Raw genomic sequence first — 56474 nt, forward strand, 5'->3', positions numbered from 1 at the left:
CGGCCAGCCGGGACGGGTCGATCTTGCTGCGGACGGTGCTCGGGCTCTGCTCGGTCAGGTAGTCCAGCGCGGCCAGCAACTGGTCACCGCGGCTGTCGGGCTGGTCGTAGATGGTGTTCGTGTCGATGGTGATGACCACGAACCCCTGCGAGGCCAGCCTGCGGCCCATCCAGGAGATGCTGGACTGCGTGGCGGTGAACCCCGGCGAGATGGCGAGCGCGCCGTAGGTGCCCTCGCTGGTGCTGGTCGGGTAGTAGATGGTGCCACCGCCGAAGCCGGAAACCAGCCCGGAAACCGTGGTCTGGGACGTGGCGAACGGGCCGGTGGTGGCTTCGATGCTGGAGTTCGTCGGGTCGGGCCCGCGCTCGTAGGGGTTCTCCTGGGCCACGGCGGCCGGCGAGGCGAACGCGGCGGCGCCGAGCGCGAGGGCGAGCGCGGCACCGGTGAGTCGTTTGCGCACTTCGTTGTGCTCCTTCGGGGCAGACTGTCGGGGTGACGGTCGGGGGGTGAATGGCCAACAAGGTGACCGATGGTGTCGACTGTCGCACCCACCGCGCCCGCCCGGCATCGGTGAAATCACCGGCCCGCCGGTCGCCCTCGACGAGACCTCCGGCGGGCCCTCGCCCGTCTGCCTCGATCAAGTGCCCACGCACCGCCACCCCTTGGGGGAGCGCCCCACGCACCGGCCACCAGCGACCGGGCATTCCACGCCAGCCCGGGATCCGGGCACCACGCCGCCGATAAGCTCTCCCGTCGTGACCTCTCGTGCCGAGGACCTCGTCCGCCTGACCGCCCGCAAGCTCGCACGCGGAGAGCGGCTGGATCTGGGCACGCTCGCCGCCGAGGCGGGTATTTCCCGTGCAACGCTGTTCCGCCGCGTCGGCAACCGCGAGGACCTGCTCGGCGACGCGCTCTGGCTGATGTCCGAGCGCACCCTGCACCGGGCGGTCCGCCGCTGGGAGCACACCGCGGGCCCCGTCGTCCGCGATGCCGGAGGGCGGCTTCGCTGCCTGACCGTGATGAGCTGGTACCGCGCCGACGTGGCCGCCGCGAGCGGGCTGCGCGTGCTGCTGGACAACGAGCCGACCACGGCCATCCGGGTGCTCACCGCCCCGCACGGCCGCGTGCAGCCCCGGGTGATCGCGGCCTACCGCGAACTGCTCGCCCGCGACGTCGCCGACGGCGGGTTCACCCCGGTGGTCGACCTCGATTCGCTCAGCTTCGCGTTGGTGCGTCTGGGCGAATCCTTCCTCTACTCCGACGTGGTCGCGGCCAGGAAGCCGAACCTGGAAGCGGCGGCCAAGCTGCTGGGAGTGCTCGTCGAGGGCACCCCGGTGCCGGTGCGCTAGCCCCCAACGGTGGTTGTGAAACATTTCGCCTTGGTGTTTCATGCGGTCAGGCTCGTGTGCTTCCCGGACGGCGTTGTCCACTAAGGAGCGTCCCCATGCCAGAGACCTGGCTGCCCGGCTTCGGCCCCTCGCTGGACTACCCGGAGGTCGGCGTGCCCGCCGTCCTCGCCGGGTCGGCCCGGCGCTTCGGGGACCGAGCCGCCTTCGTGCACGGCGACGAGCGGATCACCTTCCGCGAACTCGGTGCGGCCGCGGCCGCCTTCGCCAACGGACTGCTGGCCGGCGGTCTCGCCCCCGGCGACCGGGTCGCCCTGCGCATGCCCAACTGCCTGGCCTACCCGGTGGCCTACTACGGCACGCTGCTGGCGGGCGGCACCTTCGTCCCGGTCAGCCCGCTGCTGCCGGAAGCCGCCGCCCGGGCGCAGCTCGCCGACGCGGGCGCGGTGCGCACGATCACCGCCGCCGACGTGCCGTTCCTCTGCCGGGGGGAGAGCGAAGCGCCGCCGGAACTCGACCTGGACGTGCACGCGCACCTGGCGCACCTCGCCTACACCGGCGGCACCACCGGGGTGTCCAAGGGCGTGCAGCTGCCGCACCGCAACGTCGTGGTGAACACGCTGCAGTTCGCCTGCTGGGGCACCGGGGCGGTGCCCGCGCTCGACGAACTCGGCGGGCTGGTGCTCGACCAGGTCGGCAGCGCGGACGAGTGGCCGACCCGCCTCGGCACCGGGGTCGCGATCAACCTCACGCCGTGGTTCCACGCCATGGGCACCATCGGCGGGCTGAACGTGCCGGTGCTCACGGGCACCACCGTCGTACTGCACTCCCGGCTGGACCCGGCCGCCTACCTCGCCGATGTCGAACGCCTCGGCGTCACCTCGATGGGCGGGGCGCCCGCGTTGTTCGCCGCGCTGCTGGCCTGCCCGGACATCCGGACCCGCGACCTCGGCACGGTCCGCGCGATCAGTTCGGGTGCCGCGCCGATGCCGCTGGAGGTGATCGACCAGCTGACCCGGCTGCTGCCGGACACCCCGATCCTGGAGGGCTACGGGCTGACCGAGGTCACCATGGGCGCCACCAGCACCCCGTCGCACCGGTCGGGGCTGCGCAAGGCGGGTGCGGTCGGGCGGCCGGTCTTCGACACCGAGGTGCGCCTGGTCTCCCTCGACGGCGACGGCACCGAGGTGGCCACCGGGGACCGCGGTGAGGTCTGCATCCGGGGACCGCAGGTGATGCGCGGGTACCACAACCGGCCCGACGCCACCGCCGAAGTGCTGCGGGACGGCTGGCTGCACACCGGCGACATCGGCGTGCTGGACGCGGACGGTTATCTGTCCATTGTGGACCGCAAGAAGGACATGCTGCTGTACAAGGGGTACAACGTCTACCCGCGGGAGCTGGAGGAGCTGCTGGTCGCGTTGCCGGGGGTGGCCGCCGCCGCGGTGGTCGGCCGTCCGGACCCGGCGGTCGGCGAGCTGCCGGTGGCCTTCGTGGTGCCCGCCGAGCCGGTGGTGTCCGGCGCCGACCTGCTCGACGCGGTCAACGCCAAGGTGCCGGCGTACAAGCGGGTGCGGGAGGTCCGGTTCGTGCCCGAACTGCCGGTGTCCGCGGCCGGGAAGATCCTCAAGCGGACCCTGCGCGAACAGCTGACATGACCGGCCCGCCGCTGTTCGGGCGGGACCGGGAGGTGGCGGTGCTCGACGACCTGCTGGCCACCGGGGGCGGGGTGGTGCGGTTCACCGGGCCGCCCGGCATCGGCAAGACGCGGTTGCTCGAGCACGCCAGGGCGAGCGGGCTGCGGCAGCTGGGGGCGACCGGCTGCCCGGCCGAACGCGGCCTGCGGTTCGGTGCCCTGCACCGCTTCCTGCAGCCGGTCGCGGACCCGCCCGCCGGGGTGCGCTTCGCCGCCGGGCGGGGTGGTCCGGAACCGGAGCAGTTCGTCCTGTTCAGCGCCCTGCACCGGTTGCTCACCGGACTCGGCCCGCTGCTCTGCTGGGCCGACGACACGCAGTGGTGGGACGAGCCGTCGCTGGCGGCGCTGGCGTTCGTGGCGCGGCGGCTGACCGGCGTGCCGGTGGTGCTGGTGTGCGCCACCGGGCCCGGTCCGCGGCGACCCGATCCGCTGGACGGCCTGCCCACCGTCCGGCTGGCGCCCCTGGACGACACCGCCGCGGCACGGCTGCTGCCACCCGGCGCGCCTGCGGAGCTGCTCGCGCTCGCCGGTGGCAACCCGCTGGACCTGCTGGAGCTGGCCGGATCCGGCGGGGGCACGCTGCCCGTGCACGGCCGTCAGCGCACGGCCTACCGGCGGGTGTTCGACGGGCTCTCCCCCGCGGCCCGGCGGTTCGTGTTGCTGGCGGCGTCGGAGTCGCCGCTGCGCGAAGCCGAGTTCATCCGCTGCGGGGCCGACGCCCGTGACGAGGCGATGGCGTCGGGGTTGCTCGCCAGCCCGGTCGTCCGCGCGACGCTCCGGGACGAGGCCGCGCCCGCCATGGCGACCGTGCTCGGTGAGGCGGCCCTGCGCGCCGGGGTGACGGAGGAGGCCGTGCACGCCTTCGAACGCGCGGCGGAACTGGGTGCGGACGGTCCGCAATGGCTGGTCCCGGCCGCCCGCGGGGCGTGGGAACTCGGCCACACCGGCTGGGCGCGGCAGCTGCTGCGCCGCGCCGGGGACCGGTTGCTGCAGGGGGAGATCGAACTGCGCGACGGTGAACCGGCGGTCGCCGCGCACGAACTGCTCTCCGCGGCCGAGACGCTGCCGCCCGCGGAGACCTCGGTCGCGCTGATGCTGGCCGGGGAGGCCCGGCGGATCAGCGGTGACCTGCGCGGGTTCGCCGCGATCGCGGCGCGCACCGCGCAACTGCGGCGCACCTCCGACACCCCGGGGGTGCGGCTCGCCGCCGCGCACACGCGCGGGCTGGCCGCGACCTTCGCCGGGCGGCACGACGAGGCGATCCCGGCATTGGAAGAGGCCCTGCGGATCGCCCCCGACGACGTGCGGAGCCAGGTCTGGGCGGCGGAGGCGTCGCTCGCCCTCGGCCGGACCGCCCAGGCGCACGAGTACGCGGCGGCCGCGGTCGCCCGCGCGCGGATCGACGCGGTGACCACGCTGCCGTGGGCGCTGATCCACCTCGGCATGTCGGCGGCCCTGCTCGACCGGCACCGCGCCGCCGTCGCCGCGGCGACCGAGGGACTGGCCGAAAGCGCCGGTCAGCGCACGTGCGCGGCGGAGAACCTGACCGTGCTGGCGTTGTCCGCCGCGCAACTCGGGGACACCAAGACCGCGCGGAAGTGGCTCGGCGAAGCCGAACCCGACCTCGACCGGCGCTCGCTCGGCAGGCCGCGGGCGATCGCCGCCTGGGCCGAGGTCTGCCTGGACCTGGCCACCGACCGGCCTGCCGACGCGCTGGCCCGGTTCCGCACGCTGTCCGCCGACACCGGGCACGCGCAACCGGCGATCGCCGTGCTGGCCACGCCGCTGCTGGTGGAAGCCGCGGTGCGGTGCGGGGAACCGGAGCACGCGGTGCGCGGGCTGCGGGTGCTCGACGGCTGGGCCGAGGCCACCGGCAGCGCCCAGTGGCGGGCGCTGGCCCAGCGGTGCCACGGCCTGCTGGCCCGCGATCCGGACGACGCCGACCGGCACTTCACCGCCGCGGTGGACCTGCACCGGCTGGCGCGCACCCCGCTGGAACTGGCGAAAACCCTGCTGTGCCAGGCGATGCGGTTGCGGCGGGACCGGCGTTTCCTGGACGCGCGGCAACTGCTCGGCGACGCCGCCCGGCTGTTCGACCGGCACGGCGCGGACTTCTGGGCGGTGCGGGCCCGCGCCGAACTCCGCGCGGCCGGCGGCGACCCGGCCGCCCCGGCGGACGGCGACCTGCCTTCGCTGACCCCGCAGCAGACCCAGATCTCGCTGCTGGTCGCCGGCGGCAAGACGAACCGGGAGATCGCGCGGCGGCTGGTGATCAGCCACCGCACGGTCGACCACCACCTGCGCAACATCTACACCAAGCTCGGCGTCCGGTCGCGGGTGGAACTCGCCGCATTGCTCGCGAAACGGGCCACGGCACCGCCGGTCGACGGCACCGGGCCCGGTCCGATCAGGACTTCATGAAGCTCGCGATCTCGTTCAGCACGGAGACGTCGGCGAGGAACCCGATGTGCGTCTGGCAGAGGACGTTGCTGTTCGACGCCCCGGAAAGGCGGGTGCTGGTGCAGGGCAGGATGATCCCGTCGCACGCGGAGCACCAGGTCGCGTACTCGGTGCTGCCCGGCGTTTCGTCCCCGGCGGTGAGCTGGCCGATGAACGCGGAACCCGGGTACCTCTGCTGGCAGGTCACCTGGATCAGGCAGGCCCCGGCGAAGGTGGTCCCGTGGTTCGCCCCGGCGATCGACGCGAGGTGGGTGACGTTGGCGTTGCCGTTGAGCACCTTCAGGTGGTACTGGCTGACCAGAGCAACCGGTTGCCCGGCCACCCCGCGGCCTGGAACACCGACCGCGCGGTGAGCCAGTTCGACGCGCTCCCGGTGTACCCGTGCACGAAGACCACCGGGGTGCTGGTGCCTGCACTGGCCGCGGGCACCGGCGAAACCACCGGTCTGGCGAACCCGTGGCCCGGGGGATCAGAGGAGGCGGTGCAACGGGACGGCACCCCTGGCGCGTTTCCGCCACTCCCGCGGGTAGCCCAGTGAGACCTCTTCGAAGCGGACGCCGTCGGCCTTGGTGGAGCGCGGGATGTGCAGGTGGCCGTAGACGGCGATCTCCGCGCGGAAGCGCAGGTGCCAGTCCTCGGTTTCGGTGGTCCCGCACCACATGGCGAACTCCGGCCAGTACAGCGGTTCGGTGGGGTGCCGGTGCAGGGGCCAGTGCGACATGAGGATGGTCTTGCGGTCCGCCGGGATCTCCATCAGCCGCTGCTCGGTGAGCTTCAGGCGCTGCGCGCACCACTCCTGCCGCGTCGGGTACGGGTCCGGGTGCAGGAAGTACTCGTCGGTGCAGACGACGCCGGCTTCCCGCGCCTGGTCCATCGCCACCGACAGCGGCCGTCCCTGCGCGGCGGGGGTGCGCCAGCTGTAGTCGTAGAGCAGGAACATCGGCGCGATGGTCAGCGGCTCCGGCCCGTGCTCCCACACCGCGAACTCGTCCTCGGGGGTGAGCACGTCGAGCTCCCGGCACCGGCGCACCAGCTCGTCGTACCTGGCCTGCCCGCGCAGCTGCACCGGGTCGCGGTCGGTGGTCCACAGCTCGTGGTTGCCCGGCACCCAGATCACCTTGGCGAACCGGTCGCGCAGCATCTTCAGCGTCTTCGTGATCGCCGGGACCTGCTCCCCCACGTCCCCGGCCACCAGCAGCCAGTCCTCCGGCCCGTCCGGGCGGATGGTGTCGACGACCTCGGCATTGCCTTCGTGGGTCACGTGCAGGTCACTGGTGGCGAAGAGGGTGGGCACGTCCCCTACGTTAGCGCCGGGTCGCGCCGCCGGGCCAAGCGCAGCAGCACCACCAGCCCGGCGGGCAGGAACAGGAACGCTTGAACGTCGAGCAAGACCTCCAGGCCGATCCGGTCGGCCAGCGCCCCGGCCACCTGCATGCCGGCCGCCTGCGCCACGGCGATGCCGGCGAAGGCGGTGCTGAGCACCCGCCCGGCCAGTTCGGGCGGGGTCACCGTCTGGATCACCGAAAGGACCCCGGTACCCAGGAAAACCCCAGGTCCACCGGCTACCGCGAACAAACCGGCGAACACCGCCATCGACGTGGTGACGTGCGCGGTGTTCCAGATCAGCGCCGAGTGCAGGCCCATCGCCAGCGCGCCCCAGCCGAGCAGTTTCGCCGGGGCGACGTGCCGCGCCGCGGTGGCGACCAGCACCCCCGCCGCCAGCCCGCCCAGCGCCTGAACACCACGCAACAGGCCCACATCGGCCTCCGTCCCCCGCAGCGTCCGGACCACAAAAACCAGGAAAAGCACCAGGAACATGCCCTGCGCGGCCGACTGCAGCACCACCGCCACCGAAGTGACGCGCAGCGCCGGGTTCCGCCGGATCTCGGCCAGCCCCTCGACCCACTGCCGCAGCACGTGCGGCCGCTCCCCCGGGTGCGGCCGGTCGACGGCGAACCGCGGCGCGAACAACACGGCGGCGAGCAGCAGCACCCCGGCGTAGACCCCCACCGTGAGGCCGAGGCCGCCGAGGCCGAGCAGCCAGCCCCCGGCCCACCCGCCTGCCAGCCTGGCCACGTTGGCGTTGACGCTCATCAGCCCGTTCGCCGCGGTCACCCGCTCGGGGCCGACCACCTGCGGGACGAGCGCGTTGCGGGCGGGTTCCGAGATCGCCGCGAGCCCGGCCTGCGCCGCCATCACCAGGAACAGCACCGCCACGTGCCCGGCCACCAGCAGCGGCACCGCCACCGCGGCCTGGGCCAGCGAGACCACGCACAGGACCCGGTGCCGGTTGCCGCGGTCGGCCAGCGGACCGGCGACCGGGCTGAGCACCACCGCGGGCACCAGCCCGACGATCATCATCACCGCGGTGGAGGCCGCCGAGCCGGTCAGCTGGTACATCGACAGCGGCAGCGAGACCTGCAGGATCCACTCGGCCACCTCGGAACACAGGGAGGCGGCCGACAACCTGGCGAACTTGGGTTCCCGCAGCAGCTTCACGCGCTCGGCTGCCCGTCGGCCTCGATGCGCCGGAACGCCCGCAGGCTGAAGTGCACCGGCTTGGCGTCGGCCGGGGCGTCCCGGCGGACGGTGGCGACGTACGGGCGGACGAGCGCGTCCACCGAGGCGACCAGCTCCGCCAGTTCGGCCGCGGTGAGGCGCAGGCCGTAGAAGTTGAGCGACGAGGCGTCGAGCCATTCGGCGTCGCCCTGCTCGGCGGTGTCGAGGTACCGCTGCGTCAGCACCTCCTCCTCACGCAGGCGCGTGCCGAACGCGGCGAGCTGGGCCGACCGGGCGGAGGGCTCGTCGGCGAGGTCACCGAAGTCGAGCCCGACGTGCTTCGACCGCCACGGCCGTTCGCGCCCGTCCCCGCCGTCGACCCGCTCCACCAAGCCGAACTCGGCGAGCTGACGCAGGTGCCAGCTGCAGTTCGACGCCGAGGAGCCGACCGCCACCGCGCATTCGCTGGCCGTGCGCTGGCCGACCGACATCAGGTAGTTCAGCAGCTCCGACCGCAGCGGGTGCGCCAGCGCCTTGAGCAGTTCCACCTCGCGGACCCGGGTCCGCGGCGGCAGCTCGGCCATGTCCACTCCGATCTGAAAGAGTTCTTTCGAAAGTTCTCTTTCAGGGTTACCCATTCGCCCGGAGAAAACAAGGGGTTGCTAATCCAACGTGAGTTGCGTTAGAGTTCTCGCATCATGGACCACTGACACCCAGCCCCTCACCCGCGTCCGCGGCCGATGCCCGGCGGGTGCCCCCTCCACATCCCGGGCCGGTGATGCTCCATGTCTTCTTCTGTGTCTTCTGTGTCTTCTTCGTTGTCCCTGCAAGCCAGCGACCTCACCTTCAGCTACGGCGACCGCGTCGTCTTCGACGGGCTCGACCTCGTCGCCGGTGCCGGGCAGCGGCTCGGGCTGGTCGGCGAGAACGGCGTCGGCAAGTCCACCCTGCTGCGGCTGCTCGCCGGGCTCGAAGAGCCGCACGCGGGCACCGTGCGCCGCGGTGGTGATCTCGGCTTCCTGGTGCAGGAGCTGCCCTTTCCCGGCGACGCCCGGTTCTCCGAGGTCGTCGACGACGCGCTGCGCGAGATCCGCGAGGCCGCCGCCCGGCTCGACCGGCTGACCGGGCAGCTGGCCGCGAATCCGGAGGACACCGCCGTGCTGGAGGAGTACGGCCGGGTCCTGGACTGGGCGCAGGCCCACGACCTGTGGGACGCCGATCGCCGCGCCGAGCTGGTCTGCGCCGGGCTCGGCCTGGCCGGGATCGAGCCGGACCGGCCGCTCGGCACGCTTTCCGGCGGCCAGCGGTCCCGGCTGGGCCTGGCCGCGCTGCTCATCCGGCAGCCGGAGACCCTGCTGCTCGACGAGCCGACGAACCACCTCGACGACGCGGGCATGGAGTTCCTCGAACGCCACCTCGCCGCGCTGCCCGGCGTGGTGGTGCTGTCCTCGCACGACCGCGTGTTCCTCGACGCGGTGTGCACCGCCATCGTCGACCTCGACCCGGCGCTGGGCGGGCCGACCCGGTACGGCGGCACCTATTCGGACTACCTGGTCCAGAAACGGGCCGAACGGGCGCGCTGGGAGCAGCGCTACGCGACCGAACAGGACGAACTCAAGCAGTTGAAGGAAGCCGTGGCGGTGACCGCGCGCAACGTGGCGCACAACCGGCCGCAGCGCGACAACGCGAAGATGCTCTACGACTTCAAGGGCGGCCGGGTGCAGAAGCAGATCTCCCGGCGGGTGCGCAACGCCCAGTTGCGCTACGAGGAACTCCGGCGCGACCAGGTCCGCAAACCACCGGCCCCGCTGCGGTTCTCGGCGGACCTGACCGCGGCCGCCACCGAAGGCGAACTCGCGTTGTCCGTGCGCGGGGTCGAGGTGCCCGGCAGGCTCCGGCTCGACCGGCTGGACCTGACCACCGACGACCGGCTGCTGGTCACCGGCGGCAACGGGGCCGGGAAGTCGACGCTGCTCAGCGTGCTGGCCGGGCGGCTGGAACCGGCACGCGGCACGGTCGACCGGGGCGCCGGGGTGCAGATCGGGCTGCTGGAGCAGGACGTCGTCTTCCCCGAGCCGGACCGGACCCCGCGGTCACTGGTCGGCGGCGGCGTGCTGGCCGAACTGGGCTTGCTCCCCCGGCGCGACCTGGACCGGCCGGTCGGGCAGCTCTCCGTGGGTCAGCGGCGCCGGGTCGCGCTGGCGCTGCTGCTCGCCGAGCCGCCACACGTGCTGCTGCTCGACGAACCGACCAACCACATCTCCCTCACCCTGGCCGAGGAACTGTTCGCCGCACTGGGCAGCGCACCCGGCGCGGTGGTCATCGCCTCGCACGACCGCTGGCTCCGCCGTGGCTGGACCGGCCGGGAACTGAGGCTGCACCACGGGAAGGAGGACCGCGTGGGTTGATCCCGGCCGCCGAGCCGAACGGGACGTGTCCGAAGAGGACGTGGAGCGCACGGCGGAGGCGCGGCGGCCGGAACCCCGGCTGGATTCAGAGCGCGATGCCCAGCAGGGCGTTGACGGCGTCGCGCACCAGCCCGGGTGCGGCGCCGTCGGTGCCCCGGCGGGTCAGCGCCTCGTCCACCCAGGCGTCGACGGCCGCCAGCGCCTTGGGCGTGTCGAGGTCGTCGGCGAGGTGGTCGCGCAGGCGGTCCACGGTGGGCTCGGCGGCCGGGCCGGCGGGCAGCGAGATCGCTTCCCGCCACCGCGACAACCGCGCCTCCGCCGCTTCGAGCAGTTCGTTCGTCCACGACCGGTCGCTGCGGTAGTGCCCGGCGAACAGGGCCAGCCGGATCGCGCCGGGGTCCACCTTGTCCGCCCGCAGCCGGGAAACGAACACCAGGTTGCCCTTGGACTTCGACATCTTCTCACCGTCGAGCCCGATCATGCCCGCGTGCACGTAGTGCCGCGCGAACGGGAACTCGCCGGAAAGCGCCTCGGCGTGCGCGGCGCTGTACTCGTGGTGCGGGAAGGCGAGGTCGGACCCGCCACCCTGGACGTCGAAGCCCATGCCGAGGCGGTTCACCGCGATCGCGCTGCACTCGATGTGCCAGCCGGGGCGCCCGGCGCCCAGTTCGGACTCCCACGACGGCTCACCGGGCCGCGCCACGCGCCACAGCAGCGCGTCCAGCGGATCCCGCTTGCCCTTCCGGTCCGGGTCCCCGCCGCGCTCGGCGAAGAACTTCGCCATGGTCTCGGCGTCGTACCCGGACTCGTAGCCGAACCGGCCGCTGCCGTCCTTGGCGAAGTAGATGTCGGGGAACTCCGGGTCGTCCACCCGGTAGGCCAGGCCGCTGGAGAGCAGCTTGCCGATCACCTCGACGATCTCCGGAATGGTCTCCACCGCCCCGACGAAGTCGCGGGGCGGGATGACCCGCAGCGCCTCCATGTCCTCCCGGAACAACGCGGTCTCCCGCATGCCGAGCACCACCCAGTCGTCCTGGTCGCGCTCGGCCCGCTCCAGCAGCGGATCGTCGATGTCGGTGACGTTCTGTACATAGTGGACGTCGTGACCGGCGTCCCGCCACAGCCGGTTCACCAGGTCGAACGCCAGGTAGGTGGCCGCGTGCCCGAGGTGGGTGGCGTCGTACGGGGTGATGCCGCAGACGTACAGCCTGGCCGTCGACCCCGGTGCCGTCGGCCGGAGCTGCCCGGTCGAGGTGTCGTGGAGCCGCAGGGGACGGGGCTTCCCGGGGACCCGGGGCACGTCGATCGAAGACCAAGTCTGCATGAGACCAGCGTAAGCCGCCGCCGGGGCCGCCTTCCCGCCCGGTGGGAGCAGTGGGCGGGAAGGCGGGCTTCTGCTACCCCGCGCGGGCGGCGTTCGCCACCGCGGCGTCCCGGATGAACTCGGCCAGGCCGGGGCGCTGGTCCGGCTCGCGCACCAGGAAGCCGAGCTGCACCGGCTCGCTCACGTAGAGCGCGGTGACGTTGCGATGCATCTCATAACCGCACTCCCCCATGAACGCGCCCAGCATGCCCCGGTGCTCCTCGGCCAGGTCCATCGCGGCCTCGCTGTCGGGCGCCGCGCCGGCGTCCAGCAACGCCAGCAGCCGCGCCACCCAGTCCCGGCGGACCCGCTCGGCCTCGGCCCAGTCCTGCTTGCCCATCGGCTCCCGGTTCCGCTGGGCCCACTGCCACTCCGGCGTGCCGCCCCAGCGGGCGGCGGCCTGCTCGGCGTACCCCTCCGGCTCGCGGAAGCCGCCGAACACCTCCAGCTTCTCCTCCGGTGTGAGCGACTCACCCATCATCTTCGCCTCCAGCACGTGCTCGACGGAGGCGACCATGCGCCGCAACCGCTCGATCCGCTCGTGCAGCAGCTCCCGCTGCCGCTTCAGGTGCCCGATCGGATCGGTCGACGGTTCGTCCACAATGGCCGCGATCGTCTCGAGGGGGAAGCCGAGCTCCCGGTACAGCAGGATGCGCTGCAACCGGTCCAGGTCGGCGTCGCTGTACCGGCGGTACCCGGCGGCACTGCGGCCGCTGGGCGTGAGCAGGCCGATCTCGTCGTAGTGGTGCAGCGTGCGCACGGTGACCCCGGCGAGTTCGGCCACCCGGCCGACCGGATGGCTCACGACTTTCCCCTCTCCCTTTTTCCGGCCGGTGTCCCGGCCCTGACGAAGACGACTCTGTCGCCTCACGTCACGTGAGGGTCAATCCCTCCCGACGCCCACAATCCGGCAAGCCCCGCACTCAGGTCCTCGCCGCTCGGCGCGCCCTCCGGGTCCAGCAGCCACTGCACGGAAAGCCCGTCGCAGACGGCGATGACAAAACTGGCCACCGCGGTGCAGCGCGGGTCCTCGGCCGACCAGCCCTCACCGACGGACCGCGCCACCAGTCCGGCCACCCTGGTGCGGCAGCGGCGGTACTGCTCGGCGAACTGCTCGCGCAGCGACGGCACCCGCTCGGCCTGCGCCAGTGCCTCCACATAGGACAGCAGCAGCGCGCGGCGGCTGTCCAGGTTCGCCAGCACCGTGGTCCAGGTCAGCCGCCCCCGCTCGATCGGCGGCACGCCCGGCTCGGCCATCGCGATGTCGGCCAGCTGGTTGGTCCACTCCTCGAACACCTCGCCGATGGCCTCGTTCAGCAACCCGGCCTTGGACCCGAAGTGGTAACCGATGGAGGCCAGGTTGGTGCCGGAGGCGGCGACCAGGTCACGCGCGGTGATGTGCGCGTAGCCCTTGTCCTCCAGCAGCCGCCGGGCGGCGGCCAGCAGTTCTTCGCGGTGACCCACCAGCACAGCGTAGTCGGCGCCCGTCTGGACAGCGGATCTATACGCGCGTATAAATCGGGAGCAGACGCCTCGGGAGGACCGCCATGACCAGCACCGCACCGACCCGTCCCGCCGCCACCACCGTGGCGCTGCCACCGGGGCCGCGCCTGCCGGTCGCCGTGCAGACCGTGCTCTTCGGCAGCTTCCGCCAGTTCCTCCTGCCGGTGGCCCGCCGCCGCTACGGCGACGTGGTCCGGCTGCGCATCTACCCCGAGCGCGACGTGGTCTCGCTGTCGAACCCCGACCACATCAAGGCGGTGTTCACCGGCCCGGCCACCACCTTCCACGCCGGCGAGGGCAACGCCATCCTCAAGCCGCTGATGGGTGCGCACTCGGTGCTGCTCACCGACGAGGACGAGCACCTGCGGGCGCGCAAGCTGCTGATGCCCGCGTTCAACGGCGCGGCGCTGCGCGGTTACCGCGACCTGGTCACCGAACTGACCGTCGCCGAGGTCGAGCGTTGGCCGCGCGGGCGGGTTTTCCGGTCCCACGAGCGGATGCAGGTGCTCACCCTGGAGGTGATCCTGCGGGTGGTGTTCGGCGTGGCCGACGGGCCGCGGCTGGACCGGCTGCGGGTGCTGCTGCGCCGCCTGCTCGACATCGGCCCGCTCGACATCTTCGGCTGGCACAACCGGAACCTGCAGAAGATCGGGCCGTGGCGGCGCAACGCGCAGCGGCAGGCCGAAATCGACGAGCTGATCTACGCCGAGATCGCCGACCGCCGCCGCGCGGACGACTTGGCGGACCGCGGCGACGTGCTCTCACGGCTGCTCACCGTGCCCGGCGACGATCCGCTCACCGATGCCGAACTGCGCGACCAGCTGATCACCTTGCTGCTGGCCGGGCACGAAACCACGGCGACCACGCTCGGCTGGGCGTTCCACGAACTCGCCCGCGATCCCGTCCGCCTGCGCACGGCCACCGAAGCCGCCGATTCGGGCGACGAAAAATACCTCGAAGCGGTGACCAAGGAGGCGATGCGGCTGCACCCGGTGATCCACGAGGTCGCCCGGCGGCTCACCGAAGACGTGGAGATCGGCGGTTACCTGGTGCCCGCCGGGTTCACCGTGCAGCCGTCGATCGCACTGGTGCAAGCCGATCCGGCGCACCACCCCGAGCCGGACCGGTTCCGGCCGGAGCGCTTCCTCGACGGCAACCCGCCCGCCGGCACCTGGTTCCCGTTCGGCGGTGGCATCCGCCGGTGCCTCGGCGCCGGTTTCTCCCTGATGGAAGCCGGTGTCGTGCTGGGTGAAGTGCTGCGGCGCTATCACCTGTCCCCCGATCGGCGGAATTCCGAACGCCCGAAACCGCGGCACATCACCATGGTGCCCGCCCGCGGAGCGAAAATCCTTGTCACTGAACGGAAATGATCGCCACCAAATGGTGACGTGAACGCTGTTGCGTTCCGCCTCCGTCCGCCGATTCAACCCAGAAGCACATTTTTTTTCGAGCGAGGGGAATCGACATGACGGACGGCACGAGCGGGACCACGGGACGGTACCTGGTCCTGCTGGAAGAAGACTCAGCCGTGGCGGGGGCCCGGAGCATGGTCGACGTCGCCGGGTTGCGGACGGCGAGCACGGCGGACCTCTACGACACCTCCACGGCCAGTTCGCTCGGCGACGCCGACGGACTGCTGCTGCACGAACTCGGCGTCGCGGTGGTCACCGCGGCCGAGGACCAGGTCGCCGCGCTCTCCGCGGCGGCGGACCAGCCGGGCCCGATCTCCCGGGTGGAAGCCGAGCGCACGGTGTTCGCGATCTCGCCGGCCACGCCGACGGCGGAGCCGGCCGCGATCGACGAGAAGTTGTTCACCTGGGGGCTGCAGGCCACCCGGGCGCACGAAAGCGAGTTCAGCGGCAAGGGCATCCGGGTGGCGGTGCTCGACACCGGGGTGGACGTCAAGCACCCCGACTTCGCCGGGCGCACGCTGGTCACCAGCTCGTTCGTCACCGGTGAGGACGTGCAGGACGGCAACGGCCACGGCACGCACTGCATCGGCACCTCGTGCGGGCCGCGCAAGGTCGACGGCGGGCCGGGGTACGGCATCGCCTACGAGGCCGAGATCTACGCGGGCAAGGTGCTCGGCAACTCCGGTTCCGGCTCCGACGGCGGCATCCTGGCCGGCATCTCCTGGGCGATCAGCAACGGCTGCGCGATCATCTCCATGTCACTGGGGGCGGACACCAATCCGGGTGACCCGTTCTCGCCGGTCTACGAACAGGTCGCCCAGCGCGCGCTCAGCCGGGGCACGCTGATCATCGCCGCGGCGGGCAACGCCAGCGAACGGGCCGACGGCCGCATCGCGCCGATCGGGCACCCGGCGAACTGCCCGTCGATCCTGGCCGTCGGCGCGGTCGACTCGGCAGGCGCGATCGCCGACTTCTCCTCCGGTTCGGTGGACCCCGGGCACGGCGTGGACATCAGCGGGCCGGGCGTGAACGTGCACTCGGCCTGGCCGATGCCCACGCGCTACCGCAGCATCAGCGGCACCAGCATGGCCACCCCGCACGTGTCGGGGCTCGCCGCGCTCGTGGCGCAGAAGTACGGCGCCCGCGGCTGGGAGCTGTGGGGCAGGCTGTCGCAGTGCTCGCTGCGCACCGGGTTGTCTTCCCAGGACTCGGGTGTTGGACTGGTTCAGGCCCCCTGAGCGGAGGAGCGGCGATGACCGAGAGTCGCAAAGTGATCGTGTCCATCGCCGAGGAGCAGTTGTCCTCGATCCCCGCCGTGGTGAGCGAGCTGGAGAAGGCCGGGCTCACCGTGGACGCGGTGCTCGAACCGATCGGCACGGTCACCGGGTCGATCGGTTCGGGTGACGTCGCCGCGCTGCAGGACGTGCCGGGAGTCCGGAACGTGGAGCTGCAGCGCGACGCCGGTACCCGCTAGCGCCTGTCCTCGAAGCGGGTGTGGTCGGTCTGCTCTGATCTTGGGTCGTGCTCCGCGGGCACGAGTTGACCGAGGAGCAGTGGCGGGCGATCGAGCCGTTGTTGCCCGCTTCGGGTGTGAAGGGGCGTCCGGGGGTGGACGACCGTCGGGTGATCAACGGGATGCGGTTCCAGGCCGAGACCGGGGTCGGCTGGCGTGACCTGCCGGAACGTCACGGGCCGTGGAAGACGGTCTGCAACCGGTTCTGGCGCTGGTCACGCAGCGGCACCCCCATCGCACTGGTGACCAGGGTCCGCGTCATCGCCGAGGCGATCGACGCACTCGACCGCGAGGTCTCGGTGGACTCCAGCATCGTGCGGGCCCACCAGCACGCCGCCGGTGCCAGGTGATCATGCCATCGGCCGGTCCCGCGGCGGACCCACGACCAAGATCCACCTGGCCTGCGACGGCCACGGTCGGCCGCTGTCCATGGTCCTGACCGGCGCCGACGTCAACGACTGCACCAGTTCACCCGCGTCATCGCCGACCAGGCTACTCGTCCAAGGTGATCCGCTCTCACCTGCGCGAACGAGGAATCCCGGCCACGATCCCGCAACGCCGTGACCAGCAGGCCAACCGCACACGCCAAGGCCGGACCGGCGGACGACCGCCGGCCTTCGACCGCACCGCCCGCACACGCCGCGACGTGGTCGAACGCTGCTTCAACCGGTTCAAGCAGTTCCGTGCCATCGCGACCGGGTTCGACAAGACCGCCACCTCCTACCGAGGCATGCTCGGCCTGGCCACCTTGCTCATCTGGCTTGGAGGCCGGGCTCTAGCGCCGCGGCCGGGTCAGCTGCGGTTGCGCAGGTAGTCGTCGACCACGGCGGCGCCGAGGCCGTCCAGGTCCGGGGCCACCACGCGGCCGCCGGAGCGGCGGGCGATCAGGTTCACGAACGAGGTCAGGCGCGGGTCGTCACCGAGGCGGAACACGGTGACGGCCGCGCCCAGCTTCGCCAGCCGGTCCACCTCGCCGATGGTCCGGCGGATGGTCTGCGGCAGCGGCGGGTAGGAGAACTCCGCCTCCCCGTCGGCCGCCAGGTGAGCGGTCGGCTCCCCGTCGGTCACCAGCAGCACCACCGGCCGCGCGTCCGGGTGCCGCCGCAGGTGGCGCCCGGCCAGCAGCAGCGCGTGGTGGGCGTTCGTGCCCTGCTCCCACGCGCCCTCCAGGCCGACCAGATCACCCAGTTCCACCGGTGCCGCGTACCGCCCGAAGGTGATCAGCTGCAGCGCGTCGTTGCGGAACCGGGTGGAGATCAGCTGGTGCAGGGCCAGCGCGGTGCGCTTCATCGGCAGCCACCTGCCCTCCTGCACCATCGACCACGAGGTGTCCACGCACAACGCCACCGCGGCACGGGAGCGGTGCTCGGTCTCGGTGATCTCCACGTCGGCCACGTCCAGCCGCACCGCCGCCGCACCGGCGGAGGCGGTGCGCAGCACCGCGTTGCGCACGGTGCGGGAGGCGTCCCACGGCTGGGTGTCGCCGAAGCGCCACGGCCGGGTCGAGCCGGTCGGCTCCCCCGCCGCACCCGCCGACGCCGTCTCGCGCTCGCCGGTGCGCCCGCGCAACGTGCGCACCACGTCCGACAGCGCGGTCTCCCCCAGCCGGCGCAACGCCTTGGGGGACAAGCGGAGTGAGCCGTCCGTGGAGCGTTCGAACAGGCCCTGCCCACGCAGTTCCCGTTCGAGTTCGGACAACCGCCGCGCGTCGACCGCCGCGTCCTCCCCGAGTTGCCGGGTCAGCGCCTCCAGGTCGATGTCGTCCAGGCTCGCGCCGGGGTGGGACTGCGCCAGCTGCTCGGCCAGCGCGTCGAGTTCGGCGAGGTCGGCCATCGCCTGCGCGCCTTCGCCGAGGCCCATCGGGTTGTTCCCGCGGAACCGCCCGGCCGAGTCCCAGTCCTCCCCCGGCCGCAGCGCCCGCAGCTGAGCATCCAAATCGGACAGTTGCTGGGCCAGTTCCGGGCTGCCGAACGCCTGCTGCGACAGCTCGGCCAGTTCGGCCCGCTGCTCCGGGGTCATCGAGTTGAGCATGCGCTGGGCCGCCGCCGCCCTGGCGGCCAGCGCGTCGATCAGCTCGTCGATGTTCCCGGGGTTCTCCGGGAAGAACTCGCCGTGCCGCCGCATGAACTCGGTGAAGCGCTCGTGGACGTCGGAGAAGCCCTGCGCGTGCGCGGCCAGCAACGCGTTGAGGTCGGCGAGCATCTGCCGGACCCGTTCGACGTCTTCGGGCCGCGTGCTCTGCAGCGCCTCCTTCATGCCCTGGAACCGCGAATCGAGCAGTTCCTTGCCGAGCAGTTCCTGGATCTTCTCGTAGTTCTCCCGGCCCTGCTCGGACCGCCACGAATACTCGGCCAGCTCCCGGACCGCCGCCGCGGTGCCCGGCGGCAGCGCGTCGAGGCGGGCTTCGTCGAACCGCGCGTCGTCGGACGGATCCGGGAACAACGCGCGCTTCTCCGCGTCGAGCGCTTCGCCCAGCAGGCGCCGGACCTCGTTGAGCGTGCCGTCGAGGTTGTTGCGCCGCTGGATCTCCGAACGCCGCTGCCAGAGCCGGCGGGTCAGTTCGTCCAGGCCGGTGGTGGACCGGGTGCCGCGCCGCAGCAGTTCCTCCAGCGCCGCACGGGGTGACGAGCCGCCCAGCACGTCCCGGCCGATCTCGTCGAGCGCGTCGCGGAGATCGGCGGGCGGGGCCAGCGGGTCGGGACCGTCGTGCCACGGGCCGTAGGCGTAGGTCATGGCCCGTACACCGTGCTGGTGCCGTCCTCGTCCTTGGCCAGCCGCCTGGCGAGGTAGAGCGATTCCAGCGCCAGCTCCACCGCGGCGGCGATGCGCCCCGGCGGGTCGTCGGCGGACACCCCGGCGCGGTGGGCGACCTCGTGCAGCAGCGGCAGTTCCGGCAGCGCGGCGAGCACGTCGGCACCGGGCACGCGGTCACCGGTGGCGACCAGGTGGCCGTCGGCGACCACGTCGGCGAGCGGGCGCAGGTCGAGCCCGGCGAACCGCTCGCGCGCGGTCTCGGCGACCGCCCGGCGCAGCAGGTGCGTCAGGTGCTCGGTCTCGCGGCCCTCCTCCCCGGGCTCGAACTCGAGCTTGCCGCGCAGCACGGCGGGCACGGCCTCCAGGTCGACCGGCCGGGCCACGGCGGGCTCCTCACCGGTCAGCGCCGAGCGCCGCAACGCCGCCGCCGCGACGGTTTCCGCCGCCGCCACGGCGAACCGCGCGGACACCCCGGACCGCTGGTCGATCACGCTGGCCTCACGCAGGTTGCGCACGAAGCGGGCGAGCACCTCCAGCAGCGGGTCACCCACCTCGGCGACCAGCTGCGCCTCCTGCCGCACCACGCCCACCTCGGCCGAAAGCTCCAGCGGGTAGTGCGTGCGGATCTCGGCGCCGAAGCGGTCCTTCAGCGGGGTGATGATCCGGCCGCGGTTGGTGTAGTCCTCCGGGTTCGCCGTGGCCACCACCAGCACGTCCAGCGGCAGCCGCAGGGTGTAGCCGCGGACCTGGACGTCCCGCTCCTCCATCACGTTGAGCAGCGCGACCTGGATGCGCTCGGCCAGGTCGGGCAGCTCGTTGACGGCCACGATGCCGCGGTGCGCCCGCGGCACCAGTCCGAAGTGGATGGTCTCGGGGTCGCCGAGGCTGCGCCCTTCGGCCACCTTCACCGGGTCGACGTCGCCGATCAGGTCGCCGACCGAGGTGTCCGGGGTGGCCAGCTTCTCGGTGTAGCGCTCGCTCCGGTGCAGCCAGGCCACCGGCAGCGCGTCGCCGAGTTCGGCGGCCCGGCGCCGCGACGCCGGGGTGATCGGGTCGAGCGGGTGCTCGGGCAGCTCGGCGCCCTCGAGCACCGGCGTCCATTCGTCGAGCAGGCCGGCCAGGGTGCGCAGCAGCCGGGTCTTGCCCTGCCCGCGCTCCCCCAGCAGGACCACGTCGTGCCCGGCCAGCAGCGCGCGCTCCAGCTGCGGCAGCACGGTGCGGCCGAAGCCGACGATGCCCGGCCACGGGTCCTTCCCGGCGCGCAGGGCGGTGAGCAGGTTGTCGTGGATCTCGGTTTTCACGCTGCGCGGGGTGTACCCGGCGGCGCGGAGCTCCCCCGCGGTACGGGGGAGGTGTGCTGGTGCGGAGTTCACCCTTCCGACGCTACTGACCCCGGGCCGGTCCGTCGACGTGGACCAGCTCCAGGGCCCGGTACGCTTGACACCCGTGTGCAGTCCCAGTGCGTCCCTCGCGGTCTGGTCCTCGGCGTGGCTCCACGGTGCCGCGGCCTCCGACGACGCCCTCGACGCATTGCGGGTGTGGGGCGAGGACCACGAGGTGGTGGCGGCCGACCCGCTCGTCGCCGACGCCTTCGACATCCCGATCACCGGTGAGCGCCCGGCCGGGCTGGCGAGCTTCCTCACCGCGTTGCGGCGGCTCGGTGCCGGACCGGCGCGGTTCGTGCTGCCGGTGCCCGGCGACGTGCGCGGCCTCGGGGGCGGTGGCCCGCTGACCGAAGCCGCGCTGCGCGCGGGTGAGGCGGTGGTGTTCGCCGAGGTCGGCTACGGCGTGGTGCCCGAGCTCATCGCCGAGGGCCTGTACCGCTGGACGGTGCACCGGATCACCAGCGCGGCCCCGATGGAGTACCTCGCGCTCGGGGAGGCCGAGCACGGCCTGACCACGGCGACCAGGAGCAGCGCGGGTGCGTTGCAGGAGCTCGACGTCGCCAGGGAACGGCCGGGCGTGCGGGCCGAGCTGTCCGAGCGGCTGCGCCGGACGGCCCACGTGAGCTGGCCGCCGGGCACCCCCGGCCGCGCGCTGCGGGTGCTGCAGCGGGCCGAGGAGATCGGCGCGATCCTGGCGCTGGCGCACGCCGACGACCCCGGCGGGGCGCTTTCGGCGTCGGCCGCCCTCCGCCGCGCCGACGCGCTGCGCCCGCTGCACGACGCCGTGCGCACCGCCCGGTTCGCCGCGGTCAACGAGACGATCCGGGTGTTCGCCGACCAGCCGGACCGGTTGCCGTGATCGTGCTGGCGCACGTCAGCGATCTGCACGTCGACGGCGGGGCACGCAGTCTCGACCGGGCGGCGCGGGTGTTCGGCCACCTGGACGCGCTGCCGGTCGACGCGGTGCTGGTGACCGGCGACCTGGCCGACCACGGCCTGGCCGAGGAGTACGAACAGGTCGCCAAGCTGTTCGACGGCCCGCGAACCCCGCTGCACTGCCCCGGCAACCACGACGCACGCGGGCCGTACCGGGAGGTCCTGCTCGGCGAGCCCGCGAGCGACGAGCCGATCAACCAGGTGCGCCGCGTGGGCGGGGCCGTGTTCGCCCTGTGCGACTCCACCATTCCCGGCCGTGACGAGGGCTACCTCAGCGACGCGACCCTCACCTGGCTCGACTCGGTGCTCGCGGGGGCCGCCGGCGATCCGGTGTTCGTCTGCGTCCACCACCCGCCGGTCCAGCTGCACATCCCGGCCATCGACGACCTCCGGCAGTCGGGCGGGCAGCGGCTGGCCGCCGTGCTCCGCCGCCACCCCAACGTGGTCGCCGTGCTGTGCGGGCACGCGCACACCGCCGCGGCGAGCACGTTCGCCGGCGTGCCGCTGCTGGTCGCGCCGGGGGTCGTGTCGACGGTCCGGCTGCCGTGGGAACCCGGCGGCCTCGCCGACCTGGACGCACCACCCGCCGTCGCCTTCCACGTCCTCGCCGACGACGGGCGGCTGACCACGCACTACCGCGTCATCCCGGCGTCAGCCCGCTGACGGCTTCGGCTCGGTCCCGGGAAACCGCGACCTGCACCCTCAGCCGCGGGTTGCCGGGCGCTTCGCCGGTTCGCAGCAGGCGATCGCGCACGGGGCGCCGTTGACCGTGCAGCCCGCCACCGGGAACTCCGACAGCTTCCGCGCCGGCGCCCCGGCAACCTGCTCGCGCACCAGTTCCACCACCAGTTCGGCGAACCGCGGGTCGGTGCCGGGGGTGGCCGCGCGGGCGAAGCCCATGCCGAGTTCCGCGGCGCGTTCGGCGGCCTCGTTGTCCAGGTCCCAGATGACCTCGAGGTGGTCGGAGACAAAACCGACCGGGCAGACGACCACCGAGCGCACCCCCCGCCCGTGCAGCGCGTCGAGGTGGTCGACGATGTCCGGCTCCAGCCACGGCACCTGCGGCGGGCCGGAGCGCGACTGCCACACCACGTCGTAGGTCCCGGCCCCCACCTCGGCAGCCACCAACCGCGCCGCTTCGGCGATCTGGCGCGAATACCGGTGCCCGCCCTCTTCGGGGGGCCCGGCCGCCTTGTCCGCGCTGACCGGCACCGAGTGGGCCACGAACACGATCCGCGCGTCCGCCGGTTCGGCCAGTTCGGCGCGGGCGGTGCGCAGGGCGTCGGCGAAGGCGCCGATGAACAGCGGGTGGTCGAAGAACTGGCGCAGCTTGGTCAGCTCGGGGGCGTCCGCGCCGACGGCCGCCCGCGCGCGCTCGATGTCCTCGTCGTACTGGCGGCAGGCCGAGTAACCGCCGTAGGCGCTGGTCGGGAAGGCCAGTGCCCGGCGCACCCCGTCGGCGTGCATCCGCGCCAGGGTGTCCTCCACCATCGGCTGCCAGTTGCGGTTGCCGAAGTAGACCGGCAGGCCGACGCCCTGCGCCGCCAGCTCCTTCTCCACCGCCGCGATCGCGTCGCGGTTGAGCCGGTTGATCGGCGATACCCCGCCGAAGTGCTGGTAGTGCTCGGCGACCTCCTCGAGGCGTTCCCGCGGCACACCCCGGCCGCGGGTCACGTTCTCCAGGAACGGCATGACCTCGTCCGGACCCTCGGGCCCGCCGAACGACAACCACAGCAACGCGTCGTAACCCACGGTGTCCATCTTCCCCCGGTGATCCCGGCCACGCCCGCCCGGGGGTTTTGCATCAACCAGTCCAAAACAGGTACGGTGCCTCCCATGGCCCGACCCCGCGGATTCGACGAGCGCGCCGCCATCGACCGCGCGATGCACGCGTTCTGGCGAGGCGGCTACGAAGGCACCTCCACCCAGCAGCTGTGCGAGGCCACCGGCCTCGGGCGCAGCAGCATCTACAACACCTTCAGCAGCAAGCACGAGCTGTTCGCCCGGGCGCTCCAGCACTACTGCGACACCGCCACCCAGCACCAGATCGACTTCCTCGAAGGCCCGGGCTCACCCCGCGAGAAGCTGCGCACCCTGCTGCTGGGCACCGTGGCGGACGAGTTCACCAGCGACCACCACGGCTGCCTCGCGGTGAACACGCTCGCCGAACTCGGCGGCAAGGACCCGCAGATCAGCGCCCAGCTGGCGAAGGACACCGAGCGCTACGTCGCCGCCGTGCACGCCGTCGTGCGCGAAGGACAGCGCGACGGCGAGATCAACCGCGACCACGACCCGCTCACCCTCGCCCGGTTCCTGCACAGCCAGATCGGCGCGCTGCGGCTGAGCGCCCGCAGCGGCACCGACCGGCCCACCCTCGAGCGCATCGCGGAGCTGGCCCTCAGCACGCTCTGAACCACTCCCGCCCCGCCGGGACCCACGACTGCCCAAATTTTGAACCAATCGATCCAAAACGAAGGGGGACGGATGCCGATCGCCGTCTACGTGCTGGCGCTGAGCATCTTCGCGCTCGGCACCTCGGAGTTCATGCTGTCCGGGCTGCTGCCGCCGATCGCCGCCGACCTCGGCGTCGGCATTCCGGACGCCGGGCTGCTGATCTCCGCGTTCGCCGTGGGCATGCTGGTGGCCGCACCACTGCTGGCCGCGGCCACGCTCCGGCTGCCGCGCAAGCTCACCCTGCTCGGCATGCTCGCGGTGTTCCTGGCGGGCAACGTGGCCGGCGCCGTCGCACCCGGGTACGCGCTGCTGTTCGCCTCCCGGGTGGTCAGCGCGGCGGCCGCGGCCGGGTTCTGGGCGGTCGCGGCGGTCACCACGGTGGCCATGGTGCCGCCCGAACGGCGCGGCCGCGCGCTGGCGGTGATGGCGGGCGGGCTCACCGTGGCCAACGTGCTCGGCGTGCCGGCGGGCACCTGGCTCGGCCACTTCGCCGGCTGGCGTTCGGCGTTCTGGGCGGTGGCCGCGCTGACCGCGGTCGCGGTGCTCGGGGTGCTGCTGCTGGTGCCATCGGTCCGGCCCGCGGCCGAACGCCCCAGCCTGCGCGGCGAACTCCGGTCCTACCGCGACCCCCAGCTGTGGCTGGCTTTCGGCATCACCTCGGCGAGCACCGCGATGGCGATGGCCACCTTCAGCTACCTGGCCCCGCTGCTGACCGAGGTGAGCGGACTGCCGCCGGACTGGCTGCCCGCGGTGCTCGGCCTCTACGGCGTCGGCGCGGTCGTCGGCATCACCCTCGGCGGGCGGCTCGCCGACCTCCATCCACTCCGGACGCTCGCGGGCGGCATCGGGGCCGCGGTGGTGGTGTTCGCGGTGCTCGCCGCCGCCGGTTCGTCGGTCCCGGTGGCCGTGACGGCGGCGTTCCTGCTGGGGCTGACCGGCTTCCTCACCAATCCCGCGCTCAACGTGCGGGTGTTCGCCCTGGCCTCGGCCGCGCCGACGCTGGCCGGGGCGAGCAACGTCTCCGCGTTCAACGCCGGCATCGTGCTGGCGCCGTGGCTCGGCGGGCTGACCATCGAAGCCGGCCTCGGTTACCTCAGCGTCACCTGGGTGAGCATCGCGCTCGGCGGGCTGGCCCTCGGTGGTGTCGCCCTCGCCGCCGCCCGGCAGCGACGGCCCGTACTGGTTCCCGCACCGTGAAAGGAAAATCGATGAACACCCGAGAAGTGCTGGCCGAACTGGACCGCCGGATGACCGGCTGCGAACCCGCCCGGCTCGCGGAACTGTTCGCCGAGCACGTCGACTTCGACATCCCCGGCGACACCGCGACCGTGCCGTGGATCGGCAAGCGCACCACCCGCGCCGAGGTGCGTGCGTTCTTCGACGAACTGGACCGCTACCTGGAGCGGGACGTCTACCGGGTGGAACGGACCTTCGTGGACGGTGGGGAAGCGGTGCGCACCGGCCACCTGCGCTCACGCGTCCGCGCCACCGGACGCTGGATCGAAACCCGGTTCGCCATCGAGCTCACCGTGACCGGCGGGCTGATCACCCGCTACCACCTGCACGAGGACAGCTGGCACGTCGCCGAGGCGAACCGGGCCTGACCGGGAAGGGGCTTCCACCGCGGAAGCCCCTTCCCCCCGCGGTCACAGTCCGAGCATGTGCACGCCGCCGTCGACCCAGATCATCGAGCCGGTGGTGGCGGGCAGCCAGTCCGACAGCGCCACGCAGATGGACTTCGCCACCGGCGTCGGGTCGGTGGTGTCCCAGCCCAGCGGGGCCTTGTCGCCCCACATGTCCTCCAGCTCGCCGAAGCCGGGAATGGACTTGGCGGCCATGGTCTTCACCGGGCCCGCCGAGATCAGGTTCACCCGGATGCCCTTCGGCCCCAGGTCCCGCGCCAGGTAGCGGTTGACCGACTCCAGCGCCGCCTTCGCCACGCCCATCCAGTTGTAGGCGGGCCAGGCCACCCTGGCGTCGAAGTCCATGCCGACCACCGATGCGCCCGCGCCGAGCAGCGGCAGCACCGCGGTGGTCAGCGACTTGAACGAGTACGCCGAGACCTCGACCGCGGTCGAGACGTCCGCCCGCGGGGCGTCCAGGAACGGCGCGCCGAGGCAGCTCTGCGGGGCGAACCCGATCGAGTGCAGCACCCCGTCCAGGCCGTCGACGTGCTCGCGGACCCGGTCGGCCAGCGTGGCCAGGTGCTCGTCGTCCTGCACGTCCAGCTCGATCACCGGCGCGGGCTCGGGCAGGCGCTTGGCGATCCGCTCGACCAGCGACAGCCGCCCGAAACCGGTGAGCACCACCTTCGCGCCCTGTTCCTGCGCCACCTTCGCGGCGTGGAAGGCGATCGAGCCGTCGGTGATCACCCCGGTGATCAGCAGTCGCTTGCCTTCGAGCAGTCCGCTCACTACATACCTCCAGGTTCGGGGTGGGAAGGGGTCAGTGGCCCATGCCGAGGCCGCCGTCGACGGGCAGCACCGCGCCGTTGACGTAGCCGGCTTCGTCGGACGAGAGGAAGCGCACCGCCGCCGCGATTTCAGCAGGCTCGGCGTAGCGGCCGGACGGGATCGTGGCGAGGATCTCCTTGCGGCGGGCCTCGGGCAGCTCGTCGGTCATCTCGGTGGTGACGAAGCCCGGTGCGATCACGTTCGAGGTGATGTTGCGCGAACCCAGCTCCCTGGCCAGCGACCGGGCCAGCCCGACCAGTCCGGCCTTGCTCGCCGCGTAGTTCAGCTGACCGGCCGAGCCGGACAGGCCGACCACCGAGGAGATGAACACGAACCGGCCCCAGCGCGCCTTCAGCATGGCGCGGGTGGCCCGCTTGGCGACCCGGTAGGCGCCGGTCAGGTTCGCGTCGAGCACCCGGGTGAACTGCTCCTCGCCCATGCGCATGAGCAGCGTGTCGTCGGTGATGCCGGCGTTGGACACCAGCACCTCGACCGGGCCGTGGTGCTCCTCGACCTCCTTGAAGGCCGCGTCGATCTGCTCGCTGTCGGTGACGTCGGCGCGCACGCCGAACAGGCCGTCGGGAGCGCCGGAACCGCGGTGCGTCACCGCGACCCGGTGCCCCTGCGCCGCGAGATCGCGGGCGATCGCCAGGCCGATGCCGCGATTACCCCCGGTGACCAGAACGGACCGTGCCACGTATGCACTCCTCACCTCGTCGAGTCCCTGATGCCGCACGAAGGTTATCCAGCCGCGCCCCGGCCGCCGCAGGCGCGCCACCTCTACTGGCTGGTAGCCCCGGTACGGCACAATGCGGCCAAACCCCGAGGTGGAGGAACCGGCCGTGCGCGTGCTGCTCGTCGAGGACGACGACGGGGTGGCCGGTGCCCTGACCGAGTCGCTGGACGCCCGCGGGCACGTGGTGACCAGGGCCGCGCGCGGGGCCGACGCGCTCGCCCGGCACGGTGAGGCCGACCTGCTCCTGCTCGACCTCGGCCTGCCGGACACCGACGGCCTGGAAGTGCTGCGGTCGATCCGCCGGACCTCCGGCGTGCCGGTGCTCGTGCTCACCGCCCGTGACGACGAGCGTTCGGTGGTCAGCGGCCTGCGGCTGGGCGCCGACGACTACCTCACCAAGCCCGTCCGCCTCGCCGAGTTGCTGGCGCGCATGGACGCGGTCGCCCGGCGCGCCCGCGGCGGCGCGGCCACGGCGGTGGTCCGGGTGGCGGACGTGGAGGTCGACCTGGCCGCCCGGCGGGTGCTGGCGGGCGGCACCGAGGTCACGCTGACCACCAAGGAGTTCGCCCTGCTCGCGGTGCTGGCGGGCCGGGCGGGCACGGCGGTCAGCCGCCAGCAGCTGATGGACGAGGTGTGGGGTGACGCCAGCCTCGCCGTGTCGCGGTCGCTGGACGTGCACCTGACCCAGTTGCGGGCCAAGCTGGACCGGCCCGGCCTGCTCACCACCATCCGCGGTTTCGGCTACCGGCTCGGCGGCTGAGCGATGCGTGCCCGCCTGCTCGTCGCACTGCTGGTGTTCGCGCTGGCCGCGGTCGCCGGGTTTGCCGTGCCGCTGCTCTCGGCCACCGCGGAGCAGCGCACGCAGGAGCTGGTGATCAGCCGCAACGCCGACGTCGACCGCTTCGTCCTGCTCGCGCAACAGGCCGTCGAATCCGGCGACACAGCCGTGCTGCGAGCCGAAGCGGCTGCGTATTCGTCGTTATACGGAGAACCGGTGCTGGTGGTCGACGCGAACCGGCGGCCGCTGGTGGAGAGCCGGGAGCTGAGCGCGGACCAGCCGTCGGTGCGGGAACTGGTCGAAGCCACCCTGCGCAACCAGGCCGCCCCGGCGCCGGAGACCATCGGCCCGTGGTCGACCGAGCCGGTGGTGTTCGCGCGCCCGGTCGGCCCGAGCACCCGGGTGGCCGGGGTGGTGCTGCTGCGGGCCTCGGTGGACGCCGCGGCGGCCGACGTGGCCCGCCGCTGGCTGCTCACCGGGCTCGGCGCGGTGGCCGCCGCGTTCGCCTTCATCGCACTGGCTTGGCTGTTCGCGCGGTGGGTGCTGGAACCGGTGCGGCAGCTGGAAGACGGCGTGCTCGCGGTGACCGGCGGCAGGCGCGCCCAGGTCCCGGCCGGCGCGGGCCCGCCGGAGCTGCGGGCGCTGGCCACCGGGTTCAACCGGATGTCCGACGCGGTGGTGGAATCCGCCGAACAGCAGCGGCGGCTGATCGCCGACGCCTCCCACCAGCTGCGCAATCCGATGGCGGCGCTGCGCCTGCGGGTGGATTCGCTGGCCGCGGAGGTCAGCGAGGACGGGCAGCGCACCTATCTGGCGACGGTGACCGAAGTGGAGCGGCTGGAGTCACTGCTGGACGGGCTGCTGGCACTGGCCGTCGCGGAGAGCACGGCGACCAGAGCCGCCGCCGCGGGCTCCTCCGGGACCGCCGGGCTGCGCGGTGTCGTGGCCGAACGCGTCGACGCCTGGCGGCCGTCCGCCGAGCAGTCCGGTGTGGACATCCGAGTCGGCGAGATCCCCGAGGCCGTGTTGCGCTGCCCGGAAGCCGATCTGGCACAGGTCCTCGACGTGCTGCTCGACAACGCCATCCACCACGGCGGCCCGGAACTCACCCTGACCGCTTCCCTGGACGACGAGCGAGCGGTGATCCTGGTCAGCGACAACGGTCCTGGACTGTCCGAAGAGGAACGCGCCAGGGCCACCGAGCGGTTCTGGCGCCGTGGCGGTGACGGCGCCCCGCGCGGCACCGGCCTCGGGCTGGCCATCGCCGAACGGCTCACCACCGCCCACGGCGGCGGGCTGAGCCTGCACGCCGGCGAGCCGCGCGGCCTGACCGCGCGCGCCGAGTTCCCGCTGGAGTCCCCGTGAGACGGCGCAGCCTGCTGCTCGGCGGCCTCGGCCTGCTGGCCGGGTGCGCACCCGGCGGTTATCGCGGCCCGGAACGCACGGTCACCATCGCGGCGGGTGAACGCGGCGGCTTCTACCTCGCCTTCGCCGAACTGCTGGCCGCCGAGCTCACCAAGGCCGAACCGGACCTGCACGGCGAGGCGGTGGTGACCGAGGCCAGCGTCGCCAACGTGACCCAGCTCCGCGACGGCGCCGTCGACCTCGGCCTGGTGCTCGCCGACGTGGCGCAGACCGCGGTGCTCGGCCAGGACCCGTTCCCCGCCCCGGTCCCGCTGCGCGCGCTCGGCCGGGTCTACGAGAACTACCTGCAGGTGGTGGTGCGCGCCGACGGCCCGGTCCGCGACCTGGCCGGGCTCGCCGGGCGGCCGGTGGCCATCGGCTCGCGGTTCTCCGGCGCGGCCTTCCTCGCGCAGCGCCTGCTCACCGTGGCCGGTATCGAGGTCCGGCCCAGCACCCTGCTGCTCGGCGAGGCCATCGCCGCGTTGCGCGAACGGCGGGTCGACGCGCTGTTCTGGTCCGGTGGCGTGCCGACGCCCGCGATCAGCGAACTCGACCGGGGCACCCCGATCCGGCTGCTGGCGCTGGACCCCGTCCTGCCGGTGCTGCGGGCGGTGCACGGCCCGGTCTACGAGCAGGTCCGGGTGCCCGCCCGCGCGTACGAGGGCGTGGCCGACGTGCCCACCATCGGCACCGCGAACCTGCTCGCCTGCTCGGCTTCCCTGCCGGACGACGTGGCCGCCGCCGTGGTGCGCGTGCTGGTCAACCACGCCGCCGACCTGGTGCCCGCCGAGGCGGTCGGCGCGCAGTTCCTCGACGTGCGCACGCTGATCGGCACCGGCGGGGTCCCGTTGCACCCCGGGGCGGAGCGCACCTACCGCCAATTGCACGGTTAGGGGTTCGGCACCCCTGCTTTCCTTGATCACCGGACAACCGCGCTGCTTCACTCCGTGGCACAACTGCAGACCGGCCACGGAGGTAACCCCGATGACCCAGACCACCCCGCTCCCCGAACGCACCGGCGCCCCGTCCAGACCGTGGCGGCTGGTGCTGCTGTCCGGACTCGCGGGCGTCGCGCTCGCCGTGCTCTGGTCCCCCCACCTGGTGGACAAGGTGATCGCCGGCGGCATCGCCGGGCCGGTCTTCGGCGACGACCTGGCCGGGGTGACCATCTCCGGGTCCGGCATGGCCATCGCGTTCGCCTTCGTCACCGGGGTGGCGGGCATGTTCACCGCGTGCAACGTGGCCGTGTTCAGCGCACTGGCCCCGCTGGCGGCGCAGCCGGGCGGCGGCAGCCGCGTGCGGGCCCTGCTGCGGCCGATCGGGCTGCTGCTGCTCGGCGCGGTGGTCGTCTCCGGGCTCTACGGCGCGATCGGCGTGCTGTTCAGCGACGGCATGCCGCAGCTGTCCTCGGCCAGGCTCGGCGATCCGCAGACCGGCCTGCCGGTGCGCATCCTGCAGGCGGGGATCGTCTTCGGCGTCATCGGGCTGATCATGCTGTGGCGCGGGCTGAGCTACGCCGGTCTGGTGCGCAACCCGCTGGCCGGGCTGTTCGCCCGCCGGCCCGGTTCCGAGCTGGTCTTCCTCGGCGGGCTGATGGGCGCGTTCCTGATCGGCAGGCCGTACCCGCCGTTCCGCAAGCTCTACGAGTACGCGGCCTCCACCGACAACCCGCTGCTCGGTTTCCTCACCTTCGCCCTGCAGTCGGCGGGCAACATCGCCGGGGTGGCCGTGTTGTTCCTGCTCGTGGTGCTGGCCACCCGCGGCCGCTTCCAGCGCTGGCTGACCCGCTCCCCCGGCCGCGCGGCCAGGGTGTCGGCCGCCGCGTTCATCCTGGTCGGCACGTTCTTCGTGTTCTACTGGACGGTCAAACTGGGTTACCGCGCCGGTGTGCTGTGGTGGCCGAACCTGCCGTACAACTCCTGATTAGGGTGGGCGGGTGTTCCGCATCCTGTTCTACCGGCCGGAGATCCCGCCCAACACCGGCAACGCCATCCGGCTCGCCGCGAACACCGGGTGCGAACTGCACCTGGTGGAGCCGCTCGGCTTCAACTTCGAGGGCAGCCACCTGCGCCGCGCCGGGCTCGACTACCACGACCTGGCGGTGGTCCGGGTGCACGCCGACCTCCAGGCGGCCTGGGCCGCGCTGCTGCCCGCGAAGGTGTACGCCTTCACCACCGCGGGCAGCAGGCGCCACACCGAGGTCGCCTACTCCCCCGGCGACGTGCTCATGTTCGGCCCGGAATCGGCCGGACTGCCCCCGGAGGTCCGGGACGCCCCGGAGATCACCGACCGCGTCCGCCTGCCCATGCGCCCGGCCAACCGCTCGCTGAACCTGGCCAACAGCGCCGCCATCTCGGTCTACGAAGCCTGGCGCCAGCACGACTTCGCCGGCGCCTCCTAGACCGAGCCGCCTACGGCAGGCGCTGGCCGATCAGCAGGGAGCTGCCGACGCCGGCGAACAGGACCAGGGTGCCCAGCACCACCCACGGCCTGCTGGCGTCGGCGTCCTTGGTCTCGTAGCCGATCTGCTCGCCGAGGTTGGCGTAGACCTGCTTGAGTTCCTCGGCGGTCGCCGCCTTGTAGAACTCGCCGCCGGAGAGCTTGGCGATCTCCCGCATGGACTCGTCGTCCACCTCGACCGGGACCTGCTCGCCTTCGATCTCGACGGTGCCCTGCGAGGTGCCGAACGAGATGCTGGAGATCGGCACCTGCGCCTGCCGCGCGGCCTGCGCGGCGGTGAACCCGCCCCGCGGCCCGTACGGGTCGTCGGTCGGCACGGTCTGCTTGCCGTCGGTCATCAGCACGATGCGCGCCGGCGGCGGCCCCTCGGCCCCGGCGATCACCGACGAGAAACCCTCGATCGACTGCAACGCCGCGAAAACGCCCTCACCGGTGGCGGTGGACTGCGCGAGCTTGAGGTTGTCGATCGCCTTGACCACGTTGACCCGCTCGGTGGTCGGCGCCACCAGCACGGTGGCCGTACCGGCGAACGAGATCAGCCCCAGGTTCACCCCGGGCGTCAGCCCCTGGGCGAACGAGCGCGCCGCTTCCTGCGCCGCCTTGATCCGGCTGGGGGCGACGTCGGTGGCCTCCATCGACAGCGACACGTCGATCACCAGCATCACCGTGGCGCGGTTGCGCGGCACCTTGGCCTCGGCGGTCGGCCCGGCCAGCGCCACGGTGAACAGGATCAGCGCCACCGTGATCAGCGCGGCGGGCAGGTGCCGGACCCGGCGCTCGCTCTTCGGCGCCACCCGCTCCAGCAGTTCCAGGTTGGCGAACCGCAGCGTGCGGCGGCGCCGCAGCCGCTGGGCCACCACGTACCCGGCCACCACCGCGGCCACCGCGATCAGCAGCAGGAACCACCACGGCGCGGCGAATCCGGTCAAGCTCATGCCACACCCCCCGACCACCCGCGCTTGCGGGCCACGACGAAGCGGACCATGTCCGCGATCCAGTCCGAATCGGTGCGCAGCACCAGGTGCCCGGCCCCGGCCCGCCGGACACCGGCCGCCACCTGGGCCCGGTGCGCCCTGGCGGCGGCACCGAACTCCTTGCGCAGCAACGGGGTGGCGTGCACCTCGCGCTGCCGCCCCGACTCCGGGTCGGCCAGCACCACGGTGCCCACCTCCGGCAGGTCGAGGTCCCGCGGGTCGAGCACCTCGACCGCGATCAGCTCGTGCCGCGCGGACAGCCCGCGCAGCGGGCGCTGCCACCCGGTGCCGCCGAGGAAGTCCGAGATCACCACGACCAGCCCGCGCCGGCGGGGCGGGCGCCGCAGCTGCTCGATCGCGGCGGGCAGGTCACCCCGGGTGCCCTCACCCGCCCGCGGTGTCTCCGCCACCCGGCGCACCAGGCCGCGGGCGTGCGCCAGGCCGCCGCGGGCCGGGATGCGCACGGTTTCCGAACCGGTGGAGACGATGGCGCCGATCCGGTTGCCCCCGCCGCCGGTCAGGTGCGCCAGCGCGGCCATCGCGCAGACCACCAGATCCCGCTTCTCGCACAGCGCGGTGCCGAAGTCCAGGCTGGCCGAGAGGTCGGCGACCACCCAGGTCTCCAGCTCCCGGTCGGCCACGGTCTCGCGGATGTGCGGCACGGTGGTGCGGGCGGTGACCGCCCAGTCCATCCGGCGCACGTCGTCCCCCGGCTGGTACGGCCGCGCCTCCCCCGGCTCCGAGCCGGGACCGGGGACCAGGCCGAGGTGGTTGCCCTGCATCAGCCCGTCGAGCCGCCGCCGCACGTCCAGTTCGAGGGTGCGCAGCCCGGCTTCGAGCCGGTCGCCCCGCAGGATCGGCGGCGCCCAGCGCGGGCGCTCGTCCTTGGTGTCCTTCGCCGAGAACATCGACCTCGCCGCTTACCTGACCGGCGCGCCCGCCGGCACCGGCTGCTGCGGCGGGCCGCCCTGCGGCCGGGCCGAGACCTGCGGCAGCGGCACGGTCTGCAGCACCCTGGTGATGATGTGGTCGAGCGGCACCCCGTCGGCCAGCGCGTCGTAGGACAGCACCAGCCGGTGGCGCAGCACGTCCGGCACCACGTCCACCACGTCCTGCGGCAGCACGTAGTCGCGGCCGCGGACCAGCGCCAGCGCGCGCGAGGCGGCGATGATGCCGAGGCTGGCCCGCGGGGAGGCGCCGTAGGACACCCAGCCGGCCACGTCGGTCAGGCCGTGCTCGGCCGGGGTGCGGGTGGTCAGCACCAGCCGCACCACGTAGTCGACCAGCGCGTGGTGCACGAACACCTGCGAGGCCACGCCCTGCAGGCGGACCAGCTCGGCCGGGCTGAGCACCTCGTGCGGCTCCGGCGGGGTCACGCCCATCCGGTAGACGATCTCGCGCTCCTCCTCCGCCGAGGGGTACTCCACCACGATCTTGAACAGGAACCGGTCGCGCTGGGCCTCGGGCAGCGGGTAGACGCCCTCGTTCTCGATCGGGTTCTGGGTGGCCAGCACCAGGAACGGGTCGGGCATCGGGAAGGTCTTGCCGCCGATGGACACGTGCCGCTCGGCCATCACCTCGAGCATCGCCGACTGCACCTTGGCCGGTGCGCGGTTGATCTCGTCGGCGAGCACGAAGTTCGCCACCACCGGGCCGAGTTCGACGTCGAAGCGCTCGGCGCCCTGGCGGTAGATGCGGGTGCCGAGGATGTCTGCGGGCACCAGGTCGGGGGTGAACTGCACCCGGGAGAACGATCCGCCCACCACCCGCGCGAAGGTCTCCACGGCCAGCGTCTTGGCCACGCCCGGCACGCCCTCGAGCAGCAGGTGCCCCTTCGCCAGCAGCCCCACCAGCATGCGCTCGACCAGCCGGTCCTGCCCGACGATGATCCGCTTCACCTCGAACACGGTGCGCTCCAGCAGCTGGGCGTCCCGCGCGGGGGTGCCTGGCTGCTGACCGGGCACGCCCTCGGCGTAGCCGGGATCGGTCACGGGTGCCTCCTCGAGGAGATGGTTCGCAAGACGGTGGTGCCACGGTAGTCAACCGGGGTTCCGGTGTGACCGCTGTGAAGATGAGATCACCGCAGGCGGCGCAGGTCCTCCGGGGTGTCGACGTCGGCCGCCTCCCCCGCCGCGGCTACCACCTCCACAATGGACAAACCGCCCAGCACCCGGCGCAGCGCGGCCCCCGCGGGTTCGGCCGGGACCGCGGCCCGGAGCGCCCCGGCGCGCCACACCCCGGCCAGCCACTGGCGGTGGCCGCCCTCGACCAGCAGGGCCCCGTCCGCGCCGCCGCGGGCGGCCCGCAGCCGGTCCACTGTGGACGCGGTGAGGCCGGTCAGGTCCGCCGCCAGCAGGGCGATCTCGGTGGCTTCGGGCAGCAGCGCCAGCCCCGCCGCGAGGGCGGCGACGGGGCCACCACCCGGCGGACGCTCCCTGGTCCACCGCACCACGGGCAGCACGGCCAGGCCCGGCCGCGGCGGTCCGACCACCACCGCCTCCGCGGCCCCGCCCAGCGCGTCGAGCACCCCGGCGAGCAGCGGCCTGCCCCCGACTTCGAGCATGGGCTTGTCCACGCCCCCCAGTCGCCGGGCTTCGCCTCCGGCGAGCACGATCCCGGCGAACACCGGGTCACCCTTTCACACCGGGGTTCAGCGCCGCCCGGCGAACCGCCTCGGGGCGCGCCACGCCCAGGCGCGCCCGGCCAGCTCGCGGAACCGGTCCGGATCGACCCTGGCCAGGTCGACCTCCAGCAGCAGCCGCCGCTGCCGGACCAGCCCGCTGAACACGGCCGGGTCCCCCTCGACCTCGGTGCGGACGTCGGCTTCCTTGAGGTGCAGGTGGGCGCGGGTGCCGTCGGCGACCACCGCGGCGAAGGTCCGGCGGCGGACCTGGAAGCTCAGCGCCGCCCCTTCGGCCACCTCGGTGACCTCGGGCAGCGCCATGGCGATCCGGCGCACGTCGGCTGGTTCGAGCATTCGGCCTCCTCTTCGAGCGGGGTGCACCCGGACGTCGAACGAGGAGGGCCGGGATCGACCTCAGCCGATGAGGCGGGTGGCGAACGGCATGATGCCGCCGTAGCGCACCGGCGAGACCTTGACCACCGAACCGGAGTGCGGGGCCTCGATCATCTGGCCGCTGCCGAGGTAGAGCGCCACGTGGTGGATCCGGCCCCCGCCGCGGCCCCAGAACAGCATGTCGCCGCGGCGCATCTGCGACAACGGCACCTTCCGGCCGGCGTGGTACTGGTACCCGCTGTAGTGCGGCAGCGACTTCACCCCGGCGAAGGCGTAGATCATCAGCCCCGAGCAGTCGAAGCCGATCTTGCGGTAGTCGCCGTGCGCGTCGGCCACCCCGCCGTCGCGGATGCCGCGGGTCGGCCCGCTCTGGTTCCCGCCGCCCCAGGCGTAGACCACGCCGAGCTGCGACATCGCCCGCGCGATGACCGCCTCGACGCCGCGCCCGCCCGGGGCGGACGAGACGGAAGGCCTGCCCGCCGAGCCGGTGTGCTGGCCGGACTGCGGCTGCGCCATCGCCGCCCGGCGGGCCTGCTCCTCCTCTTCGGCCCGCTTCTGCGCCTGCCAGTCCTCATACCGCTGGCGCTGGCCCTCCAGCCCGCTGACCCGGGACTGGGCTTCGTAGAGCCGCCTTTCGACGTCGGCCTTCTCGGCTTCGAGCCGCCCGTTGGCCGCTTCCTGGCCCTGCTGGGCGCGCACGGCCTCGTCCTGCGCGGCGTCGGCGGTGCTCTTGGCCCGTTCGGCGGCGGCCTGCTTCTCGCGGGCGACCTCGAGCTTCTTGCGTGCCTCGGCGTCCTTGTTCGACTTGTCGGTCTGCGCGCGCTGCATGCCCTCCAGCGCGTCGACCCGGCTGCCACCGACGGCTTCGAGCAGCTGGGCGCGGGCGAGCAGGTCCTTCGGGCTGGTCGAGCCGAGGTAGGCCGAGACCGAGCCGATCGTGCTGCCCTGCTGGTAGCTGGCGCCGACGAACCGGTCGAGGTCCGCCCTGGCCCGCTCCACCTCGGCCGCGGCGGCACCGGCCTCGGCACCGGCCGATTCGGCGTCCCGCTGGGCCGCGCCGGCTTCGTCCCGCGCTGTCTCCATGTCGACGCGGGCCTTGTTCGCGTCCTCCAGCTTCAGCTCGACGTCGGCCTGCAGCTCGCCCAGCTTGGCTTCGGCCTCGGCGAGCTGGTTGGTCAGCTTGCCGACCTCACCGGCCCTGGCGTCGGCGTCCCGTCGGCTGCCGCCGAGTTCGGCGTCGCTGGGGTTCGGCGGCGGTGGCGGCACGGCCACCGCGGTCCCCGTCGCACCGAGCAGCAGCACCAGGATGAGGGCACCGAGAGTGACCCGGGCCGCCCGCACCCGCTCACCGCACTTCACACGCTCCACCTCCGACCGTCCTCAACCGACACCCGCTGACCTGCGGTGATGCAGGCAACCAGCAGCACTGTGCCACCCGAGCCCCAGGTTGACCACCAGTCACACGCGAAACTGCGGGCTCACCGATCACAAACCGCCCGATCCGGGGATGAACCCAGCGCCGCGGCCGCGCGTCCAAGAGCCGCAGCGATCCCGGAGCCCGAGGAGACCACCCGTGCCGAACCGCTCGACGGCCACCAAGGTGCTGGCCGCCACCGCCGCGACCGGCCTGGTGCTCGCCGTGGTGGGCAGCTTCCTCAGCTGGTTCCGGTCCGGCTCGGTGAACCGCAGCAGCTACCAGCTGGTCGGCCTGATCGACCGGTTCGGCCTGACCGAGAACGCCTTCGTCCTGCTCGCGCTGCGGGTGTGGATCGTGGTGCCGCTGCTGGCCGCCGCCGCGATCGCCATGCTGGTGCTCGGGCTGACCAGGACCGGGGCGGCGCTCACCGTGGTGCTGGCGGTATTCGTGGGAACCGCGGCGGGGTTCGCCGCCGTCCAAGGCGGTGACGAGGGCGGGCCCATCGGCGTAACACCGCTGGGACCTGTCACGACTACCATCGGCACGCTGGTCGCCGTCATCGGGGCGCTCGGCGCGGTCGTCACGGCCGCGGCGGGCCGGCGCCAGGCACAGGAGAATCGAGGGGTCTCGTGACCAGTCCAGAACAGGGCGGCCAGTGGCCGCAGCACGGTGGCGGAGGGCAGGGCGGTCAGGAGCACCCGCAGCAGTACCCGCCGACGGCGCAGCAGTACTACCCGCAGACCGGCCAGCAGCCCCACTACGCGCCGCAGGCCGGTGAGCAGCAGTACTACGCCCCGCACACCGGGCCGCAGTACACCCAGGAGCAGTACCAGCAGTACTACGCGCAGCAGCAGCCCAGCGGGGGCTACCCGGTCCCGCCGGCCGGCGGGACCGGGGGTCCCGGCGCGCCGAAGAGCCGCAAGGGCCTGCTCATCGGCCTGGTGATCGCGCTGGTGGTGGCCGTGGGCGGCGGGGTCACCTGGTTCGCCCTGTCGCAGAGTTCGTCCGGCGGCGCGGAGACGCCGACGCTGGCCGCGCAGAACCTGGCCAACACCATCGGCTCCGGCGACGTGGTCGGCCTGCTCAGCACGCTGGCCCCGGCCGAGGCCGCGCTGTTCACCGACCCGATCGAAGAGGTGGCCGCCGAGCTCAAGCGGCTGGAGATCGTCCGCCCGGAGGCCGACCCCAAGGCGCTGTCCGGCATGGAGATCAAAACCGAGGGCCTGGTCTTCGACGAGAGCCAGGCGCAGCAGGTCAACGACCACGTGACCATCACCAAGCTGACCGCGGGCAAGATCACCGTCACCGCCGACTTCACGAAGATCCCGCTGACCAAGGAGTTCCTCGACGCCGCGGAGATCTCGGACGACCTGCCCTCCGGCCCGGAGACCGAGACCGTCGACATCGCCGAAGAGGTCCGCAAGAACAAGGGTGAGCCGGTGCGGATCGCCACGGTGAAGGTCGACGACGCCTGGTACCCCAGCCTGCTCTACACGATCGCCGACTACGCGCTGCTGGAGGAGAAGACGGCGTGGCCCGCCCAGGGCATCGCGGCCAACGGCGCGGGCAGCTCGAACGACGCGGTCAAGGAAATGCTGCAGGCCGCGCTCGACGCCGACATCAAGCGGGTGCTCGAACTGCTGCCGCCGGACGAGATGGGCGCGCTGCAGGACGCCGGTCCGGCCATCCTCGAAGCCGCGGACCGGGAGGAGCCCAGCGGCGCGAAGGTGCTGAAGCTGGAGACCGAGAGCAGCAGCGTCGGCGGCGGCACCCGCGCCACGCTGACCGCACTGGAGCTGCAGGGCCCCGACGGTGAGGACTTCAAGCTGAGCAAGGACGCCGACTGCTACTCGGTGACCATGGAGGGCCGCACCGAGCGGATGTGCGCCTCGGAACTGGCCGACCTGATCGAGAGCGAGGCCGACGGCTCCCTGCCGCCCGCGGTCAAGCAGGCGCTGACCAGCCTCGGCACCGGGATCCTCAAGCAGGGCGTCGGCGTGATCACCACCGAGGTCTCCGGCAAGCACTACGTCAGCCCGATCCGCACGCTGAGCGAGCAGGGCATGACGGTGCTGCGCAGCCTCCAGCCGGAGGACATCAAGGCGCTGATGGCGCTGGCCGACTGACCGGTCCCGGACCAGGCCCCCGCGAGCTCGCGGGGGCCTTTTTCGCGTGCGACCGGCGTGGCGGCTTGAACTGAAAAAAGGACAAGCGTACTGTTTGTACCGGACACCGATGCCAGCCTGCCGCTGCGGGCGTGGCGGCGGTACGCAAGACTCGGCGGTGGTCGGCCCGAACGACCGCACCCGAACACACCGAACTGACCCGGGACGACTTTCCACAGGTCCGTCCATGCCCATGGAGTTAGACGTGACTGCACCAGCCAGCAAGGACAGCTTCGGCGCGCGTGACACGCTGAAGGTCGGCGACGCCTCGTACGAGATCTTCCGCCTGGACAAGGTCGACGGCTCGAAGCGCCTGCCCTACAGCCTGAAGGTTCTCCTGGAGAACCTGCTCCGCACCGAGGACGGCGCGAACATCACCGCCGACCACATCCGGGCGCTCGGCGGCTGGGACGCGAAGGCGGATCCGTCGACGGAGATCCAGTTCACCCCCGCCCGCGTGATCATGCAGGACTTCACCGGCGTGCCCTGCGTGGTGGACCTGGCCACCATGCGCGAGGCGGTGACCGAGCTCGGCGGCGACCCCGACAAGGTGAACCCGCTCGCCCCGGCCGAGCTGGTGATCGACCACTCGGTGATCATCGACGTGTTCGGCACCGCGGACGCCTTCGAGCGCAACGTGGAGTTCGAGTACGGCCGCAACAAGGAGCGCTACCAGTTCCTGCGCTGGGGCCAGGGCGCCTTCGACGAGTTCAAGGTGGTGCCGCCGGGCACCGGCATCGTGCACCAGGTCAACATCGAGCACCTGGCGCGCACGGTGATGGCCCGCAACGGCCAGGCCTACCCCGACTCGTGCGTTGGCACCGACTCGCACACCACCATGGTCAACGGCCTGGGCGTGCTGGGCTGGGGCGTCGGCGGCATCGAGGCCGAGGCGGCCATGCTCGGCCAGCCGGTCTCCATGCTCATCCCGCGCGTGGTCGGCTTCAAGCTGACCGGGGAGATCCCGGCCGGGGTGACCGCCACCGACGTGGTGCTCACCATCACCGAGATGCTGCGCCGCCACGGCGTGGTCGGCAAGTTCGTCGAGTTCTACGGCGAGAGCGTGGGCGAGGTGCCGCTGGCCAACCGCGCCACCATCGGCAACATGAGCCCGGAGTTCGGCTCCACCGCGGCGATCTTCCCGATCGACGCGGAGACCGTGCGCTACCTGAAGCTGACCGGCCGCTCGGCCGAGCAGGTCGCGCTGGTCGAGGCGTACGCCAAGGAGCAGGGCCTCTGGCACGACCCGTCGCACGAGGCGGAGTACTCGGAGTACCTCGAGCTGGACCTGTCCACCGTGGTGCCCTCGATCGCCGGCCCGAAGCGCCCGCAGGACCGCATCGAGCTGACCGACGCGAAGTCCTCCTTCCGCAAGTCGGTGCACGACTACGTCGACGGCGAGCAGCCCACCCCGCACACCAACGTGGACGAGGCGGTCGAGGAGTCCTTCCCGGCCAGCGACCCGGTGGCGCTGTCGTTCGCCGACGAGGACGCGGAAACCCTGGTCTCGGCGGCGAACGGCGCGACCGGCCGCCCGAGCAAGCCGGTGCGGGTCAAGTCCGAAGACCGCGGTGAGTTCGTGCTCGACCACGGCGCCGTGGTGATCGCCTCGATCACCTCCTGCACCAACACCTCCAACCCGTCGGTGATGCTGGGCGCGGCCCTGCTCGCCCGCAACGCGGTGGAGAAGGGCCTGACCGTCAAGCCGTGGGTGAAGACCTCGATGGCGCCGGGTTCGCAGGTGGTCACCGACTACTACGAGAAGGCCGGGCTCTGGCCGTACCTGGAGAAGCTGGGCTACCACCTGGTCGGCTACGGCTGCACCACCTGCATCGGCAACTCGGGCCCGCTGCCGGAGGACATCTCCGCCGCGGTCAACGAGAACGACCTGACCGTGGTCTCGGTGCTCTCGGGCAACCGGAACTTCGAGGGCCGGATCAACCCGGACGTGAAGATGAACTACCTGGCGTCGCCGCCGCTGGTGATCGCCTACGCGCTCGCGGGCACGATGGACTTCGACTTCGAGTCGCAGCCGCTGGGCACCGACGGTGACGGCAACGACGTGTTCCTCAAGGACATCTGGCCGTCGTCGCAGGAGATCCAGGAGACCATCGACTCGGCGATCACCCAGGAGATGTTCACCAAGGACTACGCCGACGTGTTCGACGGCGGGGACCGCTGGAAGTCGCTGCCCACCCCCGAGGGCAAGACCTTCGACTGGGACCCGCAGTCCACCTACGTGCGGAAGCCGCCGTACTTCGAGGGCATGGCCGCCGAGCCCACCCCGGTCGCCGACATCACCGGCGCCCGCGTGCTGGCGAAGCTGGGCGACTCGGTGACCACCGACCACATCTCCCCGGCCGGGGCGATCAAGCCGGGCACCCCGGCGGCGCAGTACCTGACCGAGCACGGCGTGGAGAAGAAGGACTTCAACTCCTACGGTTCCCGGCGCGGCAACCACGAGGTGATGATCCGCGGCACCTTCGCCAACATCCGCCTGCGCAACCAGCTGCTGGACGACGTGCAGGGCGGCTACACCCGCGACTTCACCCAGGAGGGCGGGCCGCAGTCGTTCATCTACGACGCCGCGCAGAACTACGCGGCGGCGGGCACCCCGCTGGTCGTGCTGGGCGGCAAGGAGTACGGCTCCGGTTCCTCACGCGACTGGGCGGCCAAGGGCACCTCGCTGCTGGGCGTGCGCGCGGTGATCACCGAGTCGTTCGAGCGCATCCACCGGTCGAACCTGATCGGCATGGGCGTGATCCCGCTGCAGTTCCCCGAAGGCGAGTCGGCCGCTTCGCTGCACCTGGACGGCACGGAGACCTTCGACATCACCGGCATCACCAAGCTCAACGACGGTGAGACCCCGCGCACGGTGCACGTCACCGCCACGAAGGAGGACGGCACCAAGGTGGAGTTCGACGCGGTCGTGCGCATCGACACCCCCGGTGAGGCCGACTACTACCGCAACGGCGGCATCCTGCAGTACGTGCTGCGCAAGATGACCGCCTGAGCCACCCGGTCAACGCCACGGCGCCCCGCCACGACCCCCGTGGCGGGGCGCCGTTTTCGTCACCGCCCACAACGGGAACCCAGCCACCCAGACCCCCCGCCCCACTCCGATCCGCAGCCAAAACACGGTGAAGACCCCGATGTCAAGGCATCTTTCCCGCCTTGACATCGGGGTCTTCACCGTAGTCACACCAAAAAAGCGGGGTGGCCCCCCGGCCGACCCAACCAATCAAGCATCATGCCCCGGCATCGGGAACACCGCCTGGGCAACAGCTCCCGAATGCGCCGGGTCAGCCACGGTCAACCCGTTCCAATGCACCCGCGCCGCCTCGAATTCATCGGTCAACCCCGGCTGCTTGACCAGGGCGATGTCGGTCAGCTTGACGTCGCTCTTGCCCGCGCTGCGCCGCCAGCCCCAGGAAACCACCGCCAGGTACCGGTTCTTCGGACCGGCGGTGGACTGGTACTGCAGCAGGATCGCGGTCTGGAACTCCATGCCGAGCATCGAATGCGCCAGCGGCACCCCGGGGTTGTCGCGCAGGGTCGCGCGATTCTGCCCGGCCGGCGCCTTCCAGTCGACCATCACCAGCGCGTTCCCGGTGGTCTGCTCGCGCTTTTCGGTGAAGAACGGAATGGCCTCGCTCAGCCGTTGCTGCGAATAGCGGTAGTCCAGGCTGGTCAGCACGCCGGTGGCCGGGCAGCTGCCGCCGGTGACCAGGGCGTCGACCGCCAGTTGTTCCTGGTAGTCCTTGGCCACGCCCTGGTCCGGCGGGCTGCCCAGTTCGGCCGCCCGGCCGGCCGCGATGGCCCGGTAACCCTCGCTGACCGGCTTCTTGGTGATCAGGTCGACGTCGATCGCCCACCCGGCGTGCGGGCCGGAAGGCACGCAACGCTCGGCGTAACCGATGTTCCCCTGCTTCGCCTGTTCCCCGTCCCCCGGACCGCCCGGCGACTGGTTGATTTCCTTCACCATCTGCACCAGGTGGAAAATCGCTTTCGTGCCGGGCTGGTAATCGGCGACCACCTTCTTGATCTTGAACGCGGCCGGCTGGAATTCCAGGGAGATCTTCGCCCCCACGTTGCCGTCGGCCACGGCGGGCTCGAAGCGCTGGGAGTAAACGCTCCCGGTGTCGATCTGCAACTCGGACATCTGCTTTTCCCCTTCGAGCGACGGAGACAAAATCGTCCCACCCGCGTGCGTGGCCCACGCTCGGCCGTTGGGGTGAGGATTCTCAGTGCCCGAGCGCCGTCAGCTCGCCGCGAGCACCGGATCGAAGGGCGCGACGTCCGGCTGGAACACCTGCCCGGGCGCGGGTGCGGTCAGGTTGATCAGGTAGTCGGCGGTCAGCTCGTCCACCCCCTGCGAGTCACCGAGGATGCAGTGGCCGAAGGCGTCGACCGAGACCAGGCGCGCGTTGCCCAGTTGCGAAGCCATCCGCTTGGAGAACTCGTACTGGGTGGCCGGGTCGTAGTAGTTGCCGACGAGCAGCACCGGGGTCGCGGTCTTCGCGTGCCACGGCCCGGCGTAGACGTCCTCCTCACCCGGCCAGACCGGGCAGCCCGCCGCGTCGGAGAACGCCTGCATCCGGCCGAAGGTGCGTGACTCCGCCTCCCACTGCACGGCGATCTGGGGCAGCTTGCTCTGCTTGTGCCAGAACGGTTTGTCCGAGCAGTTCACACCGAAGTACGAGTCGTCGGCGGTGTACGGGGTGTCCGGCCGCACGTCGTACCGCTGCCGTTTCGCCGGGTCGGTCAACGTGGGCAGGTCGGCCGCCGCCACCACCTTCGCGGCCGGTGGGTGCAGCACCTCGTAGACCGACTGCAGTTCCTCGCCGAGCGCGGGGAACTCGGAGAAGTTGTACAGCGCGCTGCCGACGCCGTCGGTGAAGTCGTGGATGGTGAGCTGCCCGCCACCCGGCAGCGGGATCGGCTGCCCGCGCAGGTGCTCACGGATTTCGTCGAACTTCTGCCGTGGGTTCCCCGGGCTGAACGCGCACTCCGGCCCCACCTCCCGGCATTCGGCGAGGAAGGCGTCCAGGGAGATTTCGAAGCCGCGGGCCCGTTCGCGGTCGTACTGCAGACCGTTGCTGGTGCGCAGTTTCGGGTCCACGTTGCCGTCGAGCACCAGCGCCCGCGAAGCCTTCGGGAACATGTTCGCGTAGGTGGCGCCGATCAGCGTGCCGTAGGAGAAGCCGACGTAGGTCAGCTTCTGGTCCCCGGCCGCGGCGCGGAGCAGGTCGAGGTCGCGGACCACGTCCTTGGTCGACATGTGGTCGAGCAGGCTGCCCGCGTTGCGGTCGCAGAACCCGGCGTAGTCGCGGTAGGCGGCCAGCGAGTCGGCCATCTCGGTGCGGGTGATCGGCACGACCACCTGCTTGGCGAACACCTCGGCCGCGTCCTCGGCGGTGGTGAAGCAGCGCAGCGGATTGCTGCTGCCCACCCCGCGCGGATCGAAGCCGACCAGGTCGAACCGGTCCAGCACCGACGGCTCCAGGTAGCGGTCCGCGCTGATCGGCATGCGCAGGCCGGGACCGCCCGGCCCGCCGGGGTTCAGGAACAGCGAGCCGATCTTCGCGGCGGGCTGGCGGGCGTGCCGCCGCAGCAGTGCGATGTCGATGGTGCCGAGCGCGGCGTTGTCGTGGTCGATCGGCACCCGGTACCGCGCGCAGCTGAAGTTCTGGTGCTGTTCCGGGGGCACCCCGGTCAGCGTCGAGGCCGGGCACGCCACCCAGCTGATCGGCGCGGTGGCGCCCACCGCCGCCGGTTCGGGTGCCCGCACCGGTGCGGCACCGGCGGTCGCGGGCAGCCCGGCCGCCACCAACCCCGCCACCACCACACCGGCGAGCACCTGTCTGCGCACCGGCCCTCCCGTGGATTCGAACACGAGTCCTCCCTTCGCCGTCTTTCGCGAGCGGAGAATGGCACGGGAGGGACCGGCGCGTCGCCGTCCGAATCGGCTAATTCACTTCCTGTCCGCCTGCGCCAGCGTGAGGCTGAACAGGCCCTCGGCGTCGGTCCACCGGCCGGCCACGGTGAACCCGGCCGCCGCCAGTTCCCCGGCGAGGCCGTCCGGCCGGAACTTCGCCGAGATCTCGGTGCGGACGTGCTCCCCGGCGGCGAACCGCACTTCGAGGTCGGCGCCGGGGATCCGGACGACCTGCGCTTCCCCGGCCCGCAACCACATTTCGATCCACTCGGCCTCGGCGTCCCAGTGCGCCACGTGCTCGAAGGCGTCCACGTCGAAGTCCGCGCCGAGCCGCTCGTTGATCACCCGCAGCACGTTGCGGTTGAACTCGGCGGTCACGCCGGCGGCGTCGTCGTAGGCGCGGACCAGCCGCTCGGGGTCCTTCACCAGGTCGGCACCGAGCAGCAGCCACTCCCCCGGCTCCAGCACCTCGCGCACCGACCGCAGGAACTGCGCGCGTTCGGCGGGCAGGAAGTTGCCGATGGTGCCGCCGAGGAAGGCCACCACGCGGGGCGGCCCGCCCGGCAGCAGGTCCAGGTGCTCGGTGAAGTCGCCGACCACCCCGCGCACGTCCAGCCCCGGGTACTCGGCGGCGATGGCCTCGGTCGCTTCGGCCAGCGCCGCTCCCGAAACGTCCAGCGGCACGAAGGAGGCCAGCGTGCCGTGCGCGGTCAGCGCGTCGAGCAGCAGCCGGGTCTTCTCACTCGACCCGGATCCCAGCTCGACCAGGGTGCGCGCGCCGGTGGCCCGCGCGATCGCCGGGGCTTCACGGGTGAGGATCTCCCGTTCGGCCCGGGTCGGGTAGTACTCCGGCAGCGCGGTGATCTTCTCGAACAGCTCGCTGCCGGTGGCGTCGTAGAACCACTTGGGCGGCAACCACTTCCGCGTGGCGGTCAGCCCGGCGCGCACGTCGGCGCGCAGCGCTTCGGTGACGTCGACCGGGCTGTGGTGCTCGGTGAGATCGGGTTCGCTCATGGCGGGTTCTTCGCTCCTCAACGGGGGATCGGGGTGATCTCGACCGCACGGCCGCGGACGGTGATCGCGTGCCGGTCGGGGACCGGGGTCCAGCCCGGCCGGTCGTCACAGGGTTCGGAGGCGACCACCACTCCGGTTCCGGTGACCAGGTAGGACAGTGCGTGTGTCCACGCGGTACCGACGAGCACCTCGCCGTCGGTCAGCAGCAGGTTCAGCCGGGACCCGGGGGCGGCCGCCTCGACTTCGGCGACCAGTCCGGTCACCGCGCCGACCGGTTCGGCACCGGCTCGCAGGCGGGCGCTGAGCAGGGCCCACAGCAGCACCGAATCGGTCGGCGCCGGCAACCGGAGCAGCTCGGCCACCGGCAGCCGTTCCGCCAGCGGCACCACCGAATCCGGCCAGCCCGGCACCAGTCCGTTGTGGCTGAACAGCCACGGCCCGTCGCCGAACGGCGCGCAGGCCGCCTCCCCCACCGGCATCCCGGTGGTGCCGTTGCGCACCGCGGCGACGAACGCCCCGGTGCGCAACGACCCGGCCAGCGACCGCAGCCCCTCATCGGTCCACAGTGGAGCGTGTCGGCGGTAGCGGAGCGGCTCGGCGGCCGCTCCGTACCAGCCGAGGCCGAAGCCGTCCGCGTTCACCGTGCCGCCGCCCCGCATGTCGGCCGGGGCGTACGACTGGTGCAGCAGCGAATGCGGTGCTCCGAACACCAGCTCCGCGGGTGAGCAGGGCTCACCGAGGTAACCCAGGTGGCGGCACATCCGGGGCTCAGGCCCGTTCGCCGTCGGTCAGGTCCCTGGCACACCGGAACCCGGAGAAGATCTGCCGCCGGATCGGGTAGTCCCAGTTGCGGAAGGTGCCGCGGACGGCCGCGGCGTCGGTGCCGAACGAGCCACCCCGCAGCACCTTGTACTCGGGCCCGAAGAACACCTCGGAGTACTCCCGGTACGGGAACGCGCGGAAGCCCGGGTAACCGTGGAAGTCGGTGCTCGTCCACTCCCAGACGTCGCCGATGAGCTGGTGCACGCCCAGTGGCGAGGCACCGGCCGGGTACGCGCCGACCGGGGCCGGGCGCAGGTGCCGCTGCCCGAGGTTCGCGTGCTCGGCGGTGGGCTCGTCGTCGCCCCAGGGGAACCGGCGCGAGCGGCCGGACGCCGGGTCGAACCGGGCGGCCTTCTCCCATTCGGCCTCGGTCGGCAGCCGCCTGCCCGCCCAGGCCGCGTACGCGGCGGCCTCGTGGTAGGACACGTGCACCACCGGCTCGTCGGCCGGGATCCGCTCGTGCACCCCGAACCGGACGCGCCACCACTGGTCGCCTTCACGACGCCAGAACCGCGGCGCGACGATGTTGTGCTCGGTGCGGTACGCCCAGCCTTCCTCGCTCCACCAGCGCGGGTCGGTGTACCCGCCGCCGTCGAGGAATTCCAGGTACGCGCCGTTGGTGACCGGCGTGGTGTCGATGGCGAAGCCGTCGACGTGGATCTCGTGTGCGGGCCGTTCGTTGTCCAGCGCCCACGGCTCGGCCGTGGTGCCCATGACGAACGCCCCGGCCGGGACCACCACCTCGGCGGGCAGCGCGCCGGTGCGGCGGGCGGGCGGCGGCGGGGCGTGCAGCACCGGTTCCCCGCGCCGGAGCTGGTGGGTGGCCAGCATGGTCTCGTCGTGCTGCTGCTCGTGCTGGGTGATCATGCCGAAGGCGAACGCGTTGCGCTGCAGGGCGTCCCCGTCGTCGAGCGGGGCCCGCTCCAGCACGTCGAAGGACTTGTCGCGGACTTCGCGGACGTAGGCGCGGGCGTCGGCCGGGCCGAGCAGCGGCAGGCTGGGGCGATCGGCTCGCGCGTGCTGGAAGGCGTCGTAGATCTCGTCGAGGTCGGGGCGCAGCGGCTCACGGCCGCCCACGTCGCGGACCAGCCAGAGTTCTTCCTGGCTGCCGATGTGCGCGAGGTCCCAGACCAGCGGTGACATCAGCTTGGAGTGCTGGCGCACCAGGTCTTCATCGTCGACGGCGTCGGTCAGTGCGGTGCTGCGGGCCCTGGCCCTGGTGAGGGCTTCGGCGGTGTGGGCACGCAGGTCCTGCGGGCTCAGGTCGCGCAACGGGTTGTTCTCCGCGTTCAAGGATGGCACAGAAGCCACGGTGGGTCACACCCCTCCCTTGGTGCCGAGCGAAGCTCGGTGCTGCACGGCGCGGGTGATCCGCTCGATCACCGCGGGCGCCAGGCCGGTCGCGCCGAGCACGGCGCAACCGAGGTCGGCCACGGCACGGGCGGCCGCGGCGATGGCCGGGTCGGCGAGCCCGCGGCTGGCCGCGGTCTCCCAGGCACCGGCGACGGGTTCGCACAGCTCACGCACCCTGTCCACAGTGGATGGGTGGGCGAGCAGGGCGACGAGCAGGGCGGTGGCGTCGAGCCAGCCCCGCGGTGGTTGCGCGTCCAGGTACCGGATCTCCAGGTAACCCTGCGGGCGCACCGGGGTGAACACGGTGGTGAGGTGGTAGTCCAGGTCGGCCACCGTCGGCGGGCCGAACACGCCCGCTTCACCCCGGCCTTCGATCCAGTCGGCGAAGGTGAAGCGCACCGGCGCGTCCCAGGGACCGTCGCGCCGGGGCAGCACCATCACCGGGGTGTCCATCATCCGCCTGCCCCAGTCCGCCGGCGGGTCGGGCGTGGCGGTGGCGGCGAAGGTGCGGGCCGGTTCGGTGGCCATCACCGCCAGCCAGCGGGCCGAGGCGAAACCGGTCTCCCGTCCCGCGTGCCTGCCGGAGTTGGCGAACAGGGCCAGCAGCACCGGGCCCGCCTCGTGCACCGCGGCCCAGCGCGCGGGCAGGTCCCCCGCCTCGCCGGTGTCCACGCAGACCTGCAGCCCGGCCGTGCTGCACATCATCGTGGCGCCACCGGGGCCGCCGGGCGCGAACCGGCGTTCCATCGCGGCGTAGCGGGGGGTCTGCAGCAGCCGCCGGGGCGGGCGGTGGGCGTCGATGCCCGTGGTGCCCAGTTCCAGCCCGGAGCGGGCGAGCAGTTCGGTGAGGTGGGCCAGATCGGCGTCGACGACGCCGGACAGCTCGGCCAGTGAGCTCCGCGGGAGGGCCGAGATCTCCACTTGGCCGCCGGGTTCGAGGCTGACCGGCGAGCCGCCCGGCAGCGGTTCGGCCGGGCTGCCGGGGTCGAGCGTGGCCGGGGCGTGCGGGCCGAGTGCCGTGGCCAGCACCCCGGGGTCGAGCGGACGGGACGGGTCGTCCCGGTGGTGCACTGTGTACTCGAGTTCCACCCCGAGCAATCTCGGCGGGCCGTGCTTGAAGCACACCGACGCGACGTACGCCTCGCCCTCCGCGCGGTCGGAAACCACCCGCGCGGCGAGATTACCCGTTGCGGGAGAAGGAAAATCTCTGACCTTTGCCATGCCACCTCCAGTTCCTGCGACCAGGGGATCACCAGGATTCGGACGCTACACGCGGGGTCCGACAATCGCAGCCGCCTTCCCACGGGGCGGCCTCGAAGCGGCCCGGAGCACCCCGGCGAAACCGGCAGGAGAACCGCCCGAAGACCGCGTATCCGGCGCGTCCGTTAGGCCGTTCGAGCGAATCCTTACGGAAGTGTGGTCTCGGTGGCCAGGCCGAGTTCGGCCGCCGCCGCCCGCACCGCGTGGATGACCAGCTGCATCGACGGCCGCCGCAGCGCCGTGGTGCGGTAGGCGATGGACACCGTGCGCATCAGCGGGCTCGCCAGCGGAACGGTGTCCACGCCGGACGGGCGCTGCCGCAGCGCGAGGTCGGAAACCAGGGTGACGCCCAGGCCCATGGCCACCATCGCCATCGCGGTGGACTGCTCCTCCACCTCGTGGTCGATCTTCGGCTCGAAGCCGTGGCGCTGGCAGGCGACCCGCATGGCCCGGCCGAAGTGGCTCTTCGGGCTGGCCAGGATCCACGGCTGGTCGGCCAGCTCCAGCAGCGAGACGCTGCCGGCGGGCACGGTGCCCGCCGGCACCGCGGCGTGCAGCCGTTCCACCGCCACCACGGCCCGCTCCAGCCCGGGGTCCCACGGCATCGGCGCGTCCGAGTAGTCGATCACGAACGAGAAGTCGAGCGAGCCGTCACGGACCGCGTCCGCCGTCTCCTCCGGCGCCAGTTCCCTGGTCCGCACCTTGATGCCGGGGTGGTCGGCGGCCAGCGCGGTCAGCGCGTGCGGCAGCAGCCCCGAGGCCACCGACGCCCACACCCCGGCGGTCAGCCGGACCGTCACGGACTCCTGTGCTTCCTCCAGTGCCAGTGCCGCCCGCTCCACCGCGCCGAGGATCTCCTCGGCGTGCGAGGTGAGCAGCTTGCCCAGTTCGGTCAGCTGCACCCGCCTGCCGAGCCGTTCGAACAGCTTGGCGCCGACGTCCCGTTCGAGCTGGGCGAGCTGCTGGGACACCGCCGAAGCGGTGTAGTGCAGGGCTCCGGCGGCCGCGGTGACGGTGCCCCGCCGGTCCAGCTCCCGGAGCATCCGCAGCCGTTGCAACGAAAACTCCATACACAAACCCTAAACAAAACCGTGCACGATCCTTAACTGGACGCGTGGGCGGCGCGGGCTCACCCTGGACCAGGTAAACCGCAACGCGGTCCCGCTCCAGCCCGGTCCGCTTCGGACCACGCTCCCGTCCTCCTGCCACGCCGGTGGAGTACCTCACCCCAGTACGAGGCCAAACCGGCGGGCTCGGTGGTGCGCGCGGAAAACCTGGCACGGACCGCTCGAGCCGAAGCTTGGAGGTGGGTCGAGTGAACACCCAGAACAGCACCGAACCCCTGCTCAGGTTGACCTGGACGGACCCGGTCACCGGCACCCGCGGGTTCCTCGTCGTGCACACGCTCGTCTCCGGGCTCGCCACCGGCGGCACGCGGATGCGCCCCGGCTGCACCATGACCGAGGTGGAGGACCTGGCCAGGGGCATGGCCAACAAGACGGCCACGTTCAACCTGCCGGTCGGCGGCGCCAAGGGCGGCATCGACTTCGACCCGAAGGACCCGCGTGCCTTCGACGTGCTCAGCCGGTTCTGCTCGGCGATGCGGCCGTGGCTCGACGCGCACTGGGTGACCGCCGAGGACCTCGGCGTGCCGCAGCACCTGATCGACGAGGTGTTCGCGGGCCTCGGCCTCGAGCAGTCCTACCACGCGGCCATCTCGCGTTCGGCCGACCCGGCGCGCACGCTGCGCCGCGTGCAGGCCGGGCTCAACGCCCCGGTGCCGGGTGGCTTGCTGCTCGGTGACGTGGTCGGCGGTTACGGCGTCGCGCAGTCCTGCCTCGGGGTCGCCGCGGCGTGGGCGTGGGACCCGGCCGAGACCACCGTGGCCATCCAGGGCATCGGCACCATGGGCGGGGGCGCGGCCTGGTACCTGCACGAAGCGGGTATGCGGGTGACCGCGGTCGCCGACGCAGCCGGCACCCTGTACCACCCGGCCGGCCTGGACGTCCCGGCGTTGCTGGACCTGCGTGACGCCTACGGGGAGATCGACCGCGACCAGGTGCCGCCGGAGGTGCAGCGGTTGCCGAGGGACGCGGTGCTCGGCATCGAGGCCGACATCTTCGTGCCCGCCGCGATCTCGTACGCCATCACCGAAGACAACGTGGAACAGGTGGCGGCGAAGGTGGTCGTCGAAGCGGCCAACGCCGCCACCACCGAGGGCGCCGAGGCCACCCTGGTGCTGGCCGGCATTCCGGTGATCCCGGACTTCGTGGCCAACGCCGGTGCCGCGGCGTGGGCGTGGTGGCTGCTGCTCGGTGAGGTCGGCGCGGACCCGGCGGACTCGTTCCAACGGCTGCGCACCGAGATGCAGTCGAAGGTGGCGCTGCTGCTGGCGCAGTGGAACGCCGACCGGCGGCCGCCGCGTGAAGCCGGGTGGGAGCTGGCGGCGGCGAACCGGGTGGAGCGGGCCGCCACCGAGCACCTGGCGCCCGCCCTGACCATTCCCTAGTACTCGGCGGGCTGGGGGTTCACCTGGGTCGGCGGCAGGTGGACCCCGGTCCGCTGGGCCAAGCCGGAGGCGAGGTGCCGCAGGGCGCCGGCGAGCGCGGCCGGGGTCGCCGGAGCCAGGTGGACCTCCGCTTCGGGGCCGTCCCCGGCGGTGTAGTTGAGGTAGCGGCCCCAGTCGGTGTCGGCGTAGTGCAGCGGGTGCTCCACCCGGGTGTAGCGCCCGACCTCGTCCCGCCTGCCCGCGTACAGCTCCCCGGTGCCGTGCACCGGCCGCTGGACCACCTTCACCACGTCCGCGATCGCCGGCGGCAGCACCCGGCCCTGTGCCTTGCCCCGCGCGGCGTCCTCGAAGTCCCGCACCCGCACCGTCTGCGACCGCCCGCCACCCGCGTACAGCTCGGGCAGGCCGGCGACCAGCGCCTCGGGCAGTTCGTGCTGGCTGACCTCGCGAACGGTCACCCAGTCGCCCGAACGCACGGCGAGCACCCCGAGCATGCCGCGGGAAGCCGCGAGCAGGCCGATGGTCTCGTCGCCGCGCGTCGCCCAGCCGTAGAACTCCACCGAAGCCGAGGTCAGCAGCGGCAGCAGGTCCAGGAACTCCACTCTGGTCCGGCCGGTGTGGTCGAGCAGCCCCGCTTCGGCGAGCGCCTCGCCGAGCTGCCGGGACCGCTCGTCGCGTTCGCGTTCCGGGTACCAGACCGGCTGCGGTTGCAGGGTGATGTGGAGCTGCCCGGCCCGTTCCCGCTCGACCAGTGCCGCCAGCGCGGCGACCGGCACCACCGTCGGTGCGCTCACTCCCCGATCACCGGGGGCATGGTGCGCTCGTCGGTGCCGAACAACGCGTCGGGATCGGCTTCGACCAGCCAGCTCGGCCGCTGGTGCTCCTCGTCCTCGCCGCCCTGGCCACGGGCACCGGGCGCGCCGCCCATCGGGCCGCCCGCGGCACCACGGGCCCCGGCTGCCGCCGCCGCGCCACCGCGACCACCCGCTTCCCCGCCGAGCAGGCCGCCGGCGCCGACCCCGCGGCCGGTGCCCAGCGCGTTCCCGCCGCGGGCCGCCGCCTCGCCACCCAGCGCTCCGCCGGGGCCACCGCCGAGCAGCCTGCCCGCGGCGCTGCCGCCCTTCTGCCCGCCGCCGGTGGCCGGATTGCCGGGGCCGGTGTTCGGGTTGCCGGAGCTGCTGGGGTTGCCGGGGTTGTTGAGCAGGCCGACCACGGGATCGCCGGACCCCGGCTTCGAGGCCGGGACCTTCGGCGGCAGCTTGGTGGTGGTGCCGCCCTTGTCCTTGTCCTTGCCGCCCTTGTCACCGCTGGTCGAGGTGCCACCCGTGCCGGTGCCCCCGGTCCCGCTGGTGTCACCGCCGCCGGTGCCGCCGGTACCCCCGGTGCCACCCGTGCCGCCGGTACCTCCCGTGCCGCCGGTGCCACCCGTGCCCCCGGTTGCGCCGGTGCCGTTCGAGCCGCCGGTCCCGCTGGAGCCGGTGGAGTCGTCGATGCCGCGGGAGCCGGTGTCGCTGCCGTTCTTGTCGCCGCCCTGCCACGGTTCCCGCCAGCTCGGCGGGGTCACCGGGCCGGGGCCGTCGGTCTTCAGCTTCACCGAAGCGCCGTCGGAGGTCAGCTGCTGGTAGTCGGTCGGCAGGATCTGCTGGGTGCTCTTGCTGATGTCGCTGTACTGGTCCATCGCGCGGACGTTGTTCTCGTTCGCCGCGTTGTGGGCCTGCATGCCCTTCTGGTAGTCCTCGACGTCGTCGGCGGCCATGAACGGCCCGGCGATCGGGATGGCCGACTTCAGCCCGAGGCTCCAGCCGCTGGGCTTCTCCGGGGCCGGTGGCACCGGCACCACGGTGTTGCTGGTGTGGTCGAAGCCGGACGCCTGCGCCTGCACCGAGGCCGCGGTGATGTCCAGGGGCGCCGCCGTCTCGGCGAAGGCGCGTTCCATCGGCCCGGCCCCGGCGTTCGCCGCGTCGGCCCCGTCACCGGTCCAGGACGCCTTCATCCGCTCCTGCAGCGACTTGATGCCCACGGCCCGGTCCTGGAACGCTTCCGAGAGCTTCTGCACGTGCTCGGCGGTGGTGCGCAGCCGTTCCGCGTCGCCCTGGGTGAAGTTGTCGTAGATCGCCTGACCGTCCATGCCGCCCATCTCAGGCGCCCCCTTTCAGCGTTTCGATCACACCGGCGGCGATCCGCGCCGCGACGTCACAGGACTTCCGCTGGTCGTCGTACCCCTGGTCGGCGACCGAGAAGGTCAGGTCGTCGGCGATGCCGACCACCAGGGAGCAGCGACCGCGTGCTCGCCCGTCGCTCCGATCGGAGAACACGGCCGGGAACCCCGCGACGTCGGGGGCCTCCTCGTAGAAGCCGAGCTGGCCGCTCTCGAAGCCGGTCTTGATGCCCGCCAGGCCGCCGATACCGGATTCCTTGTTCCCGGTCTGGAGTTGCACGGAGAACCCCCGCCCCTCACCGGAAACGATCCAGCCGCAGCTGGGCCCGGCGAGCGCGGCCGCCCCGCCTTCGGTCTTCGCCTCACCGGGATCGGTGTAACCCAGTTCGGTCAGCACCGATCGGGGCACCAGCGCACACGGGTCGCTGAGGTACGCGGAGGCGTCCAGCGTCTCGGGCACCTTGGGCACATCCGCCGCGGGAGCACCCGAAGCGGCCGTGTCCCGGCCGGGTTCCGGGGTCGCCGGGTTCGGCGTGCCGGAGGTCTTCTCCGAACAGCCCGCGGTCGCCAGCACCGCCGCCGCGGCGGCGGCGATCAGGCCGTGTTTGAAGTTCATCTTCGCCAATCGGGAGTCGCTACTGGGCTGGCTTGAGGGCGGCGGCCTTGGCCTCGTCGGCCGCGACGGTCGCTTCCTTCGCCGCCTTGAGCTTCTTGACGTACTCCATGGCGTAGTCACGCATCGAGTCGTTCTGCTGCTGCAGCAGCGTGATCGATTCGAGCCCGGCGTCGACGAAGCCGACGCTGGCCTCGTCGTGCGCGGGCGGGGTGAGACCGAAGATGATCTCCCGGATGGTCTCCCCATCCTTCATGATCTTGTCCAGTTCGGCTTCCCAGAGGCCGATGACGGCTTCGAGTTCTTCGGCGTCCATTTCGAACGAGCCGCCGGCGGCGCCTGGGGCGGGTGGGGGTGCGTCGGCGGCGGGCAAGCTTCCCCAGACCTTCTGCACCGCGGCACTGGCCGCACCACCAACGTCGAACATCCCGCTCTCCCCGAGTCACCGCGTCAGCACCGCAATCGTGCCCTGTGACGCAGCAGACTAGTGGAGGGTTCCGTCCCGCCGCGGGAAATCGGTGATCTTCCCCGGCCGAGTCACAGTACGTACGTACGGATTGCGAAGGCACTACCCCGGGTGACAGGATCGGACGATGCCTCGTGTCAGTCAGGACCACCTCGACGCGCGCCGGCGGCAGATCCTGGACGGCGCTCGCGTGTGCTTCGCGCGCTACGGCTACGAGGGTGCCACGGTCCGCCGCCTGGAGGAAGCGACGAACCTCTCGCGTGGCGCGATCTTCCACCACTTCCGCGACAAGGAATCGCTGTTCCTCGCCCTCGCCGAGGACGACGCGGTCCGCATGGCGCAGGTGGTCGCCGACCAGGGGCTGGTGCAGGTGATGCGCGACCTGCTCAGCGAGGGCAGCGCGCACCCGGCGGACTGGCTCGGCACCCGGCTGGAGCTGTCCCGCCGCCTGCGCACCGACCCCGAGTTCCGCGCGCGCTGGGCCGAGCGCTCCGACCAGCTCACCCAGGCCACCCGCGCCCGCCTGCTGCGCCAGCACGAGGCGGGCAAGCTGCGGGACGACGTGGACGTCGACGTGCTCACCGCCTTCCTGGAACTGGTGCTCGAAGGACTGGTCTCGCACCTGGCCATGGGCCTTCCCGCCGACCACCTGACCCCGGTGCTCGACCTGGTCGAGGAGACCGTGCGCGTGCACCACCGCGACCCTGCGGGCGCCACGCGGCCGTGATGGACTCGGGGCATGGACTTCCTCGACGCACACGCTGAAGCGCTCCGCGGGTTCGACGGCCTCGTCCACCGCATCGGCCGCGACCAGTGGGCCGATCCGACGCCCTGCCGCGAGTGGACGGTCCGCGACCTGCTCGGGCACCTGGTCCACGAACAGCTGTGGGCCCCCGACCTGCTCGACGGCGCCACCGTCGACCAGGTCGGCGACCGCTACGACGGGGACCAGCTGGACGACGACCCGGTCCGCCGCTGGGAGATCGCGTCGAAGGCCGCGCGGCGCGCCTTCGAGCAGACCGGCCGCGAGACCGTGCACGTCTCGGTCGGCGAGATCCCGCTGGAGGACTACGGCTGGCAGATGACCGGCGACCTCGCGGTGCACGGCTGGGACCTCGCGGTCGCCCTCGGCGTGGAGTACCGCATCGACGACGAACTGGCCGAGGACCTGCTCGCCGAACTCGGCCCCCAGGTCTCCGGTTTCGACGG

The 56474-nt window shown here is 72.4% G+C and carries 54 protein-coding genes and 1 pseudogene (1 of these 55 running past the window's edge); 24 read left to right on the forward strand and 31 right to left on the reverse strand.

The genetic code is table 11. The annotated features are described in order from the left end of the window. Positions 1-460 (reverse strand): poly(ethylene terephthalate) hydrolase family protein (locus AC07EG_RS25565; protein ID WP_478255711.1); only part of this gene is annotated, 460 nt, incomplete at its 3' end. A 295-nt stretch (positions 461-755) separates the two neighbouring features. On the opposite strand from AC07EG_RS25565, the gene AC07EG_RS25570 reads away from it, so the two are divergent. The 3 genes from AC07EG_RS25570 (at position 756) to AC07EG_RS25580 (ending at position 5463) form a co-directional block, all read left to right on the forward strand. Next, complete coding sequence (locus AC07EG_RS25570; RefSeq protein WP_478255712.1) at positions 756-1349, forward strand: QsdR family transcriptional regulator; 594 nt, start codon at positions 756-758, stop codon at positions 1347-1349. Between the two features lie 95 nt (positions 1350-1444). Next, positions 1445-3004, forward strand: a complete 1560-nt coding sequence (locus AC07EG_RS25575; protein ID WP_478255713.1) for a class I adenylate-forming enzyme family protein — start codon at positions 1445-1447, stop codon at positions 3002-3004. Next, positions 3001-5463, forward strand: coding sequence for a helix-turn-helix transcriptional regulator (locus tag AC07EG_RS25580; protein ID WP_478255714.1), 2463 nt, complete (start codon positions 3001-3003; stop codon positions 5461-5463). The genes AC07EG_RS25575 and AC07EG_RS25580 overlap by 4 nt, the downstream gene beginning before the upstream one ends. Here AC07EG_RS25580 and AC07EG_RS25585 read toward each other — a convergent pair. From AC07EG_RS25585 to AC07EG_RS25605, 5 genes are read right to left on the reverse strand one after another with little or no spacing between them, the layout of a single operon-like run. Next, positions 5450-5779: a hypothetical protein gene (locus AC07EG_RS25585; RefSeq protein ID WP_478255715.1), complete on the reverse strand. Its 330-nt coding sequence runs from the start codon at positions 5777-5779 to the stop codon at positions 5450-5452. The genes AC07EG_RS25580 and AC07EG_RS25585 overlap by 14 nt on opposite strands. A gap of 2 nt (positions 5780-5781) precedes the next feature. Continuing rightward, entirely contained in the window at positions 5782-5931 is a 150-nt protein-coding gene (locus AC07EG_RS25590; RefSeq protein WP_478255716.1) for a hypothetical protein, read from the reverse strand. A gap of 40 nt (positions 5932-5971) precedes the next feature. Further along, positions 5972-6796, reverse strand: coding sequence for a metallophosphoesterase family protein (locus AC07EG_RS25595; protein ID WP_478255717.1), 825 nt, complete (start codon positions 6794-6796; stop codon positions 5972-5974). A gap of 5 nt (positions 6797-6801) precedes the next feature. Then, positions 6802-8001 (reverse strand): MFS transporter, encoded by a 1200-nt coding sequence (locus AC07EG_RS25600; RefSeq protein ID WP_478255718.1) that lies wholly within the window; start codon positions 7999-8001, stop codon positions 6802-6804. Beyond that, positions 7998-8585: an ArsR/SmtB family transcription factor gene (locus AC07EG_RS25605; RefSeq protein WP_478255719.1), complete on the reverse strand. Its 588-nt coding sequence runs from the start codon at positions 8583-8585 to the stop codon at positions 7998-8000. Before AC07EG_RS25605 ends, AC07EG_RS25600 begins: the two co-directional genes overlap by 4 nt. Positions 8586-8807: 222 nt before the next feature. Here AC07EG_RS25605 and AC07EG_RS25610 point away from each other — a divergent pair, with 222 nt between their 5' ends. Then, a complete protein-coding gene (locus AC07EG_RS25610) occupies positions 8808-10409 on the forward strand; it encodes an ABC-F family ATP-binding cassette domain-containing protein (RefSeq protein WP_478255720.1) in 1602 nt (533 codons plus the stop codon). A gap of 85 nt (positions 10410-10494) precedes the next feature. On the opposite strand, the gene mshC is transcribed toward AC07EG_RS25610, so the two are convergent. The 3 genes from mshC to AC07EG_RS25625 form a co-directional block, all read right to left on the reverse strand. Beyond that, a complete protein-coding gene (mshC, locus tag AC07EG_RS25615; protein ID WP_478255721.1) occupies positions 10495-11733 on the reverse strand; it encodes a cysteine--1-D-myo-inosityl 2-amino-2-deoxy-alpha-D-glucopyranoside ligase in 1239 nt (412 codons plus the stop codon). A 73-nt stretch (positions 11734-11806) separates the two neighbouring features. Beyond that, entirely contained in the window at positions 11807-12577 is a 771-nt protein-coding gene (locus AC07EG_RS25620) for a MerR family transcriptional regulator (RefSeq protein ID WP_478255722.1), read from the reverse strand. A 62-nt stretch (positions 12578-12639) separates the two neighbouring features. After that, a complete protein-coding gene (locus AC07EG_RS25625; RefSeq protein WP_478255723.1) occupies positions 12640-13236 on the reverse strand; it encodes a TetR/AcrR family transcriptional regulator in 597 nt (198 codons plus the stop codon). Between the two features lie 83 nt (positions 13237-13319). On the opposite strand from AC07EG_RS25625, the gene AC07EG_RS25630 reads away from it, so the two are divergent. The 4 genes and pseudogenes from AC07EG_RS25630 (at position 13320) to AC07EG_RS25645 (ending at position 17014) form a co-directional block, all read left to right on the forward strand. Further along, positions 13320-14645: a cytochrome P450 gene (locus tag AC07EG_RS25630; RefSeq protein WP_478255724.1), complete on the forward strand. Its 1326-nt coding sequence runs from the start codon at positions 13320-13322 to the stop codon at positions 14643-14645. Positions 14646-14740: 95 nt separating this feature from the next. Continuing rightward, positions 14741-15925, forward strand: coding sequence for a S8 family peptidase (locus tag AC07EG_RS25635; RefSeq protein WP_478255725.1), 1185 nt, complete (start codon positions 14741-14743; stop codon positions 15923-15925). Positions 15926-15939: 14 nt separating this feature from the next. Then, positions 15940-16161: a hypothetical protein gene (locus AC07EG_RS25640; protein WP_478255726.1), complete on the forward strand. Its 222-nt coding sequence runs from the start codon at positions 15940-15942 to the stop codon at positions 16159-16161. Between the two features lie 47 nt (positions 16162-16208). Continuing rightward, a pseudogene (locus tag AC07EG_RS25645) lies at positions 16209-17014 on the forward strand (IS5 family transposase). Here the strand turns inward: AC07EG_RS25645 and AC07EG_RS25650 are convergent. Both AC07EG_RS25650 and AC07EG_RS25655 read right to left on the reverse strand, forming a co-directional pair. Then, positions 16993-18933: a vWA domain-containing protein gene (locus AC07EG_RS25650; RefSeq protein WP_478255727.1), complete on the reverse strand. Its 1941-nt coding sequence runs from the start codon at positions 18931-18933 to the stop codon at positions 16993-16995. The pseudogene AC07EG_RS25645 and the gene AC07EG_RS25650 sit on opposite strands and share 22 nt — an antisense overlap. Beyond that, a complete protein-coding gene (locus AC07EG_RS25655; protein WP_478255728.1) occupies positions 18930-20327 on the reverse strand; it encodes a sigma 54-interacting transcriptional regulator in 1398 nt (465 codons plus the stop codon). The genes AC07EG_RS25650 and AC07EG_RS25655 overlap by 4 nt, the downstream gene beginning before the upstream one ends. Before the next feature lie 73 nt (positions 20328-20400). Here AC07EG_RS25655 and AC07EG_RS25660 point away from each other — a divergent pair, with 73 nt between their 5' ends. Next, entirely contained in the window at positions 20401-21198 is a 798-nt protein-coding gene (locus tag AC07EG_RS25660) for a hypothetical protein (RefSeq protein ID WP_478255729.1), read from the forward strand. Then, complete coding sequence (locus AC07EG_RS25665) at positions 21195-21938, forward strand: metallophosphoesterase (RefSeq protein WP_478255730.1); 744 nt, start codon at positions 21195-21197, stop codon at positions 21936-21938. The genes AC07EG_RS25660 and AC07EG_RS25665 overlap by 4 nt, the downstream gene beginning before the upstream one ends. A 39-nt stretch (positions 21939-21977) precedes the next feature. Here AC07EG_RS25665 and AC07EG_RS25670 read toward each other — a convergent pair whose 3' ends face one another. Next, positions 21978-23027, reverse strand: coding sequence for a ferrochelatase (locus AC07EG_RS25670; RefSeq protein WP_478255946.1), 1050 nt, complete (start codon positions 23025-23027; stop codon positions 21978-21980). An 84-nt stretch (positions 23028-23111) separates the two neighbouring features. Here AC07EG_RS25670 and AC07EG_RS25675 point away from each other — a divergent pair, with 84 nt between their 5' ends. The 3 genes from AC07EG_RS25675 (at position 23112) to AC07EG_RS25685 (ending at position 25333) form a co-directional block, all read left to right on the forward strand. Next, positions 23112-23687 (forward strand): TetR/AcrR family transcriptional regulator, encoded by a 576-nt coding sequence (locus AC07EG_RS25675; protein ID WP_478255731.1) that lies wholly within the window; start codon positions 23112-23114, stop codon positions 23685-23687. A gap of 72 nt (positions 23688-23759) precedes the next feature. Further along, positions 23760-24926, forward strand: coding sequence for a Cmx/CmrA family chloramphenicol efflux MFS transporter (locus AC07EG_RS25680; protein ID WP_478255732.1), 1167 nt, complete (start codon positions 23760-23762; stop codon positions 24924-24926). An 11-nt stretch (positions 24927-24937) separates the two neighbouring features. Beyond that, on the forward strand, positions 24938-25333 hold the full coding sequence (locus AC07EG_RS25685) for a nuclear transport factor 2 family protein (RefSeq protein ID WP_478255733.1): 396 nt from the start codon (positions 24938-24940) through the stop codon (positions 25331-25333). 42 nt (positions 25334-25375) lie between these two features. On the opposite strand, the gene fabI is transcribed toward AC07EG_RS25685, so the two are convergent. Both fabI and fabG read right to left on the reverse strand, forming a co-directional pair. Beyond that, positions 25376-26143, reverse strand: a complete 768-nt coding sequence (gene fabI / locus AC07EG_RS25690) for an enoyl-ACP reductase FabI (protein WP_478255734.1) — start codon at positions 26141-26143, stop codon at positions 25376-25378. A gap of 31 nt (positions 26144-26174) precedes the next feature. Beyond that, positions 26175-26879: a 3-oxoacyl-ACP reductase FabG gene (gene fabG / locus AC07EG_RS25695; protein ID WP_478255735.1), complete on the reverse strand. Its 705-nt coding sequence runs from the start codon at positions 26877-26879 to the stop codon at positions 26175-26177. A 145-nt stretch (positions 26880-27024) separates the two neighbouring features. Here fabG and AC07EG_RS25700 point away from each other — a divergent pair, with 145 nt between their 5' ends. From AC07EG_RS25700 to AC07EG_RS25720, 5 genes are all read left to right on the forward strand, one after another. Beyond that, positions 27025-27678, forward strand: a complete 654-nt coding sequence (locus AC07EG_RS25700) for a response regulator transcription factor (protein WP_478255736.1) — start codon at positions 27025-27027, stop codon at positions 27676-27678. Positions 27679-27681: 3 nt separating this feature from the next. Further along, positions 27682-29061, forward strand: a complete 1380-nt coding sequence (locus AC07EG_RS25705) for a sensor histidine kinase (protein ID WP_478255737.1) — start codon at positions 27682-27684, stop codon at positions 29059-29061. After that, the gene (locus AC07EG_RS25710; protein ID WP_478255738.1) at positions 29058-29993 is read left to right on the forward strand and encodes a TAXI family TRAP transporter solute-binding subunit; all 936 of its coding nucleotides are present in this window, start codon (positions 29058-29060) and stop codon (positions 29991-29993) included. Before AC07EG_RS25705 ends, AC07EG_RS25710 begins: the two co-directional genes overlap by 4 nt. 91 nt (positions 29994-30084) lie before the next feature. Continuing rightward, complete coding sequence (locus AC07EG_RS25715) at positions 30085-31023, forward strand: hypothetical protein (RefSeq protein WP_478255739.1); 939 nt, start codon at positions 30085-30087, stop codon at positions 31021-31023. Between the two features lie 13 nt (positions 31024-31036). After that, positions 31037-31501, forward strand: a complete 465-nt coding sequence (locus AC07EG_RS25720) for a tRNA (cytidine(34)-2'-O)-methyltransferase (RefSeq protein ID WP_478255740.1) — start codon at positions 31037-31039, stop codon at positions 31499-31501. Positions 31502-31511: 10 nt separating this feature from the next. Here AC07EG_RS25720 and AC07EG_RS25725 read toward each other — a convergent pair whose 3' ends face one another. The 6 genes from AC07EG_RS25725 to AC07EG_RS25750 form a co-directional block, all read right to left on the reverse strand. Beyond that, entirely contained in the window at positions 31512-32495 is a 984-nt protein-coding gene (locus AC07EG_RS25725; protein ID WP_478255741.1) for a VWA domain-containing protein, read from the reverse strand. Next, positions 32492-33442: a DUF58 domain-containing protein gene (locus AC07EG_RS25730; protein ID WP_478255742.1), complete on the reverse strand. Its 951-nt coding sequence runs from the start codon at positions 33440-33442 to the stop codon at positions 32492-32494. The genes AC07EG_RS25725 and AC07EG_RS25730 overlap by 4 nt, the downstream gene beginning before the upstream one ends. Positions 33443-33454: 12 nt before the next feature. Beyond that, complete coding sequence (locus tag AC07EG_RS25735) at positions 33455-34525, reverse strand: AAA family ATPase (RefSeq protein ID WP_206807008.1); 1071 nt, start codon at positions 34523-34525, stop codon at positions 33455-33457. An 86-nt stretch (positions 34526-34611) separates the two neighbouring features. After that, entirely contained in the window at positions 34612-35160 is a 549-nt protein-coding gene (gene mobA / locus AC07EG_RS25740; RefSeq protein WP_478255743.1) for a molybdenum cofactor guanylyltransferase, read from the reverse strand. 24 nt (positions 35161-35184) lie between these two features. Further along, positions 35185-35511, reverse strand: a complete 327-nt coding sequence (locus AC07EG_RS25745) for a hypothetical protein (protein ID WP_478255744.1) — start codon at positions 35509-35511, stop codon at positions 35185-35187. Between the two features lie 60 nt (positions 35512-35571). Further along, positions 35572-36909, reverse strand: a complete 1338-nt coding sequence (locus tag AC07EG_RS25750; protein WP_478255947.1) for an NlpC/P60 family protein — start codon at positions 36907-36909, stop codon at positions 35572-35574. Between the two features lie 214 nt (positions 36910-37123). Here AC07EG_RS25750 and AC07EG_RS25755 point away from each other — a divergent pair, with 214 nt between their 5' ends. The 3 genes from AC07EG_RS25755 to acnA all read left to right on the forward strand — a co-directional run bounded on the left by AC07EG_RS25755 (position 37124) and on the right by acnA (position 42145). Beyond that, a complete protein-coding gene (locus AC07EG_RS25755; protein WP_478255745.1) occupies positions 37124-37600 on the forward strand; it encodes a hypothetical protein in 477 nt (158 codons plus the stop codon). Then, a complete protein-coding gene (locus AC07EG_RS25760; protein WP_478255746.1) occupies positions 37597-39093 on the forward strand; it encodes a flagellar basal body protein FliL in 1497 nt (498 codons plus the stop codon). Before AC07EG_RS25755 ends, AC07EG_RS25760 begins: the two co-directional genes overlap by 4 nt. A 232-nt stretch (positions 39094-39325) precedes the next feature. Beyond that, entirely contained in the window at positions 39326-42145 is a 2820-nt protein-coding gene (acnA, locus tag AC07EG_RS25765) for an aconitate hydratase AcnA (protein ID WP_478255948.1), read from the forward strand. A gap of 228 nt (positions 42146-42373) precedes the next feature. Here the strand turns inward: acnA and AC07EG_RS25770 are convergent, their stop codons facing one another. The 7 genes from AC07EG_RS25770 to AC07EG_RS25800 form a co-directional block, all read right to left on the reverse strand. Beyond that, positions 42374-43294, reverse strand: coding sequence for a hypothetical protein (locus AC07EG_RS25770; RefSeq protein ID WP_478255747.1), 921 nt, complete (start codon positions 43292-43294; stop codon positions 42374-42376). A 99-nt stretch (positions 43295-43393) separates the two neighbouring features. Beyond that, complete coding sequence (locus tag AC07EG_RS25775) at positions 43394-45004, reverse strand: alpha/beta hydrolase (RefSeq protein WP_478255748.1); 1611 nt, start codon at positions 45002-45004, stop codon at positions 43394-43396. A 102-nt stretch (positions 45005-45106) separates the two neighbouring features. Then, entirely contained in the window at positions 45107-46084 is a 978-nt protein-coding gene (gene egtD / locus AC07EG_RS25780) for an L-histidine N(alpha)-methyltransferase (protein ID WP_478255749.1), read from the reverse strand. Between the two features lie 17 nt (positions 46085-46101). Then, positions 46102-46845: an ergothioneine biosynthesis protein EgtC gene (egtC, locus tag AC07EG_RS25785; RefSeq protein ID WP_478255750.1), complete on the reverse strand. Its 744-nt coding sequence runs from the start codon at positions 46843-46845 to the stop codon at positions 46102-46104. Between the two features lie 7 nt (positions 46846-46852). Further along, positions 46853-48217, reverse strand: coding sequence for an ergothioneine biosynthesis protein EgtB (egtB, locus tag AC07EG_RS25790; protein ID WP_478255751.1), 1365 nt, complete (start codon positions 48215-48217; stop codon positions 46853-46855). Positions 48218-48223: 6 nt separating this feature from the next. Then, positions 48224-49480: a glutamate-cysteine ligase family protein gene (locus tag AC07EG_RS25795; RefSeq protein ID WP_478255752.1), complete on the reverse strand. Its 1257-nt coding sequence runs from the start codon at positions 49478-49480 to the stop codon at positions 48224-48226. A gap of 185 nt (positions 49481-49665) precedes the next feature. After that, the gene (locus AC07EG_RS25800; RefSeq protein ID WP_478255753.1) at positions 49666-50589 is read right to left on the reverse strand and encodes a LysR family transcriptional regulator; all 924 of its coding nucleotides are present in this window, start codon (positions 50587-50589) and stop codon (positions 49666-49668) included. 245 nt (positions 50590-50834) lie between these two features. On the opposite strand from AC07EG_RS25800, the gene AC07EG_RS25805 reads away from it, so the two are divergent. Next, on the forward strand, positions 50835-52028 hold the full coding sequence (locus tag AC07EG_RS25805; RefSeq protein WP_478255754.1) for a Glu/Leu/Phe/Val dehydrogenase dimerization domain-containing protein: 1194 nt from the start codon (positions 50835-50837) through the stop codon (positions 52026-52028). Here AC07EG_RS25805 and AC07EG_RS25810 read toward each other — a convergent pair. The 4 genes from AC07EG_RS25810 to AC07EG_RS25825 are packed head-to-tail and all read right to left on the reverse strand — an operon-like array spanning position 52025 to position 55226. Beyond that, positions 52025-52822 (reverse strand): ESX secretion-associated protein EspG, encoded by a 798-nt coding sequence (locus AC07EG_RS25810; protein ID WP_478255755.1) that lies wholly within the window; start codon positions 52820-52822, stop codon positions 52025-52027. The two genes, AC07EG_RS25805 and AC07EG_RS25810, sit on opposite strands and share 4 nt — an antisense overlap. After that, entirely contained in the window at positions 52819-54156 is a 1338-nt protein-coding gene (locus tag AC07EG_RS25815; protein WP_478255756.1) for a WXG100 family type VII secretion target, read from the reverse strand. The genes AC07EG_RS25810 and AC07EG_RS25815 overlap by 4 nt, the downstream gene beginning before the upstream one ends. Positions 54157-54166: 10 nt before the next feature. Next, complete coding sequence (locus AC07EG_RS25820) at positions 54167-54802, reverse strand: DUF3558 domain-containing protein (RefSeq protein ID WP_478255757.1); 636 nt, start codon at positions 54800-54802, stop codon at positions 54167-54169. Between the two features lie 19 nt (positions 54803-54821). Further along, on the reverse strand, positions 54822-55226 hold the full coding sequence (locus AC07EG_RS25825) for a hypothetical protein (RefSeq protein WP_478255758.1): 405 nt from the start codon (positions 55224-55226) through the stop codon (positions 54822-54824). 166 nt (positions 55227-55392) lie between these two features. Here AC07EG_RS25825 and AC07EG_RS25830 point away from each other — a divergent pair, with 166 nt between their 5' ends. Further along, entirely contained in the window at positions 55393-55992 is a 600-nt protein-coding gene (locus AC07EG_RS25830; RefSeq protein WP_478255759.1) for a TetR/AcrR family transcriptional regulator, read from the forward strand. 12 nt (positions 55993-56004) lie between these two features. Then, a protein-coding gene (locus AC07EG_RS25835) for a TIGR03086 family metal-binding protein (protein ID WP_478255760.1) crosses the window boundary here: on the forward strand, positions 56005-56474 show its 5' portion. 109 nt of this gene lie beyond the right edge of the window; only the first 470 of its 579 coding nucleotides appear in the window; it begins with the start codon at positions 56005-56007; its stop codon lies off the right edge, out of view.

This window comes from Amycolatopsis sp. NPDC045836, from assembly GCF_056431745.1.

Bases quoted from the DNA above. Each gene is read 5' to 3' on its own strand.
- AC07EG_RS25575 (WP_478255713.1), top strand. From the start codon at position 1,445: ATGCCAGAGACCTGGCTGCCCGGCTTCGGCCCCTCGCTGGACTACCCG.
- AC07EG_RS25580 (WP_478255714.1), top strand. From the start codon at position 3,001: ATGACCGGCCCGCCGCTGTTCGGGCGGGACCGGGAGGTGGCGGTGCTC.
- AC07EG_RS25605 (WP_478255719.1), bottom strand. From the start codon at position 8,585: ATGGCCGAGCTGCCGCCGCGGACCCGGGTCCGCGAGGTGGAACTGCTC.
- mshC (WP_478255721.1), bottom strand. From the start codon at position 11,733: ATGCAGACTTGGTCTTCGATCGACGTGCCCCGGGTCCCCGGGAAGCCC.
- AC07EG_RS25630 (WP_478255724.1), top strand. From the start codon at position 13,320: ATGACCAGCACCGCACCGACCCGTCCCGCCGCCACCACCGTGGCGCTG.
- AC07EG_RS25635 (WP_478255725.1), top strand. From the start codon at position 14,741: ATGACGGACGGCACGAGCGGGACCACGGGACGGTACCTGGTCCTGCTG.
- AC07EG_RS25640 (WP_478255726.1), top strand. From the start codon at position 15,940: ATGACCGAGAGTCGCAAAGTGATCGTGTCCATCGCCGAGGAGCAGTTG.
- AC07EG_RS25650 (WP_478255727.1), bottom strand. From the start codon at position 18,933: ATGACCTACGCCTACGGCCCGTGGCACGACGGTCCCGACCCGCTGGCC.
- AC07EG_RS25675 (WP_478255731.1), top strand. From the start codon at position 23,112: ATGGCCCGACCCCGCGGATTCGACGAGCGCGCCGCCATCGACCGCGCG.
- AC07EG_RS25680 (WP_478255732.1), top strand. From the start codon at position 23,760: ATGCCGATCGCCGTCTACGTGCTGGCGCTGAGCATCTTCGCGCTCGGC.
- AC07EG_RS25685 (WP_478255733.1), top strand. From the start codon at position 24,938: ATGAACACCCGAGAAGTGCTGGCCGAACTGGACCGCCGGATGACCGGC.
- AC07EG_RS25705 (WP_478255737.1), top strand. From the start codon at position 27,682: ATGCGTGCCCGCCTGCTCGTCGCACTGCTGGTGTTCGCGCTGGCCGCG.
- AC07EG_RS25715 (WP_478255739.1), top strand. From the start codon at position 30,085: ATGACCCAGACCACCCCGCTCCCCGAACGCACCGGCGCCCCGTCCAGA.
- AC07EG_RS25725 (WP_478255741.1), bottom strand. From the start codon at position 32,495: ATGAGCTTGACCGGATTCGCCGCGCCGTGGTGGTTCCTGCTGCTGATC.
- AC07EG_RS25730 (WP_478255742.1), bottom strand. From the start codon at position 33,442: ATGTTCTCGGCGAAGGACACCAAGGACGAGCGCCCGCGCTGGGCGCCG.
- AC07EG_RS25745 (WP_478255744.1), bottom strand. From the start codon at position 35,511: ATGCTCGAACCAGCCGACGTGCGCCGGATCGCCATGGCGCTGCCCGAG.
- acnA (WP_478255948.1), top strand. From the start codon at position 39,326: ATGGAGTTAGACGTGACTGCACCAGCCAGCAAGGACAGCTTCGGCGCG.
- AC07EG_RS25770 (WP_478255747.1), bottom strand. From the start codon at position 43,294: ATGTCCGAGTTGCAGATCGACACCGGGAGCGTTTACTCCCAGCGCTTC.
- egtD (WP_478255749.1), bottom strand. From the start codon at position 46,084: ATGAGCGAACCCGATCTCACCGAGCACCACAGCCCGGTCGACGTCACC.
- egtC (WP_478255750.1), bottom strand. From the start codon at position 46,845: ATGTGCCGCCACCTGGGTTACCTCGGTGAGCCCTGCTCACCCGCGGAG.
- AC07EG_RS25795 (WP_478255752.1), bottom strand. From the start codon at position 49,480: ATGGCAAAGGTCAGAGATTTTCCTTCTCCCGCAACGGGTAATCTCGCC.
- AC07EG_RS25800 (WP_478255753.1), bottom strand. From the start codon at position 50,589: ATGGAGTTTTCGTTGCAACGGCTGCGGATGCTCCGGGAGCTGGACCGG.
- AC07EG_RS25815 (WP_478255756.1), bottom strand. From the start codon at position 54,156: ATGGACGGTCAGGCGATCTACGACAACTTCACCCAGGGCGACGCGGAA.
- AC07EG_RS25820 (WP_478255757.1), bottom strand. From the start codon at position 54,802: ATGAACTTCAAACACGGCCTGATCGCCGCCGCCGCGGCGGCGGTGCTG.
- AC07EG_RS25825 (WP_478255758.1), bottom strand. From the start codon at position 55,226: ATGTTCGACGTTGGTGGTGCGGCCAGTGCCGCGGTGCAGAAGGTCTGG.
- AC07EG_RS25830 (WP_478255759.1), top strand. From the start codon at position 55,393: ATGCCTCGTGTCAGTCAGGACCACCTCGACGCGCGCCGGCGGCAGATC.